This window comes from Paenirhizobium cremeum (genome assembly GCF_022884085.1).
Lineage (GTDB): Bacteria > Pseudomonadota > Alphaproteobacteria > Rhizobiales > Rhizobiaceae > Allorhizobium > Allorhizobium cremeum.
Genome location: NZ_JAGGCS010000022.1, coordinates 1 through 47,511 on the forward strand (window position 1 = coordinate 1; position 47,511 = coordinate 47,511).

The 47,511-nt window shown below is 62.0% G+C and carries 46 protein-coding genes and 1 pseudogene; 20 read left to right on the plus strand and 27 right to left on the minus strand.

Going from position 1 to position 47,511, the window contains the following annotated elements:
• Positions 1-356: 356 nt before the first annotated feature.
• A complete protein-coding gene (locus tag J5N58_RS24625) occupies positions 357-746 on the plus strand; it encodes a globin domain-containing protein (protein ID WP_113424605.1) in 390 nt (129 codons plus the stop codon).
• Between the two features lie 3 nt (positions 747-749).
• A complete protein-coding gene (locus J5N58_RS24630) occupies positions 750-1,127 on the plus strand; it encodes a DUF423 domain-containing protein (RefSeq protein ID WP_425314493.1) in 378 nt (125 codons plus the stop codon).
• A gap of 2 nt (positions 1,128-1,129) precedes the next feature.
• On the opposite strand, the gene J5N58_RS24635 is transcribed toward J5N58_RS24630, so the two are convergent.
• From J5N58_RS24635 to J5N58_RS24645, 3 genes are read right to left on the minus strand one after another with little or no spacing between them, the layout of a single operon-like run.
• The gene (locus J5N58_RS24635) at positions 1,130-1,516 is read right to left on the minus strand and encodes a glyoxalase superfamily protein (protein ID WP_112831876.1); all 387 of its coding nucleotides are present in this window, start codon (positions 1,514-1,516) and stop codon (positions 1,130-1,132) included.
• A gap of 47 nt (positions 1,517-1,563) precedes the next feature.
• Positions 1,564-1,830: a hypothetical protein gene (locus J5N58_RS24640; protein WP_113454378.1), complete on the minus strand. Its 267-nt coding sequence runs from the start codon at positions 1,828-1,830 to the stop codon at positions 1,564-1,566.
• Positions 1,827-2,213: a DUF2325 domain-containing protein gene (locus J5N58_RS24645; RefSeq protein WP_112831878.1), complete on the minus strand. Its 387-nt coding sequence runs from the start codon at positions 2,211-2,213 to the stop codon at positions 1,827-1,829. The genes J5N58_RS24640 and J5N58_RS24645 overlap by 4 nt, the downstream gene beginning before the upstream one ends.
• A 402-nt stretch (positions 2,214-2,615) precedes the next feature.
• On the opposite strand from J5N58_RS24645, the gene J5N58_RS24650 reads away from it, so the two are divergent.
• The 4 genes from J5N58_RS24650 (at position 2,616) to J5N58_RS24665 (ending at position 9,324) form a co-directional block, all read left to right on the plus strand.
• A complete protein-coding gene (locus J5N58_RS24650; protein ID WP_112831880.1) occupies positions 2,616-3,977 on the plus strand; it encodes an NAD(P)-dependent oxidoreductase in 1,362 nt (453 codons plus the stop codon).
• Between the two features lie 27 nt (positions 3,978-4,004).
• Entirely contained in the window at positions 4,005-5,315 is a 1,311-nt protein-coding gene (gene preA, locus J5N58_RS24655; RefSeq protein WP_244714041.1) for an NAD-dependent dihydropyrimidine dehydrogenase subunit PreA, read from the plus strand.
• A 254-nt stretch (positions 5,316-5,569) separates the two neighbouring features.
• Positions 5,570-8,248 (plus strand): bifunctional diguanylate cyclase/phosphodiesterase, encoded by a 2,679-nt coding sequence (locus J5N58_RS24660; RefSeq protein ID WP_113442191.1) that lies wholly within the window; start codon positions 5,570-5,572, stop codon positions 8,246-8,248.
• Between the two features lie 149 nt (positions 8,249-8,397).
• On the plus strand, positions 8,398-9,324 hold the full coding sequence (locus tag J5N58_RS24665; RefSeq protein WP_244714043.1) for a DMT family transporter: 927 nt from the start codon (positions 8,398-8,400) through the stop codon (positions 9,322-9,324).
• Here the strand turns inward: J5N58_RS24665 and J5N58_RS24670 are convergent, their stop codons facing one another.
• Positions 9,325-9,978, minus strand: coding sequence for a TetR family transcriptional regulator C-terminal domain-containing protein (locus J5N58_RS24670; RefSeq protein WP_112831884.1), 654 nt, complete (start codon positions 9,976-9,978; stop codon positions 9,325-9,327). It lies immediately after the preceding gene.
• Positions 9,979-10,280: 302 nt separating this feature from the next.
• Between J5N58_RS24670 and J5N58_RS24675 the strand changes: the two genes are divergently transcribed.
• The 4 genes from J5N58_RS24675 to J5N58_RS24690 are packed head-to-tail and all read left to right on the plus strand — an operon-like array spanning position 10,281 to position 14,061.
• A complete protein-coding gene (locus tag J5N58_RS24675) occupies positions 10,281-11,534 on the plus strand; it encodes a Zn-dependent hydrolase (RefSeq protein ID WP_113340559.1) in 1,254 nt (417 codons plus the stop codon).
• Between the two features lie 30 nt (positions 11,535-11,564).
• Positions 11,565-12,197 (plus strand): LysE family translocator, encoded by a 633-nt coding sequence (locus J5N58_RS24680; protein WP_112831886.1) that lies wholly within the window; start codon positions 11,565-11,567, stop codon positions 12,195-12,197.
• A 16-nt stretch (positions 12,198-12,213) separates the two neighbouring features.
• The gene (gene hydA / locus J5N58_RS24685; RefSeq protein ID WP_244714052.1) at positions 12,214-13,671 is read left to right on the plus strand and encodes a dihydropyrimidinase; all 1,458 of its coding nucleotides are present in this window, start codon (positions 12,214-12,216) and stop codon (positions 13,669-13,671) included.
• A gap of 3 nt (positions 13,672-13,674) precedes the next feature.
• A complete protein-coding gene (locus J5N58_RS24690) occupies positions 13,675-14,061 on the plus strand; it encodes a hypothetical protein (protein ID WP_244714054.1) in 387 nt (128 codons plus the stop codon).
• A 2-nt stretch (positions 14,062-14,063) separates the two neighbouring features.
• Here the strand turns inward: J5N58_RS24690 and J5N58_RS24695 are convergent, their stop codons facing one another.
• Positions 14,064-14,477 (minus strand): cupin domain-containing protein, encoded by a 414-nt coding sequence (locus J5N58_RS24695; RefSeq protein ID WP_113340562.1) that lies wholly within the window; start codon positions 14,475-14,477, stop codon positions 14,064-14,066.
• A gap of 124 nt (positions 14,478-14,601) precedes the next feature.
• Between J5N58_RS24695 and J5N58_RS24700 the strand changes: the two genes are divergently transcribed.
• The 8 genes from J5N58_RS24700 to J5N58_RS24735 all read left to right on the plus strand — a co-directional run bounded on the left by J5N58_RS24700 (position 14,602) and on the right by J5N58_RS24735 (position 24,757).
• Complete coding sequence (locus J5N58_RS24700; RefSeq protein ID WP_113439141.1) at positions 14,602-15,390, plus strand: ABC transporter ATP-binding protein; 789 nt, start codon at positions 14,602-14,604, stop codon at positions 15,388-15,390.
• A gap of 275 nt (positions 15,391-15,665) precedes the next feature.
• Positions 15,666-16,049 carry an endonuclease domain-containing protein gene (locus J5N58_RS24705; protein WP_244714057.1) on the plus strand — a complete coding sequence of 128 codons (384 nt, stop codon included), beginning with the start codon at positions 15,666-15,668 and terminating at the stop codon, positions 16,047-16,049.
• Complete coding sequence (locus tag J5N58_RS24710) at positions 16,046-16,930, plus strand: ABC transporter permease (RefSeq protein WP_112828517.1); 885 nt, start codon at positions 16,046-16,048, stop codon at positions 16,928-16,930. The genes J5N58_RS24705 and J5N58_RS24710 overlap by 4 nt, the downstream gene beginning before the upstream one ends.
• Positions 16,927-17,793 carry an ABC transporter permease gene (locus tag J5N58_RS24715; protein ID WP_244714059.1) on the plus strand — a complete coding sequence of 289 codons (867 nt, stop codon included), beginning with the start codon at positions 16,927-16,929 and terminating at the stop codon, positions 17,791-17,793. The genes J5N58_RS24710 and J5N58_RS24715 overlap by 4 nt, the downstream gene beginning before the upstream one ends.
• Positions 17,794-17,812: 19 nt before the next feature.
• The gene (locus J5N58_RS24720; protein ID WP_113340565.1) at positions 17,813-18,805 is read left to right on the plus strand and encodes an ABC transporter substrate-binding protein; all 993 of its coding nucleotides are present in this window, start codon (positions 17,813-17,815) and stop codon (positions 18,803-18,805) included.
• A gap of 339 nt (positions 18,806-19,144) precedes the next feature.
• Entirely contained in the window at positions 19,145-20,332 is a 1,188-nt protein-coding gene (locus J5N58_RS24725; protein WP_113340566.1) for an efflux RND transporter periplasmic adaptor subunit, read from the plus strand.
• A gap of 13 nt (positions 20,333-20,345) precedes the next feature.
• Positions 20,346-23,669: an efflux RND transporter permease subunit gene (locus tag J5N58_RS24730; protein ID WP_113424597.1), complete on the plus strand. Its 3,324-nt coding sequence runs from the start codon at positions 20,346-20,348 to the stop codon at positions 23,667-23,669.
• A gap of 464 nt (positions 23,670-24,133) precedes the next feature.
• Positions 24,134-24,757 carry a Crp/Fnr family transcriptional regulator gene (locus J5N58_RS24735; RefSeq protein WP_113340936.1) on the plus strand — a complete coding sequence of 208 codons (624 nt, stop codon included), beginning with the start codon at positions 24,134-24,136 and terminating at the stop codon, positions 24,755-24,757.
• Between the two features lie 34 nt (positions 24,758-24,791).
• Here the strand turns inward: J5N58_RS24735 and ureG are convergent, their stop codons facing one another.
• The 20 genes from ureG to olsC form a co-directional block, all read right to left on the minus strand.
• Positions 24,792-25,403 carry an urease accessory protein UreG gene (gene ureG, locus J5N58_RS24740; RefSeq protein ID WP_112828522.1) on the minus strand — a complete coding sequence of 204 codons (612 nt, stop codon included), beginning with the start codon at positions 25,401-25,403 and terminating at the stop codon, positions 24,792-24,794.
• 96 nt (positions 25,404-25,499) lie between these two features.
• A complete protein-coding gene (locus J5N58_RS24745) occupies positions 25,500-26,207 on the minus strand; it encodes an urease accessory protein UreF (RefSeq protein ID WP_244714061.1) in 708 nt (235 codons plus the stop codon).
• Positions 26,176-26,658 carry an urease accessory protein UreE gene (gene ureE / locus J5N58_RS24750; protein ID WP_112828523.1) on the minus strand — a complete coding sequence of 161 codons (483 nt, stop codon included), beginning with the start codon at positions 26,656-26,658 and terminating at the stop codon, positions 26,176-26,178. The genes J5N58_RS24745 and ureE overlap by 32 nt, the downstream gene beginning before the upstream one ends.
• A 64-nt stretch (positions 26,659-26,722) precedes the next feature.
• Complete coding sequence (locus J5N58_RS24755; RefSeq protein ID WP_113340569.1) at positions 26,723-27,583, minus strand: GGDEF domain-containing protein; 861 nt, start codon at positions 27,581-27,583, stop codon at positions 26,723-26,725.
• A 418-nt stretch (positions 27,584-28,001) separates the two neighbouring features.
• Positions 28,002-28,538: a peroxiredoxin gene (locus J5N58_RS24760; RefSeq protein WP_162708222.1), complete on the minus strand. Its 537-nt coding sequence runs from the start codon at positions 28,536-28,538 to the stop codon at positions 28,002-28,004.
• Between the two features lie 350 nt (positions 28,539-28,888).
• A complete protein-coding gene (ureC, locus tag J5N58_RS24765) occupies positions 28,889-30,598 on the minus strand; it encodes an urease subunit alpha (RefSeq protein ID WP_112828526.1) in 1,710 nt (569 codons plus the stop codon).
• A gap of 3 nt (positions 30,599-30,601) precedes the next feature.
• Positions 30,602-31,231 carry a Urease operon accessory protein gene (locus J5N58_RS24770; protein WP_244714063.1) on the minus strand — a complete coding sequence of 210 codons (630 nt, stop codon included), beginning with the start codon at positions 31,229-31,231 and terminating at the stop codon, positions 30,602-30,604.
• Between the two features lie 28 nt (positions 31,232-31,259).
• Positions 31,260-31,682, minus strand: coding sequence for a lysozyme inhibitor LprI family protein (locus tag J5N58_RS24775; RefSeq protein ID WP_244714065.1), 423 nt, complete (start codon positions 31,680-31,682; stop codon positions 31,260-31,262).
• A gap of 31 nt (positions 31,683-31,713) precedes the next feature.
• Positions 31,714-32,019: an urease subunit beta gene (locus J5N58_RS24780; protein WP_113340570.1), complete on the minus strand. Its 306-nt coding sequence runs from the start codon at positions 32,017-32,019 to the stop codon at positions 31,714-31,716.
• Between the two features lie 19 nt (positions 32,020-32,038).
• Positions 32,039-32,293, minus strand: a complete 255-nt coding sequence (locus J5N58_RS24785; protein WP_113340571.1) for a DUF1272 domain-containing protein — start codon at positions 32,291-32,293, stop codon at positions 32,039-32,041.
• Positions 32,294-32,301: 8 nt separating this feature from the next.
• The gene (locus J5N58_RS24790; protein WP_112828529.1) at positions 32,302-32,604 is read right to left on the minus strand and encodes an urease subunit gamma; all 303 of its coding nucleotides are present in this window, start codon (positions 32,602-32,604) and stop codon (positions 32,302-32,304) included.
• A 26-nt stretch (positions 32,605-32,630) separates the two neighbouring features.
• The gene (locus J5N58_RS24795; protein WP_113447558.1) at positions 32,631-33,503 is read right to left on the minus strand and encodes an urease accessory protein UreD; all 873 of its coding nucleotides are present in this window, start codon (positions 33,501-33,503) and stop codon (positions 32,631-32,633) included.
• On the minus strand, positions 33,392-34,519 hold the full coding sequence (locus tag J5N58_RS24800; RefSeq protein WP_112828531.1) for a CE1 family esterase: 1,128 nt from the start codon (positions 34,517-34,519) through the stop codon (positions 33,392-33,394). The genes J5N58_RS24795 and J5N58_RS24800 overlap by 112 nt, the downstream gene beginning before the upstream one ends.
• Before the next feature lie 97 nt (positions 34,520-34,616).
• On the minus strand, positions 34,617-35,312 hold the full coding sequence (urtE, locus tag J5N58_RS24805) for an urea ABC transporter ATP-binding subunit UrtE (protein WP_112828532.1): 696 nt from the start codon (positions 35,310-35,312) through the stop codon (positions 34,617-34,619).
• Between the two features lie 104 nt (positions 35,313-35,416).
• Positions 35,417-36,169 (minus strand): urea ABC transporter ATP-binding protein UrtD, encoded by a 753-nt coding sequence (gene urtD, locus J5N58_RS24810; RefSeq protein ID WP_112828533.1) that lies wholly within the window; start codon positions 36,167-36,169, stop codon positions 35,417-35,419.
• A 5-nt stretch (positions 36,170-36,174) separates the two neighbouring features.
• Positions 36,175-37,335 carry an urea ABC transporter permease subunit UrtC gene (urtC, locus tag J5N58_RS24815; RefSeq protein ID WP_113340574.1) on the minus strand — a complete coding sequence of 387 codons (1,161 nt, stop codon included), beginning with the start codon at positions 37,333-37,335 and terminating at the stop codon, positions 36,175-36,177.
• Positions 37,332-38,936 (minus strand): urea ABC transporter permease subunit UrtB, encoded by a 1,605-nt coding sequence (gene urtB, locus J5N58_RS24820; RefSeq protein ID WP_244714075.1) that lies wholly within the window; start codon positions 38,934-38,936, stop codon positions 37,332-37,334. The genes urtC and urtB overlap by 4 nt, the downstream gene beginning before the upstream one ends.
• A gap of 312 nt (positions 38,937-39,248) precedes the next feature.
• Positions 39,249-40,538: an urea ABC transporter substrate-binding protein gene (gene urtA, locus J5N58_RS24825; protein WP_112828536.1), complete on the minus strand. Its 1,290-nt coding sequence runs from the start codon at positions 40,536-40,538 to the stop codon at positions 39,249-39,251.
• Between the two features lie 218 nt (positions 40,539-40,756).
• Positions 40,757-41,389 (minus strand): TerC family protein, encoded by a 633-nt coding sequence (locus J5N58_RS24830; protein ID WP_112828799.1) that lies wholly within the window; start codon positions 41,387-41,389, stop codon positions 40,757-40,759.
• Between the two features lie 245 nt (positions 41,390-41,634).
• Entirely contained in the window at positions 41,635-42,477 is an 843-nt protein-coding gene (gene olsC, locus J5N58_RS24835; RefSeq protein WP_112828537.1) for an ornithine lipid ester-linked acyl 2-hydroxylase OlsC, read from the minus strand.
• A 299-nt stretch (positions 42,478-42,776) separates the two neighbouring features.
• On the opposite strand from olsC, the gene J5N58_RS24840 reads away from it, so the two are divergent.
• Complete coding sequence (locus tag J5N58_RS24840) at positions 42,777-46,160, plus strand: hybrid sensor histidine kinase/response regulator (RefSeq protein ID WP_244714077.1); 3,384 nt, start codon at positions 42,777-42,779, stop codon at positions 46,158-46,160.
• Positions 46,153-47,076, plus strand: a complete 924-nt coding sequence (locus J5N58_RS24845; protein ID WP_112828539.1) for a response regulator — start codon at positions 46,153-46,155, stop codon at positions 47,074-47,076. Before J5N58_RS24840 ends, J5N58_RS24845 begins: the two co-directional genes overlap by 8 nt.
• Positions 47,077-47,105: 29 nt before the next feature.
• Here J5N58_RS24845 and J5N58_RS24850 read toward each other — a convergent pair whose 3' ends face one another.
• Both J5N58_RS24850 and J5N58_RS26005 read right to left on the minus strand, forming a co-directional pair.
• Positions 47,106-47,381 carry a helix-turn-helix domain-containing protein gene (locus tag J5N58_RS24850; protein WP_112828540.1) on the minus strand — a complete coding sequence of 92 codons (276 nt, stop codon included), beginning with the start codon at positions 47,379-47,381 and terminating at the stop codon, positions 47,106-47,108.
• A pseudogene (locus tag J5N58_RS26005) lies at positions 47,378-47,473 on the minus strand (type II toxin-antitoxin system RelE/ParE family toxin); the annotation flags it as partial. The pseudogene J5N58_RS26005 and the gene J5N58_RS24850, both read right to left, overlap by 4 nt.
• Positions 47,474-47,511: the final 38 nt, after the last annotated feature.

The following is a 47,511-nucleotide window of genomic DNA, read 5'->3' on the forward strand; positions in this document are numbered from 1 at the left end:
GCTTCTGCTGATTTGGGAATCCACTTTGTCAACAGGTCCTAAGGGGCCTCGGCCCCTTTTATTTGTATTTCATGGTGCTTTGCTACTTAATCACGTTTAGTAATAATAACGCTCCCTCACAGCTACATTCGCGCCGGATCAACGTAATCACTCGCGTGTTCGTAGCAATCAGGCTATGACCCTAGCCGAGGGCCATCTCCGTTGGATGCTGCGGCATGTGGTAAAGTGAATTTTACCTGAGCCCTTCCTGTCTCAATACCTCTCCCACGGCGCCTTTTGCCGCATGGGCGCGCCGGGCTGTTGCCCATGGACCGTCGGGGCGGTTAAGAAGAAATGCTGAGCAACGGAATCCGGAAATGACCGAGGAAACGATAACACTCTACGAGGCGATCGGTGGCGACGCCACGGTGCGGGCCTTGACGCGCCGCTTCTACGAGCTGATGGACACCCTGCCGGAAGCGGCGCGGTGCCGCGCGATCCATCCGCCCGACCTCTCGGGCAGCGAGGAAAAGCTCTACGAATATCTGTCCGGCTATCTCGGCGGCCCGCAGCTTTACATCGAAAAGCGCGGGCATCCCATGCTCCGGCGCCGTCACTTCGGCGCGGAAATCGGTGCCGAGGAGCGGGACGAATGGCTGCTCTGCTTCCGTCGCGCCATGGAGGACACGATTTCCCATGAAAAGCTGCGCGCCATCATCTGGGACCCGGTCGAAAAGCTCGCCCATCACATGCAGAACAAGGACTAGCCCGTGCTGTCGACCTCCGAGGCCCTGAACCGTCTCCTGCCGGCACTCGCCGGCCTCATGGGCGCAGCCGGCGTCGGTCTGGCCGCAGCCGCAACCCATACCGGAAGCGAGGGGCTGCTCGGCCCCGCCTCCGCCATGTGCCTCGCCCACGCACCGGCGCTTCTCGCCCTCAGGGCGGGCGGCCATCGCATTCCGACGGCAACCGTATCGGGCCTCGTCCTGGCGCTCGGCACGCTTCTCTTTGCCGGCGATCTCGTCAGCAAGCAGTTTCTGGCAACGAGGCTCTTTCCGATGGCCGCGCCGGCGGGTGGCATCCTGATGATCGCAGGATGGCTGATTGCCGGGGCGGGAGCGCTGTTTCCGCTGCGCTCCGGCCAATAAGCTCAGGCCGGCGGCGGCCCGAGCCGGCGCCCGAACAGCAACAGGTTGCCGTGCGGATCGCGCACATGAAACTTGTCGACCGGCTGGTCGTTCTCGTCCACATGGCGGGTGATCTCCACGCCGCGGCCATCGAAATCCTCGAACAAACGCCAGACGTTCTCCGAGCGGAAGAAGACGGAACTGCTGTCGCAGACAGTGGGATCCTGGCAAAGCCAGAAATGCAATTCGAGCCCGTCGCGGCGAACGCCCATATACTCGTCGCAGGTTTTTTCGATCGCCTCGAAACCGAGCTTTTCGACGTAAAATTCTCTTGTCTGTGAAAAATTCAAAGAGGGAAGAATCGGCAGGACGTCGACCCGGTTAAAGTCGACAGGGTTTTCCGCATTCATGCGCAGGGTCCCCGGTTCGTCTTCCCGCCGACGCCTTAACCCGGGCCTCAGCCGCGCTGACGCGCGGCGTTCCGCAGCCACTTCGGGGCGGGAAAATCAATGATTGTCGCGTCGCCCCATGACGACTGCGAATAAATGGGTTTTGCTTTCCGCTGATGCAAGGCCGGAATCGCAATGATTTCCGCGCTTGCGGCCTTCTGCGCCTGCCGATCGATCAAACGTTCGTGAAGCGCGGGGACAAGACCATCGCCGTTCTGGCCTGCGAGCTTGTGCAGACCGATCAGCATGGCCGAATCAAGATCATCGTCCATCATTGACTTTCATTCCTCTCATTCAGGGTCTGCAGCGCCCGCTCCAGACTCGACTTGCTGCCGTTGCGCAGGGGGATGAAGGCCTTGCCGAACTTCTTGCAGCCGCTCTTCACCCTCAGACACGCATCATGGCTGATACAGTCGATGGGGCAGAACACGCAGTCCACCGAGGGCAGCACAGTGTCGATGCGCGAGACCGCTTCCCTCAAACCGCCGTCGTGATGGATAAGTTCCGCCCCGAAATTGCTGGCGATCTGGCGCAGATGCGCAACCTGGCAGTCGCGGCCGCCAACATAGAGAAAGCTCTTCACATCGAGAGCCCGGCTATCGGCGGACGCCGGCTTCGCCCCGCTCTTCTGATCCTCGCGCTTCTTTTTCTTCGCCATGCCCTTTAACACTCCTCTTGAAACGAAACCGGCAGCACGCTGCCCCGCGCCTCCGGATTCGGAACCTACAAAACATGACTATTACAGTAAAGTATATACCTGAGTTTTTTTATCATATTTTGTCGAATGCAAAGCCGACGATGAAAACGCCCCCTTTTCGGGCGAGACCCTCACATCCGGGCCGGAGGAAGCCGACGGGACTCATATGCCCACCTTCGGCGAGGGTGTGAAACGGAAGGCCGCCCGCTCCGAAATCGATCTTCGAAGACAGCCGCGAAAAACGGGAAACCCCGGCATCCCCGGCGTTTTGCATTGAAACTTCTCGGAAATTTTACCGTTTGATAAATTTTTTTTCCTGAGTTACCGTATTCGCAATCGCACCATAAAAAAGAGGGAACTTCGATGCGACGACTGGAACCTGGCCTGAAGGCCGGGCGGCTTGATGCTGCCGATTATGTGAAGAATTTCTCCGACCTGCATCCGCGTCTCGGCGACCATGAAGCGCTGGTTGCCTCAGACCGCTGCTACTTCTGTCATGACGCGCCGTGCATGACGGCCTGTCCGACCTCCATCGACATTCCGATGTTCATCCGCCAGATCGCCACCGGCAATCCGATCGGCGCGGCAAAGACGATCTTCGACCAGAACATCCTCGGCGGCATGTGCGCTCGCGTCTGTCCCACCGAAACGCTGTGCGAAGAGGCCTGCGTGCGCAACACGGCCGAGGAGCGTCCGGTCGAGATCGGACGCCTGCAGCGCTATGCCACCGATATCGCGATTGCCGAAGGACGCCAGTTCTATGCGCCGGCAGACGAAACCTTCCGGAAGATCGCCGTCGTCGGCGCCGGTCCGGCCGGTCTCGCCTGTGCCCACAGGCTCGCCATGCATGGCCACTTCGTCACCGTCTACGACCACCGCGAAAAGGCCGGCGGCCTCAACGAATACGGCATCGCCGCCTACAAGACCACGAACGACTTCGCCCAGACCGAGGTCGACTACGTTCTGTCGATCGGCAACATCGACGTGGTGAACGGCGAAATGCTCGGTCGTGACTTCACGCTCGCCGACCTGCAGTCGAAATTCGACGCGGTTTTCCTGGGCGTCGGCCTCGGCAACGTCAACACGTTGCACACGCCCGGCGACCAGATCAACGGCGTTCTCGACGCCGTCGAATTCATTGCCAACCTGCGCGAGGCGAAGGACAAGGGCGACGTTCCCGTCGGCCGCAACGTCGTCGTCATCGGCGGCGGGATGACCGCCATCGACGCGGCCATCCAGGCCAAGCTGCTCGGCGCCGAAACGGTCACCATCTGCTACCGCCGCGGCAAGGAACACATGAATGCCTCGGAGTTCGAACAGGATCTCGCCGCCTCGAAGGGCGTCACCATCCGCCACTGGCTACAGCCCAAGGAGATCGACCACAAGGGCGGCCATGTCAGCTCCATCACGCTCGAATACACCCATTTGGAAAACGGCCTGATGAAGGGAACCGGCCACACGACCGAAATCGCCGCCGACCAGATCCTCGTCGCCATCGGCCAGAAACTCGACACGCTCGGACTGGACGGCCTGAAGACCGAAGGCGGCAAGATCGCCGTCGATGCCGAAGGCCGCACCTCGATCCCCGGCGTCTGGGCCGGCGGCGACTGCGCATTCGGCGGTCAGGACCTGACGGTGTCCGCCGTCGCCATGGGCCGCGATGCGGCCGAATCCATCAATCGTTCTCTCGCCGCTTCCTCGGCGGGAGCAAGTGCTGTCGCTTGATCCGAAGAACATTGAGAGGAACGAACAATGGCTGATCTCCGCAACAATTTCGTCGGCATCAAATCGCCGAACCCCTTCTGGCTCGCCTCCGCGCCGCCGACCGACAAGGCCTACAATGTCGAGCGCGCCTTCAAGGCCGGCTGGGGCGGCGTGGTCTGGAAGACGCTGGGCTCCGAAGGCCCGCCGGTCGTCAACGTCAACGGCCCGCGCTACGGCGCGATCTGGGGCGCCGACCGCCGCCTGCTCGGCCTGAACAACATCGAGCTCATCACCGACCGCCCCCTGCAGATCAACCTGCAGGAAATGAAGATGGTCAAGAAGAACTGGCCGGACCGGGCGCTCGTCGCCTCGATCATGGTCCCCTGCGTCGAGGAGGAGTGGAAGGCAATCCTGCCGCTCGTCGAGGAAACCGGCGCCGACGGCATCGAACTCAATTTCGGCTGTCCCCACGGCATGTCCGAGCGCGGCATGGGCGCCGCCGTCGGACAGGTGCCGGAATATATCGAGATGGTCGTGCGCTGGTGCAAGCAGTACACTCGCATGCCCGTCATCACCAAGCTCACACCCAACATCACCGACATCCGCAAGCCGGCCCGCGCGGCCAAGGCCGGCGGCACCGACGCCGTGTCGCTGATTAACACCATCAACTCCATCGTTTCGGTGGACCTCGACGATTTCGCGCCCAACCCGACTGTCGGCGGCAAGGGCACCCATGGCGGCTATTGCGGCCCGGCGGTGAAGCCGATCGCACTCAACATGGTCGCCGAAATCGCCCGCGATCCGGAAACCTACGGCCTGCCGATCTCCGGCATCGGTGGCGTCACCACCTGGCGCGATGCCGCAGAATTCCTCGTGCTCGGTGCCGGCAACGTTCAGGTCTGCACAGCGGCCATGACCTACGGCTTCAAGATCGTCCAGGAAATGATTTCCGGCCTTTCCGACTGGATGGATGCCAAAGGCCACCGCAATCTCGACGACATTACCGGCCGCGCCGTGCCAAACGTCACCGACTGGCAGTATCTCAACCTCAACTACATCGCCAAGGCGCGCATCGACCAGGACGCCTGCATCAAGTGCGGCCGCTGTCACATCGCCTGCGAGGACACCTCGCACCAGGCGATCACCTCGATGGTGAACGGCGTCAGGCATTTCGAGGTCATGGAAGACGAGTGCGTCGGCTGCAATCTCTGCGTCAACGTCTGCCCGGTGGAGAATTGCATCACCATGGTAGGGCTGGAGCCGGGCACCCTCGACCAGCGCACGGGAAAGCCCGTCGACCCGAACTATGCCAACTGGACGACCCATCCGAACAATCCGATGGCCGTCCAGGCTGCCTAGTAAGGTCATCCTTCCACAGACAGAACAGAAGCCCCGGAGACGGGGCTTTTTTTCACATGTCGCCGCCCGCGACGACCGGCGGAACGCGACGGCCGGCACATTCAGAAGTAGCACAAGCCAAGGAAACGCAATTCCTCCGGTTTTGACCGGCAGGATTCAGGAAATCTTCAGGGCTTTCATGTGAATTGACTGATTTAGAGGGTTCAAGGACGTTATTTTTCGACCGAACAACTGTATTGCCAGGGGCTTTAGGCATGGCGGGGAAAAACAGGAGGGCGTCTTGGGTGTCGTTGCGGACGATACCGCAATACTATCTTCCCGCGCTCATTGTCGTCATCGCGGTCGCAATCTCGATCCTCTACGCCGACAATCAGAAAAGACGGCTGAACGAGGAAAACCTGCGCACCAGCGTCGCCGAACAGCTCGGCGTCATCCGCGCCAAACTGGAAGGCGATATCAACGCCAACATCCAGCTCATGCAGGGCCTCGCGGCTGTCATCGAAACCGAACCCAGGATCGACCAGGACCGTTTCTCCGCCCTCGCCTACCGTATCCTCTCCACCCCTCACCAGATCAGAAATGTCGTAGCGGCCCCGGATCTCGTCGTCACGCTGGTCTATCCGATGAACGGCAACAAGCAGGTGCTGGGGCTCGACTATCGCAGGAACGAGGCACAGCGTAAGGCAGCCTTTCGGGCGCGCGACACCGGCCGATATGTGGTCACCGGCCCCGTCGACCTCGTGCAGGGCGGCAAGGGCGTGATCGTCCGCTATCCGATCACCTATGGCAACGGCCATGGGGGATACACCTTCTGGGGCCTGCTTTCGGCAGTCATCGATATCGACAAGCTTTATGCCTCGGCCGGCCTCCACGATCCGGCGCTCGACATCAAGGTCGCGATTGCGGCCAGCAGTGTTGGCGACGTCGACAAACCTTTCTTCGGCGATCCGGCGGTCTTCCACGAAACGCCCGTCATCATGAACATCGATTTCGGTGGCGAGGGCTGGCGGATCGCCGCTGTGCCGAACGGCGGATGGCACCAGTCCCCAGCCGATCTCTGGATTTTCCGCGCCCTGATGATGCTGGTCGGGACCATGATCGTGTCGCCGATCGTGTGGGTCGCGCGACTGCTGCGCGAGCGTCAGGGCAATATCGCGGCCTTGCGTCAGCGCGAGGAAGAACTGCGCGCCCTCTCCCACAGGCTTGAAATCGCACTGGAAGCCTCGCGCATCGGGGTATGGGAACTCGACATCGGCAGCGGCGAACTGCACTGGGACGCCCGCATGAAACAGCTCTATGGCGTGGACCCCGGCCGTCTCGGCACCTATCAGACCTGGAAGGATTCGCTTCATCCCGACGACCGCGAGGCCACGATAAACGACTTCACCAGGGCGATCGAGAGCGGCAAGGACTTCGTTACCGAATTCCGCATTCTCACCCCGGCAGGAGAGGAACGGCATATCCGCGCCTACGGAACCACCTATCGCGATTCACGCTTTCGCAAGAAGATCGTCGGCGTCAACTGGAACGTCACCGCCGACATTCGCCTGCAGCAGGCGCTGCGCGCCGCCAAGCTGCAGGCGGAATTGCAGAACCAGCAACTTGAGCAGGCCCGCCGGCGCATGGAGCATGCCTCCCTGCACGACGCACTGACCGCCCTGCCCAATCGGCGCTATCTCGACCAGTATCTTTCCGAGATCGACAACTCCGGCGGACAGGCCAATCCCGTCATTCTGCATATCGATCTCGACCGCTTCAAGGACATCAACGATACACTCGGACACGGCGCCGGCGACGCCATTCTCCGCCATGTCGCATCCAAGCTGCACGAAAACATCCGCCCGGGCGATTTCGTGGCCCGCATCGGCGGAGACGAATTCGTCGTGGTCTGCCCCGAGGCGCTCGACGAAAAGCAGTTCACCGATCTCGCCCGGAACCTGATCGACGCGATCAACACGCCGATCACCTATGGCGGCCACGAATGCCGCGTCGGCGCCTCCATCGGCATCGCCACCCGTTACAGTCCCGACACTCCGGCGGAACAGTTGCTCGTCAACGCCGATATCGCTCTTTACGAGGCCAAGCGCCATGGCCGCAACCGCGTCGAGCGCTACACCGATACGCTGAAGTCCTTGACGATCAACACCAAGATGACGGCCGATGCCATTCTGCGCTCGCTCGAACAGAACGGTTTCGTCGCCTATTTCCAGCCCCAGTTCGACGCCCACACGCTGGAAATCACCGGCGTCGAGGCCCTGGCCCGCTGGGACCATCCGCAGCAGGGCATTCTCGGCCCCGCCGCCTTCCTCAAGATCGCCGAAAACCTCAACGTCGTCTCGCAGATCGACGCCGCCATCCTCGATCAGGCGCTGATGCAGCTCACCCGCTGGCGTGCAGCCGATCTCAACATCGGCAAGGTGTCGGTCAACATTTCCGCCCAGAGGCTGTTCGACGAAAACCTCATGCAGCGGCTCGACATGCTGGATCTCGCTCCGGGCAGCCTGTCGTTCGAACTGCTCGAATCCATCTCCTTCGACGACAAGGGCGCAACCGTCACCGACAGCATCGAACGGATCAAGGCGCACGGCATCGACATCGAGATAGACGATTTCGGCACCGGTTACGCCTCGATCCTGAGCCTCCTCAAGCTCTCGCCCCGCCGGCTGAAAATCGACCGGCAGTTGACCGCACCGATCATCTCGTCTGCCGCGCAAAGGCGTCTCATCAGCTCGATCGTCGACATCGGCCGCTCTCTCGGCATCGAGATCGTCGCGGAAGGCGTCGAAACCATGCAGCACGCCGCAATCCTCCGCGATCTCGGATGCCAGACGCTGCAGGGCTATGCGCTGGCCCGCCCGATGGATGCGACAGCCTTTCTCGACTTCGCGCGCAAGCGCAGCTGGCTGACGAGCGAAACCGCGAAAGCCGTCTGAACATCGGGAAAAGATCGCCGGTCGCAGACAACGGGGTTCGGCTGCCCCGACGGTCCCCGCGCAGCCCCTTCCCTCTCTTTCCCCTCCGCCGATCCCATGCTAGGCCCGCTGCGCCAACCTCCGTATCCCTTAAGCGAGCAGACCATCCCGTGACCGAAAGCAGCACCGCGCAAAGCCGCCACAATACCCATGCCAGAGGTCGCGAAAAGCTCAAGGCGCATCTTGCCGTGCTGCTCTTCTCCCTTCTCGTCTCCGGCTCCTTCTCCTTCGGCGGCGTCGCCACCCAACTGATCGACCCGATCGCGTTGCAGGCCCTCCGCTACGCCCTGACGATCCTGCTGATCGGACTGCTCTGCCTGAAGACAGGCCTGTCGCTGCGATGGCCGAGAGAGCCGTGGCGCTTCGCCATTCTCGGCCTGCTGATGGCGGTCTACATGGTCACCATGTTCATCGCGCTGCAATTCACCAAACCGGTCGCGACCGGCGCGATCTTCACGCTGATGCCGCTGCTCAGCGCCGGTTTCGGTTGGCTGTTGATGCGACAGCGAACGCGCCCCGGCGTATTGCTGAGCCTGCTGATCGCGGCGACCGGGGCTGTCTGGGTGATCTTTCGCGGCGACCTCGGCGCGCTCATGGCCTTCGATGTCGGCCGCGGCGAGATGATCTACTTCGTCGGCGTGCTCTGTCATGCGGCCTATGTCCCGCTCCTCAGGCTGTTCAACCGCAAGGAGCCACCGCTGACCTTCGTCTTCTGGGCGGCGGCCGCAACCTTCCTCTTCATCATGATCCCGGCAGCGCCGCGTTTTTCCGAAGTCGACCTCATGCACCTGCCGCCGGTCGTCTGGCTGGCGATTTTCTACCTCTCGGTCATCACGACGGCCGTCACCTTCTTCCTGCTGCAATATGCTTCGATGCGCTTGCCCGCCCCGAAGGTGCTGGCCTATGGCTATCTCACACCGACCTTCATCATTGTCATCGAGGGGCTGATCGGCCACGGCTGGGCCTCTGCCCCCGTCTTTCTCGGCGCTCTCGTCACCGCCTGCGGTCTGCTCGTGATGGCACTGCTGCCGGACTGATTAGCCGCCGGTGGAAGGTTTCGGAATAAGCCCCTGGATGAACAAGGTCTCCAGAAAGGTCGCGGCATCGTCGAACCGGTTCATCGTCTTGCGGCCCGTTCCGAGCACGGCCTTCACCTGCACGTCGAAATCGGCATAGTGCTGCGTGGTCGACCAGATCGAGAAGATCAGGTGACGGGGATCGCAATCCCGCACCTTGCCGGCGCGGACCCACGAGCGGATGACTTCGGCCTTCTCGTCCACAAGTTCCTTGAGCGGCCCCTTGAGCACGTCTTCGATATGCGGCGCACCGGCCAGAACCTCGTTGGCGAAAAGGCGGCTCTCGCGCGGAAAATCCCGGGCCATTTCCAGCTTGCGCCGGATATAGGAGCGGATCTCCTGTTCCGGATCGCCCTCGGCATCGAAGGCCTTCAGCGGCTCCAACCAGTTCTCCAGCACCCGGTCGATCAGCGCCCGGTGCATCGCTTCCTTGGTGCGAAAATAATAGAGCAGGTTCGGCTTCGACATTCCCGCGACCTCGGCAATCTGGTCGATGGTCGAGCCGCGGAAGCCGCTGCGCGAGAAAACATTCAGCGCAGCCTCCAGAATCTGTTCTTCCTTTTCCTCCTGGATGCGCGTCCGTCGCTGTGTCTTTGCCGCCCTCGGTATTGCCATGTCTCGTCTTGTCCCGTTCCTCCGGAGCACCTGTAAACGCTTGATCTTTATCAGAAATAGCGCTGCTCCTTTTTAAGGCAATTGCCCGCTATTTTGTCTCGTTTTTTCGCGTTTTCCGTCTTGAGTGCAGCGATGGAAGTTGTAATGTTTACCAGTCGGTCAAATTATTGGTCAGGTGCCGAATAAAGGCAACCGCCAATCCGAATGTCGAAAGAATCATAAAATATCGGCATGCGGTGACCGGGGGAATATTGGGGCATGCAGTTTGCATGGCCATACGGAAAACTGGTGAGGATTTTGAAATGACGGCTGCACCCGGCGAGAACTTGCGCGTGAACGGCGATCGCCTGTGGGATTCACTCATGGAGATGGCGAAGATCGGCCCCGGCATTGCCGGCGGCAACAATCGCCAGACATTGACCGACGCGGATGCCGAGGGACGCTCCCTCTTCAAAAAATGGTGCGACGCCGCCGGCATGACCATGGGCGTCGACAAGATGGGCACCATGTTCGCCACCCGGCCCGGCACCGATCCGGACGCCCTTCCCGTCTATGTGGGCAGCCACCTCGACACCCAGCCGACCGGCGGCAAGTATGACGGCGTCCTTGGCGTTCTCGCGGCGCTCGAAGTGGTCCGCTCAATGAACGACCTCGGCATCAGGACGAAACATCCGATCGTCGTCACCAACTGGGCAAACGAGGAAGGCGCGCGTTTTGCGCCGGCCATGCTCGCCTCAGGCGTCTTCGCCGGCGTCCATTCGCTCGACTACGCCTATGGCCGCAAGGACCCCGAGGGCAAGACCTATGGCGACGAACTGAAGCGCATCGGCTGGCTCGGCGAGGAGGAAGTCGGCGCCCGCAAGATGCACGCCTATTTCGAATATCATATCGAGCAGGGCCCGATCCTAGAGGCCGAGGAAAAGCAGATCGGCGTCGTCACCCACTGTCAGGGCTTGTGGTGGCTGGAATTCACGCTGACCGGCAAGGAAGCCCATACCGGCTCCACCCCGATGAACATGCGCGTCAATGCCGGCCTCGCCATGAGCCGCATTGTCGAGATGGTGCAGACCGTCGCCATGGAGAACCAGCCGGGCGCGGTCGGCGGCGTCGGCCAGGTGTTCTTCTCGCCGAATTCCCGCAACGTGTTGCCGGGCAAGGTCGTGTTCACGGTCGACATCCGCACGCCGGATCTTGAAAAGCTCAACGCCATGCGGGCGAGGATCGAAAAGGAAGCGGCAGCGATCTGCGAGACGCTCGGCGTCGGCTGTTCGGTCGAGGCGGTCGGCCATTTCGACCCCGTCACCTTCGATCCGGTGCTGGTGGAGCGCGTGCGCAGCGCCGCCGACCGGCTGGGCTATAGCCACATGAACATCATCTCCGGCGCCGGCCACGACGCCTGCTGGGCCGCCAAGGTCGCCCCGGCCACCATGGTCATGTGCCCCTGCGTCGGCGGCCTTTCCCACAACGAGGCCGAGGACATCTCGAAGGACTGGGCCGCCGCCGGTTGCGACGTGCTGTTCCATGCGGTTCTGGAGACCGCGGAGATTGTCGGCTAGGCTGACGCTGCCGCAGAAAGGAACAGCGCCATGGATTTAAGCACCATCCTCGCCTTCATCACGGTCACCACGCTTCTGGTGGTCTCGCCAGGCCCCAACGGCGTTCTGATCGCCAAGACCGTGCCGACCTCCGGCAGGCTCGCCGGCTTCGCCAATATCGCCGGCTTCATGACGGCCTTATACATTCACGGGACCTTCGTGATGTTCGGCCTTTCCGTGCTCCTGGTGCGTTCGGCGGAACTGTTCTGGTTCGTCAAGATGCTAGGGGCCGCCTATCTCTGCTATGTCGGCCTCAAATCGCTCTACCAGGCCTGGCGCGGCGGCATCCTGCACCAGCAGACGACCCCGGCCCGGCGCCGCAGGACACTGTTGAAAGCCTATGGCGAAGGCCTGCTCACCAATGCGCTGAACCCCAAGGTGTCGATGTTCTACATCGCCGCCTTCCCGCAATTCCTGCCGCTCGACCACGCGACGGCCGGCAACATCTACTTTCTCGTACTCCTGCATTCCATAATCAACCTGATCTGGTTCGCGACCATGGTCATGGTGTTCTCCCGCATCACCAGCTTTGCCCGCAACGGCCGGGTCGAGCGCTGGATCAAAGCTGCAACCGGAGTCGTCTTCATCGGCTTCGGCATGAAACTCGCCACGCTGCGCGCCTGAAAGGCCGGAGGTATCTATGTCATCGAAAGTCATCAAGGGCGGCACCGTTGTCACCGCCGATCTCACCTACAAGGCTGACGTCAAAATCGAAGGCGGCGTGATCGTCGAGATCGGCCCGAACCTTTCCGGCGACGAGGTTCTGGATGCGGCCGGCTGCTATGTCATGCCGGGCGGCATCGACCCGCATGTTCACCTCGAAATGCCGTTCATGGGCACCTACTCCGCCGACGACTTCGAAAGCGGCACCCGCGCCGGTCTCGCCGGCGGCACCACTATGGTGGTCGATTTCTGTCTGCCCGATCCGGGCCAGTCGCTCCTCGACGCGCTGAAGCGCTGGGACAACAAGTCCACCAGGGCCAATGCCGACTATTCCTTCCACATGGCGGTGACATGGTGGGACAAGCAGGTCTTCGAGGAGATGGAGACCGTCGTCCGCGAAAAGGGCATCAACACCTTCAAGCACTTCATGGCCTACAAGGGCGCGCTGATGGTGAACGACGACGAGATGTTCGCCTCCTTCTCGCGCTGCGCCGAACTCGGCGCTCTGCCGCTGGTCCATGCCGAAAACGGCGACATTGTCGCCTCAATGCAGGAAAAGCTGATGGCATCAGGCAATAACGGCCCGGAAGCCCACGCCTATTCCCGCCCGCCGGAAGTCGAGGGCGAGGCGACCAACCGCGCCATCACCATCGCCGACATGGCCGGCTGCCCGGTCTATATCGTCCACACCTCCTGCGAACAGGCCCACGAGGCGATCCGCCGCGCCCGCCAGAAGGGCATGCGTGTCTATGGCGAACCGTTGATCCAGCACCTGCTGCTCGATGAAAGCGAATATTCGAACCCCGACTGGGATCATGCCGCCGCCCGCGTCATGTCCCCGCCCTTCCGCAACAAGCTGCATCAGGACAGCCTCTGGGCCGGCCTGCAGGCGGGCTCGCTCTCCTGCGTCGCCACCGACCACTGCTCGTTCACCATCAAGCAGAAGCGATACGGCGTCGGCGATTTCCGCAAGATACCGAACGGCACCGGCGGCCTCGAAGACCGCATGCCGCTGCTCTGGAGCTACGGCGTCAACACCGGCCGCCTGACCATGAACGAATTCGTGGCCGTCACCTCCACCAACATCGCCAAGATCCTCAACATCTATCCGAAGAAGGGTGCGATCGTCGTCGGCGCCGATGCGGATATCGTCGTCTGGGACCCGAAACGCACCAAGACCATTTCGGCCAAGACCCAGCAGTCGCCGGTCGAATACAACGTCTTCGAGGGCAAGGAGGTGACCGGCCTGCCGCGTTACACGCTCACCCGCGGCTATGTCGCGATCGAGGAATCGACCGTCAAGACGCGCGAAGGCCACGGCCAGTTCGTATCGCGCGAGCCCTTCCAGGCGGTCAGCAAGGCCTTGTCCACCTGGAAGGAACTGGTCGCTCCCCGGAAAGTCGAGCGCACCGGCATCCCGGCATCCGGCGTCTGATCGATGCGCCGGGCTGGCCTGCCGCTTCTGCTGGCTTCGCTTGTCTGGTCCGCGCCTTTCGGCGCGGCCATCGCCGCCGAACTGCCGATCAAGGACAAGTATGGCAACAAGGATGGCTGCGACTATGCGACGACGGGAGAATCCACCGGTTCCGACAATTTCTTCCTGCTGACCTCCGAAGCCGTCACCACGGCGTCGGCCTATTGCACCTTCAGGGACGTGCACGAGAACCCGGACGATGGCTTCACCGTCACAGCCAGTTGCGAGGAGGAAGGCGGGAACGGGGAACTGGCACCGTTCGAGATCGACATAGAACCGGCCGCTCCCAACAGTTACCTGCTGAAAATAGACGACGGCTCGACCTGGGGACCGCTGGCCCTATGCAGATAGCCTCAGACCTTCACCAGCGCGTCCAGTTCGGGCAGAAGCACCACGCTTTCCTGCTCGTTCGGATCTGTCCGGGCGATGATCGCCGTGCAGGGCGCGTTGGAAAGGTTGGCCGGAAGATGCGGCACGCCGGCGGGAATGTACATCAGTTCGCCCGCATGCAGGATCACATGGTTTTCCAGCCGGTCGCCGTACCAGGTGTGGGCGGAGCCGGAAAGACAATAGATCGCCGTCTCGTGGCTCTCGTGCAGATGGGCCTTGGCCCGCGCGCCGGGCGGCATGGTGAGCACATGCATGCAGATGCCCTTCGAGCCGACGGTCTCGGCGGCAATCCCCTCGAAATAGCTCAGTCCCTGCTTGCCGTCATAGGTATTGCTCGGCCGGACGATCCTGCAGGTGGGTTTCGATGATGTATCCATGGTCCCGCTCCTCCAAGGCGTTGGGTCTCCACGCAAAGTCTCATAGGCCGGCGCGATCCGGCCGTGTCATGATAGCATGCAAGAGGCCTTTTGCCTTTGCAACCAAGCCGATGAGTTCCATTCGATGAACGCACCCTTCTCAGTCGTCTCCGCGAAAAACCTCTGTCTCACCTTCCAGACGGGAGACGGGCCGGTGCACGCGCTCTCCAATGTCGACCTCGAGGTGAAGAAGGGCGACTTCGTCTCCTTCATCGGCCCCTCGGGCTGCGGCAAGACCACCTTTCTCCGCGTCATCGCCGACCTGGAGAAGCACACCAGCGGCGAGATCACCGTCAACGGCATGACGCCGGAAAACGCAAGGTTGGACCGCTCCTACGGCTATGTCTTCCAGGCGGCGGCGCTCTATCCGTGGCGCACCATCGAAAAGAACATCGCGCTTCCGCTGGAAATCATGGGCTTCTCCGTCGAGGAAAAGAAGAAGCGCATCGAGCAGACGCTGGAACTCGTCAACCTCACCGGCTTCGGCAAGAAGTTTCCCTGGCAGCTTTCCGGCGGCATGCAGCAGCGCGCCTCGATCGCCCGCGCGCTTGCCTTCGACGCTGACCTGCTGCTGATGGACGAACCCTTCGGCGCGCTGGACGAGATCGTCCGAGACCATCTCAACGAACAGCTTCTGAAGCTCTGGGCCGCGACCGACAAGACGATCTGCTTCGTCACCCATTCCATTCCGGAGGCCGTCTACCTCTCCACCAGGATCGTGGTGATGAGCCCCCGGCCCGGCCGCGTGACCGACGTGATCGAGTCCACCCTGCCGCGCGAACGGCCGCTGGAAATCCGCGAAACCCCCGAATTCCTCGAAATCGCTCACCGCGTCCGCGAGGGCCTGAAGGCGGGGCATAGCTATGAGGAATAAGCTTTCCTCTCCCATAAAAACCCCTCCCCAACCCCTCCCCACAAGGGGGAGGGGCTTCTCTGCCCGCTACAAACGTCGCGATGTGGGCGGGAACGTTCCGCAGATCCTCTCCCCCTTTGTGGGGGAGATGGCCGGCAGGCCAGANCTCTGCCCGCTACAAACGTCGCGATGTGGGCGGGAACGTTCCGCAGATCCTCTCCCCCTTTGTGGGGGAGATGGCCGGCAGGCCAGAGGGGGTCTTTACCGAAGATCGGTCTCTATCGCTGGAGTGTCCCATGCCGCATTCCAACATCGACCCGAAGACCAGAAAACGTGCAAGAACTCTCCGGCGAGAACTGACCAGAGCCGAGCGGGAAATGTGGGATCTATTGCGAGACCTCAGACCCCGAGGAGCCCGGTTTCGCAGGGAAACGCCAGTAGGGCCTTACGTCGCCGATTTTGCATGGCTTTCTGCCCGCGTGATCGTGGAGGTCGATGGCGACAGTCACGAGACGGATCAAGGCCGCGCACATGATCTGCGCAGGGACGCATTTCTTCGCGGTCAAGGCTTTGAGGTCATTCGTTTCGACAAGCATCAGGTAATCGATAACCCGGACTACGTGTTCATCACCCTGGAAAAGGCCTTGGCGCAATTCCTGATGGCGGAGGAGAGCCCATGACCTCCCCCTCCCTCCTCCGCGACCGCATCCTTCCGGTCCTCACCGTCATCTTCGCGATCCTCGTCATCTGGCATGTCTTCGTCGTCTATCTCAACGCGCCCTTCGTGCGCGATCAGGCGGCGCGCGACAACGAGACCCTGAGCTTCGGGCAGGTGGTGGAACGCACCTTCGTTCAGGAGCGCCCGGTGCTGCCGGCGCCACATCAGATCGCCGTCGAACTGTGGGATACCACCGTCAACAAGGCGATCACCTCGAAGCGCAGCCTCGTCTATCATGCCTGGATCACGCTTTCGGCCACCCTGCTCGGCTTTGCCATCGGCACCGTCCTCGGCATCCTGCTTGCGGTCGGCATCGTGCATAACCGGGCGATGGACCGCTCGCTGATGCCCTGGGTCATCGCCAGCCAGACGATCCCGATCCTCGCGGTCGCGCCGATGATTATCGTCGTGCTGAATGCGGTCGGCATTTCGGGCGTGCTGCCCAAGGCGCTGATCTCGACCTACCTTTCCTTCTTCCCCATCGTCGTCGGCATGGTGAAGGGCTTGAGAAGCCCGGATACACTGCTGCTCGACCTGATGCACACCTACAATGCCAGCCAGACCCAGACCTTCTGGAAACTCCGCTGGCCGGCCTCGATGCCCTACCTCTTCACCTCGCTCAAGGTGGCCATCGCCATATCTCTGGTGGGCGCCATCGTCGGCGAACTGCCGACCGGCGCGGTCGCAGGCCTTGGAGCACGCCTGCTCTCCGGCTCCTATTACGGGCAGACTATCCAGATCTGGGCGGCGCTCTTCATGGCAGCGGGCCTCGCCGCGGTTCTCGTCGGCATCGTCGGCTTCGCCCATGGCCGCGTCCTGAAACGCATGGGGGTCAAGCCATGAACGGTTATCTGCTTTTCGCCGCCGTCTTCTGGCTCGCGACGTGGGGCCTCAACGAATGGCTGGTGCGCCAGCGCTTCGCCAGCCCGGCCCTTCGCCGCGCCGCCAATATGGCCGTGCCGCTGATCTTCGGCGTCACCCTGCTCGTCATCTGGGAATGCGTGGTGCGCGGCTTCTCCATTCCCTCGATCCTGCTTCCGGCGCCGTCGATGATCTGGACGCGGCTTATCAACTCCATCCCGACACTCTGGGTCGATTTCCGGCAGACTTTCCTGAAGTCCGTTCTGAGCGGCTATGTGCTCGGCTGCGGTCTTGGCTTCATCGTGGCGATCCTCGTCGACCGCTCGCCCTTCCTGCAGAAGGGCCTGCTGCCCATCGGCAATTTCGTGTCCGCGCTGCCGGTCGTCGGCGTCGCGCCGATCATGGTCATGTGGTTCGGCTTCGACTGGCAGTCCAAGGTCGCCGTCGTTGTCATCATGACCTTCTTCCCCATGCTGGTGAACACCGTGCAGGGGTTGGGTGCGGCAAGCCATATGGAACGCGACCTGATGCGCACCTATGCGGCAAGCTGGTGGCAGACGCTGACCAAGCTTCGCCTGCCCGCCGCATGGCCGTTCATCTTCAACGCGCTCAAGATCAATTCGACGCTGGCGCTGATCGGCGCCATCGTGGCAGAGTTTTTCGGCACCCCGATTGTCGGCATGGGGTTCCGGATTTCCACGGAAGTGGGGCGAAGCAATGTCGACATGGTCTGGGCCGAGATCGCGGTCGCCGCGCTCGCAGGCTCGATCTTTTATGGGGTGGTGGCGCTCGCAGAGCGCGCCGTCACCTTCTGGCATCCGTCTGTCCGCGGTGGACAGGCGTAAAAAAGAAGAGGGAACAGACATGAAATTCAAGATCGCATCCCTGCTGCTGGCAGGCGCCGTCTCGCTGACGGCGATGCAGGCGGCGGCCGCCGACAAGGTGACGCTGCAGCTGAAATGGGTGACGCAGGCCCAGTTCGCCGGCTACTACGTCGCCAAGGACAAGGGTTTCTATGAAGAGGAAGGCCTCGACGTCGACATCAAGCCCGGCGGTCCGGACATCGCACCCGCCCAGGTCATCGCCGGCGGCGGCGCCGACGTCGTCATCGACTGGATGCCTTCGGCTCTCGCCGTGCGCGAAAAGGGCACCCCGCTCGTCAACATCGCCCAGCCGTTCAAGAAGTCGGGCATGATGCTGACCTGCCTCAAGGAAACCGGCATCACCAAGCCGGACGACTTCAAGGGCAAGACGCTGGGCGTCTGGTTCTTCGGCAACGAATACCCCTTCCTGTCGTGGATGGCCCACCTGAAGATCCCGACCACCGGCGGAGCCGATGGCGTGACGGTCCTGAAACAGGGCTTCAACGTCGACCCGCTGCTGCAGAAGCAGGCCGCCTGCATCTCGACCATGACCTATAACGAATACTGGCAGGTCATCGACGCCGGCATCAAGCCGGAGGACCTCATCACCTTCAAATACGAGGACGAAGGCGTCGCCACGCTTGAGGACGGCCTCTACGTTCTGGAAGACAAGCTGAAGGACCCGGCCTTCAAGGAAAAGATGGTCAAGTTCGTCCGTGCCTCGATGAAGGGCTGGAAGTGGGCCGAGGAAAACCCGGATGACGCAGCCGACATCGTTCTCGAAAACGACGCCTCCGGCGCCCAGACCGAGAAACACCAGAAGCGCATGATGGGCGAAGTCGCCAAGCTGACCGCAGGTTCCAATGGCGCGCTCGACGAGGCGGACTACAAGCGCACCGTCGCCACCCTGCTCGGCGGGGGCTCCGACCCGGTCATCACCAAGGAGCCGACCGGCGCCTGGACGCACGAAATCACCGACGCGGCACTGAAATAATCAGGCGCGACGATCCGACGATAAAAGGCGCGCGGCTGCCGGCCGTGCGCCTTTTTGTATGCCTGCGCCGCAGCGGACAAGACGTCAACCTGTGGCTTTGCAACCACATTGATTTGCGCAAAGCACACGCTTAGAATTTGCGCCGCAAAGAAAGTGCTCGTCGCTCTTGTAAGTCGAACGAGCGATACCAACTAAGAACCGGTCGCGTGATAGAAAGAATTTCCACCGGAATGGAAAAGTCCGGAGGAGCGTGCTGTCGGCACCTTACTGATTCCTTCGCGGAAAACAAGTTTTATTTAATAACTATTTGTGCATTCACTGAATGCTGGGAAGGAGCCCATGGTTCGCAACAAGGATGTCATCGTCGGACTGCTCGCCATGTCCGTCCTGTTTCTGCCTCACGCCATAAAGGCGGAGGAGACCTCTACATCGACGTCGCAACCGAAGATTCCCTCCATCGTGGTGACCAAGGCCGAAACGCGCCCCCTGGTGGACAGGGTCGTCGCAACCGGATCGATCAAGCCGGTGGAGGAGATCTACGTGCAGCCGCTCGTTGACGGCCTGTCGATCCGCACGCTTGAGGCCGATGTCGGCGACCGCGTGGAAGCGGATGGCGTGGTCGCCCGCCTGAACGATGATGCGCTGCGTCTGCAGAAGAGCCAGCTTCAAGCCTCACGCGCCAAGGCCGAGGCGGCGCTTGCGCAATATCATGCGCAGCTTGCCGACGCGCAGGCCAATGCGACGGAAGCGGAACGCCAGTTCAAGCGCGCCACCGCACTCGGCAAGTCCGGCACGTTCTCGACCTCCTCGGTCGAACAGGCGGAAACCGCCGCCAGCAGCGCCCGCGCCAAGGTAACGAGCGCCGAACAGGCGATCGCCATTGCCGAAGCCGACATCAAGGTCGTCGACAGCCAGATCGCCGACATCGACCTCAATCTGGCCCGGACGGACGTCAAGACGCCCGTCGCCGGGGTCGTTTCTGTGCGCAATGCCAAGACCGGCGCGATTGCGTCCGGCAGCGGCCAGCCGATGTTCACTGTCATCCGGGACGGCCAGATCGAACTCGTCGCCGATGTATCCGAGACCGACATCCTGAAGATGCGCGTCGGCCAGAAGGCAAAGATCACCGTCGCCGGCGGCGCCGCCAGCCTGAACGGCTCGATCCGCCTGATTTCCCCGATCGTCGATCCGCAGACGCGCCTCGGCGCGGTGCACATCGCCATCGATGACGACAACGGCGCCCGCGCCGGCATGTATGGAAGCGCTGAAATCATCCTGGCCGAAGCGACCGGCATAGCCCTGCCGCTTTCGGCGATTACAACGAGCAAGAACAGGACGACGACCCGTCTGGTCAAGGATGGCGTGGTCAAGCAGGTCGACATTGCGACCGGCATCCAGGATGGAGCCTATATCCAGGTTGTCAGCGGCCTAAAGGAAGGCGACGTGGTCGTCGCCAAGGCAGGCGCCTTCGTTCGCGACGGCGACCGCATCAACCCGATCAGCGACGAAACTGCCGCCTCGAACTGAGAGACAGAGCGCCATGAATTTCTCCGCCTGGGCCATTCGAAATCCCGTTGCGCCGATTCTGACCTTTTTCCTGCTGATGGTGGTCGGGCTGCAGTCGTTTTTTGCGCTGCCGATCACCCGCTTCCCGAACATCGACGTGCCGCTGGTGGCGATTACGGTCACCCAGAGCGGCGCATCGCCGGCCGAACTCGAAACACAGGTGACGAAGGAAATCGAAGACGCGGTGGCGAGCATCACCGGCGTCGACGAACTCTCGTCCACCGTCACCGACGGCCAGTCGCAGACGCTCGTGATGTTCCGCATGGAGGTTCCGACCGAGCAGGCGGTGCAGGACGTCAAGGACGCCATCGACCGCATTCGCGGCGACCTGCCGGCTTCCGTCGATGAACCGATCGTCGCCAAGATCGACGTCGAGGGCGCAGCCATCCAGACGTTTGCGGTTTCCTCGCCGAACATGAGCATCGAGGAACTGTCCTGGTTTGTCGACGACACCATCAAGCGCGCCCTGCAGGGCCAGAGCGGCATCGGCCGCATCGACCGCTACGGCGGCGCCGACCGGGAAATCCGCGTCGAGCTCAACCCCGACCGACTCGACGCCTTCGGCATCACCGCCGCCGACGTGAACCGCCAGTTGCGCGGTACCAATGTCGACCTCGGCTCGGGCCGCGGCCAGGTGGCGGGCGCCGAACAGGCGATCCGCACGCTCGGCGACGCCCGCAATGTCGATACCCTGTCCAATACCACCATCGCCCTGAGCAACGGCCGCTTCGTCAAGCTGTCCGACCTCGGCACGATCAAGGACACCTACGAGGAACAGAAATCCTTTTCGCGCTTCAATGGCGAGCCGGTGGTCACCTTCGCCGTCTTCCGTTCCAAGGGTGCCAGCGAGGTAAGCGTCGCGGAAACGGTTTCGACCATCCTCGATCAGGTCCGGGCGGAAAACCCGAATGTCGACATCAAGCTGATGGACGATTCCGTCTACTTCACTTACGGCAACTACGAGGCGGCCATGCACACCCTGATCGAGGGTGCGGTGCTCGCCGTCATCGTGGTCTTCCTGTTCCTGCGCAACTGGCGCGCCACCCTGATTTCGGCAATCGCCCTGCCCCTCTCCGCCATCCCGACATTCTGGATCATGGACCTGATGGGCTTCTCACTGAACCTCGTCAGCTTCCTCGCCCTGACGCTGGCGACCGGCATCCTCGTCGACGACGCGATCGTCGAGATCGAGAACATCGCGCGCCACATCAAGATGGGCAAGACGCCTTACCGCGCGGCCATCGAGGCGGCGGACGAGATCGGCCTTGCGGTCATCGCCACCACCTTCACCATCATCGCGGTCTTCGTTCCGGTATCCTTCATGCCGGGTATTCCGGGCCAGTATTTCATCCAGTTCGGCCTGACGGTCGCCTTCTCCGTCTTCTTCTCGCTGATGGTCGCGCGCCTCATCACACCTTTGATGGCCGCCTATCTCATGCGCGCGGAAGACGCGATGGACGACCATCACGACAATGACAGCGCCTTCATGAAGGGCTATACGCGGCTGGTGCGCGCCACCACGACCCGCTGGTATGCGCGCTATCTCACCCTGATCGGCGCCTTCGCCTTCCTGCTGGCCTCGCTCGCCCTGCTCGCTCAGGTGCCGGGCTCCTTCCTCCCGCCGGAGGACGCCGGCCGCATCGTTCTTTCGGTTGAACTTCCGCCCAACGCGACGCTTGAGGAAACCGAAAACAAGACCGAGGCGATCTATGCCGCGACCAGGGATCTCGATGGCGTGGAAAGCGTCTTCGTGCTGGGCGGCGCCTCCCCCAAGGGCGATCTGGAACTGCGCCGCGCCAGCGTGACGCTGAACCTTACCCGCATAGAGCACTCGCTGCTGAAGACGCTGGTCAACAAGGGGCTCGGCGGCCTCCCCGTCATCGGGCCCTACCTGCCGAAGCTGCCGGTCGAAGGCCGCACCCGTCCGCAATGGGACATCGAGAAGGAAGTCTTCGAAAAGCTCCGGCCGATCGCCGACATCCGGGTATCGAAGCTCAACGACCGCGGCGAGCGCGACCTCTCCTTCAACTTCCTCTCCAAGAACGAGGAGGAACTGAACGAGGCCGCCGCCATCCTCGAAGCCAAGCTTCGCACCGTGCCGGAACTGGCAAACGTCAGTTCCGACGGCGCTCTCCCCCGTCCCGAATTGCAGATTCGCCCGCGCATGGACGAAGCCGCAAGGCTCGGCGTCACGGCGCAGCAGATCTCCGAGACCGTCCGCGTCGCCACCATCGGCGACGTCGATTCGGCGCTCACCAAGATCTCCCTCGACGACCGCCTGATCCCGATCCGGGTCCAGGCCTCTCTCGACCTTCGAACCGATCTTGCCGCGATCCGCGCGCTGAAGGTACAGACCGCCAGCGGCGCGACCGTTCCGCTGTCGAGCGTCGCCGATATCGACTATTCGGAAGGCGTCAGCGCCATCGAGCGCAACAACCGCAACCGCGTGGTCTCCATCGGCGCCGACCTGCCGCAGGGTGTCGCCCTCGACACGGCGTCGGCGGCCTTCCGCGCCGCTGTCGATTCGACCGAGATCCCGGCATCGGTGAAGCTTGCCGAAAGCGGTGACACCAAGGTCCAGAGGGAGATGCAGCAGAGCTTCGTCAATGCGATGCTGCTCGGCCTGCTTCTGGTGCTGACCGTGCTCATCCTGCTGTTCAAGGATGTCATTCAGCCCTTCACCATCCTGCTTTCGCTGCCGCTCGCCATCGGCGGCGTGGCGGTGGCGCTGATTCTCACCAACAATCCGCTGTCGATGCCGGTCCTGATCGGTATCCTCATGCTGATGGGCATCGTCACCAAGAACGCCATCCTGCTGGTCGATTTCGCCATCGAGATGCGCCACAAGGGCATGCAGCGGGTGGAGGCGATGGTCGAAGCCGGCCGCAAGCGCGCCCGCCCCATCATCATGACCTCCATCGCCATGTCGGCCGGCATGCTGCCGTCCGCCATGGGCGTGGGCGAAGGCGGTTCGTTCCGCGCCCCGATGGCAATCGCCGTGATCGGCGGCATCATTGTGTCGACCGCGCTCAGCCTTCTGGTCGTGCCCGCCTTCTTCCTGATCCTCGACGATCTCTCCCGCCTCCTCGGCTGGATGTTCGGAAGACTGGTCGGCAAGAAGGAAGAGGAGACAGTTGCGCTCTCCGCCGAGGAACTGACCGAGATCGCCCGGCAGAACAACGAGGCCCTCGAAACGCTGCACAAGCGACTTGCGGCAGTCGAGAAGCATGCTCCCGGCACAGCACGCAAGGGCGAATCCGGCAATATCGTCACCCTTCCGCCGCTCGCGGCCGAGTGAGAACAGCCGGCGTCATCCACCGGAACCGGGCCTGGCGGCCCGGTTTTTTTGTATTTTGTCGTGCTTATGAAGAAAATCTGACATGCCCGGGCAAAATGGTTGATCGAAATCAAATCAACCTCTTCCGACCTTGCCTATCCTTTTTTTGCTGAGAAATGAGTGACGAACGAAGGTTGCTCCCACCGGCGGGGATGGAGTTGTCGGATACTGCTTCCATAGGGATGCGCCACCGACATCGCCGGGATTGGCTGTCGGTCCACGCGATTTCCGGCAACGGAGGAGCAATCGCCGTGAGCCGGGAAAGCGCAACGGCCGTCCCGTCAAGGGCGTGGGGGAACTTCGTTGTCGTCGCTGGGGATTGGCCATCGCGCTCCGTAAGGACCGCTATCTGGAGCCGTGAAACCGTGAACAAGATTTTGAAATTGAACACACGCGACAAAAACACCCTTCTGAAGACGCCCTTCATGGCATCTCTCGGTGCGAGCGCGCTGGCGCGCATGCTCGAAATCTGCACCGTGACGAATTACGAGGCGCGGGACATCCTGTTTCGCGAGGGAGAGGCGGCGGAATATTTCTATTGCGTCCTGACGGGCTACGTCCGCCTCTACCGGCTGAACAAGGACGGGCGCGAAGCCGACATCCGCATCTGCGGCCCGGGCGATACCTTCGCCGAATGCCTGCTCGCGATCGGCGACAACTATCTCTATAACGCCCAGGCGGCCGAAAACATAACGGTTGCCCGCTTCGAACTGCAGAAGGTGCGCGCCCTTGCGGAACAGGAAAGGGATATCGCGCGGGCGATCATCCAGAATCTTTCCGCGCACCTGCGCTCGACAATGGATTGCATCGCCAACGACCGGCTGCAGACCGCGCCCCAGCGTGTCGCCCACTATCTGCTCGACAACTGCCCGCAGGACAGCGCCTCCGCCTCGATCCGCCTGCCCTTCCAGAAAAGCCTCCTGGCCGGCAAGCTGGGTCTTGCGCCGGAAGCGCTCTCACGCGCCTTCTCGTCGCTCCGCCGCGCCGGCGTCATCGTGCGGGGCCGCGTCATCCAGATCAACGACGTCAGCGCCCTCAGGCAGATCTGAGAACTGAAAAACGAAATCCCGACTTCTGGGGGGCTTAGAGCCCCCCGCTTTTTTTGAGGAAGGCAACGATGTCCTCGACGCCCGCGCCCCGCTTCATGTCTGCGAATACATAGGGACGGGCGGAACGCATGCGCTCCGCATCCCGGTCCATCACATCGAGATCGACGCCGACATAGGGCGCCAGATCCTTTTTGTTGATGACCAGCAGGTCGGAACGGGTGATTCCCGGACCGCCCTTGCGCGGGATTTCCTCGCCCTGACAAACGGAAATCACATAGATCGTCAGATCGGCGAGATCCGGAGAGAAGGTCGCCGCCAGATTGTCGCCGCCCGATTCGATGAACACCACGTCGAGATCGGGAATGCGAGCCGTCAGATCGGCGATCGCCTGCAGATTGATCGAGGCATCCTCTCGAATGGCCGTATGCGGACAGCCGCCGGTTTCCACGCCGACCACGCGGTCGGAGGACAACGCCTGCATACGGATCAGCGCATCCGCATCCTCGCGGGTATAGATGTCGTTGGTGACGACAGCGACGGAATACTGGTCGCGCATCGCCTTGCAGAGCTTTTCCGTCAGCGCCGTCTTACCCGATCCGACCGGACCGCCGATACCGACGCGCAAGGGACCATTCTGTGACTTCATCCTATCCATCCTGTTGGCAAGCAAATGACGAAAACCGCCGAAAAACCGGCGCGCCGTACCCGGTTCCGCTCCACCGGAGAAAGTGTAGTGCCGGGCTCACGACTGGAACAGTCTCGAATACTGGGTCTCGTGCCTGAGGCTTGCGATATCGGCGAGCACGGTCGCGCTGCCGAGATCGTCCAGCCCCAGCCCCGAAAGGCGCTCGGCCTGGGCAAGGATCGGCCCCTCCAGCTCCGCCAGCAAGGCGACACCCTGCCTCTGCCCGATCAGGCCGAGCCTGACCGCAACCGAAATCATCTGCGCGCTTTGGGCCTGCAGGAAGGCGGCCAGCGCATCGGCAAGCGGCACGCAATGGGCGGCGGCGACCGCGCCGACGGCGATGCTGTAGGCCGTGCCGCCTGAGAAGGCTCCGAACACCGGATTTGGCCAGGCCGATGCGGCAGCAAGGAACGCATCGCCCTGCCTGATGATCTCCGTGTACCGCTCCGCCGACCCCGCCAGTGCCGCTGCAAGCTCCACCAGTTCGCGCAACCGCTCGGGGGCTTCGAACGCCCGATAGGCTTCGGCAAGCAGGATCGCATCGTTGCGCAGCCCGCCTTCGCCGAGCACGACGGAAAGCCAAGCCGACAAATCCTCGCACGATCCGATCCGGCCATCATGGATGACGGTCTCAAGCCCGCCGGAATATGCAAAACCGCCGACCGGAAAGGCCGGGGAAAGCCAGGCGAGCAGCCGCAGCAAGGCCCCCCGCCCCTGCGCCCCGGGCGATGCTTCAATCATGCTGGTGGCCCGAATGCGAACCATGCCCATGTCCGTGTCCGCCATGGGAATGATAGGCGCCCCGCGCCGGCTGAAACCGTTCGGTGATGTCCCGCACCGTCGCTCCCAGTCCCACGAGCATATCGCGGATCACGTGGTCGCGCAGGATGACGATACGGTCCTCGTCGATCTGCGCCGGCAGGTGGCGATTACCGAGATGCCAGGCGAGTTCGATCAGATGTCGAGGATCGCGCGCCCTGATTTCAAACAGTTTTTCCTCGACGGCCCCAACCTCGACGGCCGTGGTGTCGTCGAGAAGCAGCAGGTCGCCATGGGAAAGCAGAACCGGTTCCTTGAGATCGAGCATGACCATGTCGCCGTCTTCGAGATGCAGGAGCTTGCGTCTCAGGTGGCGCTCGTCATGAGCCAGCATGACCCGGCCGGAGATCGTAACATCGCCGGAACCGGCGGGAAGAATGGAAGTAACGCGTCGCATGGTTTGTCCGAATTGGCGATTTTTCAACCATGCACAAATGAAAGGCAAGCGGCAAGAATGAAGTTCAGCCGGGGGCCGGAAGCCCACCATCGAGTTCGAGCGTCAGAGAGGCGCCGTTATCGTTCGTCTGCCGCGCTGCCGATGCCTCCACGCCCTCGTCATGCAACACCCTGTTGCGTCCGTTCGCCTTGGCGAGATAAAGCGCGCGGTCGGCGGCCGAATAGACTGCTTCAGACCTGAGATCCGGCGTAAATTCGGCAATGCCCGCCGATACGGTAGTGGATATCACCTGGTCGTCGCAGACAACGGTGCGTGCGGCGATCAGATTGCGCGCCCGCTCCACAAGCGCGATGCGCTGGGCAATGCCCCCGCCGCGGACAATCACCCCGAATTCCTCGCCGCCGAGGCGCGCCGGGAGGTGAGGTTCGCAAAAGACCTCCCGCAACACGTCGCCCACCGCCTTGATGACGGCATCGCCCGCGCAATGCCCATAGCGGTCGTTGATCGACTTGAAGCGATCGAGATCGAGGATCGCCAGCGACGCCTGATCGCTTGTCTGTGCAAGCGCCTCGTTGAAGGCACGGCGGTTCAGCAGGCCCGACAGCATGTCCGTGCGGCTCAATCGCTCGAACTCCGTCCGCGATACCGTGAGATCGTGAATCACATGCCCGGTGACGATGGCCAGCGCGCCGGAAACGGCACCGCCGAACAGCCAGGAGAATGCAACGGAAAGCTTTATCGCCTCCGGCAGGGAGAGCGGCATGATCCCGATCTCGTAACATATCGGCAGGGCGGCAATGCTGAGGACGAAGGCCAGCAGGACGGCGCGGAACGTCATCTTGACGGCAAAGCCGTAGATCGCCTCCCGGCCGTGAAAATTGCCGAGATCGACCTGAAGCGAAACCCATCTCCTCAGAAATTCCATCGCGCCGCTCCTCATTCCTGCAGCACCTACCGAATAGGATAGTTCCCTTGGCTTCACCCTAATCCATTCGTTAAAATGCGGCAGGTTTGAAAAATAGATTCGTATAATTCTCCAGAAAACAGATTTATAACCAAAGATTGCATCTCGTCCATTCCGCACGCCCTTTTCTCACTTTTATTTCGGCCCTTCCCTGTGAAGACAAAGGCCCGGAATCGGCTGGAACCGGCCTTGGCGGAAGAGATGGGCACGGACGTACCCGCGGTTGCACGGCTCCGTCTCCGAAGAGGCCGGAACCAGCCCTCGAAGCCTCAGCTTATTGACAATCTCTAAGATAAAGACGCTTCCAGGAGCGGAATTCGTTAACGGAAAAGGCCCGGCAAAAGCCGGGCCCCGATAAACCGCCTGCAGGTAAAAAGGCTCAGGCGGCCTTCTTTTCCTTGAGCTTTTCCATGATGTTCTGCGGCGAGGAGACGCCATACGGATCGCTTTCGCAATTGTCCGAATAGCCCTCTTCTTCGAACCACTGCTCGACGACGCCGTCATTGATGATGGCGGCATAACGCCAGGAGCGCATGCCGAAGCCGAGGTTGTCCTTGTTGACCAGCATGCCCATCTTGCGGGTGAACTCGCCGGAACCGTCCGGGATGACTTTCACATGCTCGAGGTTCTGGCTCTTGGCCCAGGCATTCATGACGAAGGCATCGTTGACGGACATGCAATAAATTTCGTCGATGCCTTCCGCCTTGAACTCGTCGAACATCTTTTCGAAGTCGGGAAGCTGGTAGGTCGAGCAGGTCGGCGTGAAGGCGCCCGGCAGCGAGAACAGGATGACGCGCTTGCCCTTGAAATAGTCGTCGGAGGTCATGTCCTGCCAACGGAAGGGATTCGGGCCACCGACGGACTCGTCGCGAACGCGGGTACGGAAGGTGACGTTGGGCACTTTTCTGCCGATCAGCATGGTAATCTCCTTTGGATGGGCGGCGGCATTTGGGGACGCCATTTCTGGAATAGTTCTAAACTACCCTGAATCTTGATGCGCTGCATCATAAAAACTTGAACGCCAACATCAAGCGCATGGCTGCCATGCAAGAAATGCAACACACCCGCATTCAGCAGGTCGAGCGACCCGCGAAATGTCACGGGCCGCAGCGTATTACCTCGTCCTGAACCCGGCTGCCCGTCGCCGCCACCGCACCATCCTCCCGGCAAGCGGTCGGGGAACCAGCATGCCTGCAAACACAAGCAGGTCGATCAGGACGGCGCAGCCCGCGAACCACCGGGAAATGCGCACTGCGCCGCGTGCCGTCAGAACAAGAAGTACCGCTGCGCCATCGGCAGTACGGTTGCCGGTTCGCAGGTCAGGAGCTCGCCGTCGGCCCGCACCTCGTAGGTTTCCGGATCGACTTCCACATGCGGTGTCAGGTCGTTATGGATCATCGACTTCTTCGAGATGCCACCGCGCGTGTTCTTCACTGCCACCAGCTTCTTGGCGACACCCAACCTGCCGGCAAGTCCCGCGTCGAGCGAGGCCTGGGAAACGAAGGTGACGGAAGAGTTGGTTCTCAGCTTGCCGTAGGCGGCGAACATCGGCCGGTAATGCATCGGCTGCGGCGTCGGGATGGAGGCGTTCGGATCGCCCATGGGCGCAGCCGCAATAGAGCCGCCGAGCAGCACCATATCGGGCTTGACGCCGAAAAAGGCCGGGTTCCAGAGGACGAGGTCGGCGCGCTTGCCCACCTCGATCGAACCGATCTCATGGGAAAGACCATGGGCGATCGCCGGGTTGATCGTGTACTTGGCGATGTAGCGCCGGACGCGGAAATTGTCGTTTTCGCCGGTCTCCTGCGGCAGCCGACCGCGCTGGCGTTTCATCTTGTCGGCGGTCTGCCATGTGCGGATCGCCACTTCGCCGACGCGCCCCATGGCCTGGCTGTCGGAGGAGATGATCGAGAAGGCGCCGATGTCGTGCAGGATGTCTTCCGCCGCAATCGTCTCCTTGCGGATGCGGCTTTCGGCAAACGCAATGTCTTCCGGGATCGACGGCGACAGGTGATGGCACACCATCAGCATGTCGAGGTGCTCGGCAAGCGTGTTGACGGTGTAGGGCCGCGTCGGGTTGGTCGAGGACGGAATGACGTTCGGGTTGCCGCAGACCTTGATGATATCAGGCGCGTGCCCGCCGCCCGCCCCCTCCGTATGGAAGGCGTGGATGGTGCGGCCCCTGATGGCAGCGACCGTGTCCTCCACAAAGCCGCTCTCGTTCAGCGTATCCGTGTGGATCATCACCTGCACGTCGAACTGGTCGGCGACCGTGAGGCAGTTGTCGATGGCGGCCGGTGTCGTACCCCAGTCCTCATGCAGCTTCAGCGAAGAGGCGCCCGCCAGGATCATTTCCTCGAGGGGAGCCGGCAGCGAGGCGTTGCCCTTGCCGGCAAGCGCGAGATTCATTGGGAAGGCATCGAAACTCTCGATCATCCGCTCGATATGCCACGCGCCGGTGCAGGTCGTCGCCAGCGTGCCATGCGCCGGGCCGGTGCCGCCCCCCAGCATGCAGGTGACGCCCGACATCAGCGCTTCCTCGATCTGCTGCGGGCAGATGTAGTGGATATGCGCATCCATGCCGCCTGCGGTCAGGATCTTGCCCTCGCCGGCAATCGCCTCGGTCGAGGGGCCGACGATGATGGTGACGCCCGGCTGCGTGTCGGGATTGCCGGCCTTGCCGATGGCGTGGATGCGCCCGTCCTTCAAGCCCACATCGGCCTTGTAGATGCCGCTGTGATCGACGATCAGCGCATTGGTGATGACGGTATCGACCGCGCCTTCCGCGCGTGTCGCCTGGCTCTGGCCCATGCCGTCGCGGATGACCTTGCCGCCGCCGAATTTCACCTCGTCGCCATAGCTGGTGAAATCCTTCTCCACTTCGATGAAGAGTTCGGTATCGGCAAGGCGCACCTTGTCGCCGGTGGTCGGTCCGAACATGGAGGCATAGGCCGCGCGGGACATCTTGTAGGGCATGGTTCAGGCTCCTTGGGAGAGGGAGGAAGCATCGGTAGCCGAGAGGCGCGTCAGCCTTCCGGAAGCAATGTAGATATCGACGAGCCGCCGCTCGGCGGCGAAAGGATGGCCATCCCACCCCTCATGACTGAAGCCGGCAAGGCAGATGGCATCATCGGCGAAGGCGGGTTCGGCAAGCATATGGGCGATCACCACCATGCCGCTGCTCGGCACCACGTAGTCGCCGGGCTCATAGGCGGCAAGCGCGTCGTCGACGGCCTCGTGCACCTGCCGCGCAATGATCCGGTGAGCCTTGCCGCGGCTCTCAGCCAATTGCGAGAAGCGCTCTGTATAATCGTCGCAGAAATCGTCGAGTTCGGGATGACTGGCCGCAAGCTGCGGCCTGAGTTCGCGAAACTTCTCCGGGTCCCGGACAGACCAGATCTCGGAGCAACCTCGCACCGGTTCACCGTCCAGCCAGGCATCGGAAGACAGCATGGCGCTTGCCGGACGTCCGGTATTGCAGACCGCCAGCACGTCCGTCCTGCGGCCGGAAGCGGGAAAAGCGGGGGTCATGTTGAACCGGACGACCAGATCGGAGCCGTCGATCACGTCCGCCGCTCCCTCCGGTACCGATCCGTTTCCCACGATCATGATCCGTCGCCCCATCTTCATCCGATCGTCAGTTGCTGCCATAGCCGTCGACGAGGTCTTTCAACTCCGCCGTCCGCTTGCGGGTCAGGTCTGCAAGGCATGAGGAAACGATGGTCGGATACATGGTTCCGCCCCATACGCTGTAACCCTCGGCGTCGCACTGGCCGTCGCGATACTCGATCCAGGCCCGCTGCGCCTTCATCAGCGCCTTGACCGCGCCCTTGTTCTGCTCCTCCAGACCGGCATCCCAATCGACCAGAACCTGCCAGGTCGCGAGCCATTGCTCGTTCAATTCCCTGTCCGCCGCCCGGTAATCCCTGTCGGCGCAGACGTTCATGTCGTGCTGCGTCACGGCATTGGCGCAATCGACCTCGGCTTCGTCCTCGCTGTAGGCCGGACCGTCGGCAAGCAGCACGCAGCCGCAGAACATCAGGATCAGGGCTGACTTCATCGCTTGCTTCTCCGCATGCAACGATCGGGGATCACAGCTTGCCCATCACCTGCTGGCGGAAGCCGTAAACCTCGCGCTTGCCCGAAAGAGGGATCAGCGTCACCTGGCGCATCTGGCCCGGCTCGAAGCGCACCGCCGTGCCTGCCGGAATGTCGAGACGCATGCCGCGCGCCTTCTCCCGATCGAAGGAGAGGCCGGCATTGGTCTCGTAGAAATGATAGTGGCTGCCCACCTGCACCGGACGGTCACCGGTATTCGCGACTTCGATCGTCACGGTCGGCAGGCCGGCATTGAGTTCGATTTCGCCGCTGGCGGCAATGACTTCGCCCGGGATCATCTGTTGTTCCCTTTCCTGTTCAGGCGGCCACGGAGGGCTTGCAGCCCTCGGCCTTAAAAACACGTTTTGTCGAGGCCGGATTGGCCATAAGCTTCTCGGCCGGACGCACCGGCCGGCGCACCAGTTCCCCGCCGCAATTCGGGCACACGCCGCCAAGCACCCGCGCGGCGCAATCGCTGCAGAAGGTGCATTCGAAGCTGCAGATCAGCGCATCGCGGCTTTCCGGAGGAAGATCGCGGTCGCAGCATTCGCAATTGGGCCTGAGTTCCAGCATGGCGAGCCTCAGCGAACCGGTTCGTGCACCGTGACAAGCTTCGTTCCATCAGGAAACGTCGCCTCGACCTGCACGTCATGGATCATCTCGGCAACGCCTTCCATCACCTGGTCGCGGGTGACGACATGGGCGCCGGCTTCCATCAAGTCGGCAACCGAGCGACCGTCGCGCGCGCCCTCGACAACGAAATCGGTAATCAGCGCAATGGCTTCGGGATAGTTGAGCTTGACGCCGCGCTCCAGCCTGCGGCGGGCCACGATAGCCGCCATGGCGATAAGCAATTTGTCTTTTTCTCTCGGCGTGAGGTTCATGGCTGCTCCACTTTTTTTGCGCTGCGTCAGAGATTCCAGACTTTCGGCACAGACGCGCCGCCGCGCAAGACCGAAATCACCGGGATCAGGATTTTTCTCAAGGTGAAGCCGTCCTCCGCCGCAAGGCGAATGACGAGCTTGCCGTTCCAGTGGCTGGCGCCGCCGGCAGCATCGCCCAGGAGATCGCGGACGGGAGCGAGAAAAGCCTCCGCACGCGGCCCTGCATAAAGCAGCGTCGCGAAGGCGACCCGGCCGCAAAGCACCGGGGCGGCGGCCGTCAGGCGGCCAACGTCCCCCTCGAGCCGCAGGTCTTCGGCATGGATGAGCCGGCCGGCCCGACGGATACGCCAGCGATCGCGCACCAGCCCGCTCTCCATCGCCTCACCCATCGCCTTTCGTCCGAGAAGAATGGCCTCGACCGCAAGAAACTCGGCGCTCTCGTCAAGATCGACCTCAAGTCGGCGCGTCAGGGAGGCCTGATCGAACAGGATCGATTCCTGCGGCAACCAGTGGAAGCGCGCATCCTGCCCCACCTCGATGCGGGTCAGAACCTCGGCCGTGCCGGCGGATGCCTTGTAGATCTTTTCGCAGGCCTGGGTAGTCGCGGTGACGAAGGTGCCGGCGCCGGCAGAAAACGACCAGTCCAGCCGGTCGCCGCCGGTGAGCCCCCCGGCGGTATTGATGATGACGGCCTCCATTTCGGAGGAGAAGGTTTGCGGCAGGCGGATCTTCGCCGCCCCCTCCTGATAAAGCTCGGCAATGCGTGTCCGCCCACCGAGCGCCTTGGTCACAAGCCGTCCGTCACCACGGGCTCGCTGTTGTCTGACTTGACCTGCTGACTGCACGTTTTCCCCTGTAAGCCCGCCTCTTTTCCGGCGGTTGTCTTGTCGGCCGGGCATGCCGTTTTTTGAGGCGTCCCCGCGAGAAGTTCGCCACCCGAATTACGGAAGAAGTCCCACATTCTTCCCGTCGCATCAACCTCCCGGATCGTTTCTCCCTGCAGTGCGGCAAGCCGGAAGCGGACCCGGTTGCCGGGCCAGGAGTGGTCGGCATCGGTAATCACGTAGGAAATGACGCTCGTGCCGGCCTTGCAGCCGTAATAAGCCGAGAACGTCGCGGTATCCCCCTTTTCCCCGCGCGGATGCGGATCGCATCCGTTGAGTTCGGCCCAACGTTTCAGGGCCACTTCTCCGCCATACTGCCAATAGGCCTTGCCACCGCCCGCAAAGGGATTGACGTCGTCCTTGAGCCCGGAAAAGGCAATGATCGAGACCGGTTTGGCCGGATGGCAGCTTTCCTTGCGCGGCCGCCAGACACCGTCCTCCTGCTCGGGATAGCCGGCACGCAGGCCCATGACGAAGCCGGCAGCGGCAAAGTCGCCATGTCCGTCGCAGATATATTGCGACAGCATGCGGCCGCCGCCCGAATAGCCGGACGCATAGATGCGGGCGGGATCGACGCAGAAGGTCTCCGTCGCATAATGGACGGCAGTGCGGATGAAGGCGCCTTCATCCAGCCCTTCGGCCTTGGTCACGCCGGGAACGTTCCAGGCATGGGTGCCCTCGAATTCGCCGGGAAGGCTTCCCTGCAGCGCCATGACGATGAAGCCTTCGCGCTCGGCCACCTCGTCCCAATGGCTGCGGTTCATCTGGCCGTCGGGATTGCTGTTGCTTCCGTGGAAGTCGAACACCACGGGAACCTTGCGTTTCCCGGTATAGTCCGAAGGAATGAAATAGACGGCCGATCGCGTCTGTCCATTGATGTCGAGCGACAGATCATGGCGACCCGCCGGGAAGGAGGTGCCGCACCCGGCAGCAAACGCGCTGCTGCCGGCCACAAGAAAGAAGAACCCCGACACGAGCAACCGGACAATTCCGGTCGACCGGACGCGGTCAGAAACCGTGCTGGATGTCATGGATGTGCCTTCTGTTCGCAGATGCGGGAAAAATAACACGTCAAGCCACAGCATCAAGCAGTAAAAGCTAATAAATCGTCAACCCTGTCATGCGCGATCAGACCGTCAGGTGTCGCCGAGCCTCCGGCGTATCCAGCGTCTCGGCCGGTCCCGTATGCACGATCTCGCCGCGATCCATGATGTAGACGTGGTCGGCAAGCTCCCGGCAGAAATCCAGATACTGCTCGACCAGCAGGATCGCCATGCCGGTGGAATCCCGAAGATAGCGGATCGCCCGGCCAATATCCTTGATGATCGACGGCTGGATGCCCTCCGTCGGCTCGTCGAGCACGAGGATTTTCGGCCGCGTCACCATGGCGCGACCGATGGCGAGCTGCTGCTGTTGGCCGCCCGAAAGGTCGCCGCCACGCCGGCCCAGCATGGTCTGCAGGATCGGGAAAAGACTGAAGATCTCGTCGGGAATATAGCGGTCCTTGCGCGTGAGCGGCGCAAAGCCGGTCTCGAGGTTTTCCTTCACCGTCAGCAGCGGAAAGATCTCGCGCCCCTGCGGCACGTAGCCGACACCGGCCCGCGCCCGGTTGAACGGCGCAAGGCCGTTGAGCGTCTCGCCTTCGAAGGAGATCGTCCCGGCCGAGATGGGGTGCTGGCCCGTAACGGCGCGCAGCAGCGAACTTTTGCCCACCCCGTTGCGCCCCAGCACGCAGGTGATCTTGCCCATCTCGGCCTTGATCGATACGCCACGCAAGGCCTGCGCGGCTCCGTAATGAAGGTTGATGTTGTCGACTGTCAGCATCGTCGTTCCTCTGAATTCTTGTCCTTCAAAGGCGCTGCCGCCCCTGGCACCCCGCCCCTCTCCCGGGGTGGGGAGAAAGGCAGGGTATCCGGAGCGTGAACAGGTTAGCGCCCCAGATAGTTCTCGATCACCTTCGGGTCGTTCGAGACGAAATCGATCGAACCTTCCGCAAGGACCGAACCTTCCGCGAGGCAGGTGACCTTCACCCCGAGATCGCGGATAAAGCCCATGTCATGCTCGACCACCACGACCGAACGGGTCCTGGCAATCTGTTTCAGAAGAAGTGCGGTCTCGGCGGTCTCCGCATCCGTCATGCCGGCGACCGGCTCGTCGACCAGCAGAAGCTTGGGTTCCTGCGCGAGCAGCATGCCGATCTCAAGCCATTGTTTCTGGCCGTGCGAGAGATTGGCGGCGAGATCGTCCTTGCGCGCCGTCAACCGGACCGTCTCCAGGATTTCCTCGATACGCGCCTTGTCATCCGCCGTCAGCCGGTAGAACAGCGTGGCGAATACGCCGCGGTCGCGATTGAGGGCCAGCTCCAGATTGTCCCAGACGGTATGGCTTTCGAACACGGTCGGCTTCTGGAACTTGCGGCCAATGCCGAGCTGGGCGATGTCGGCCTCGTCCTTCTTCGTCAGGTCGATCTCGCCATTGAAGAACACCTCGCCCTCGTCGGGCCGCGTCTTGCCGGTAATGATGTCCATCATCGTCGTCTTGCCGGCGCCGTTCGGGCCGATGATCGCCCTCAGTTCACCCGGCTCGATGACCAGCGAAAGCGAGTTCAACGCCTTGAACCCGTCGAAGGAAACGGACACGCCATTGAGATAAAGAAGGCTCGTCGGTTTTTTCTCGTCCATCGTCCTTACTCCGCTGCCTGGCCGACGGTGGCCGCAACGCCACCCTCTTCCGCCCTGGTTGCCGTCTTCATGTCACGCCGCGCCATGGCCTTCTGCTGGATCGTCCCGACAATGCCCTTCGGCAGGAACAGCGTGACGCCGATGAAGAGACCGCCGAGCGCGAAGAGCCAGAGTTCGGGGAATGCGCCGGTGAAATAGCTCTTGCCGGCATTGACCATGAGCGCGCCGATGATCGGGCCGATCAGCGTTCCGCGTCCGCCGACCGCCGTCCACACCACCACTTCGATGGAATTGGCCGGAGCGAATTCGCCGGGGTTGATGATGCCGACCTGCGGCACGAACAGCGCGCCGGCGATGCCCGCCATCATCGCCGAGACGACGAAGGTGAAGAGCTTGATGTTCTCGACCCGGTAGCCGAGGAAGCGCGTGCGGCTTTCCGCGTCCCGCACGCCGACCAGCACCTTGCCGAACTTGGAGCGCACGATACCGGAGGAGATCAGCAGGCAGAGCGCCAGCATCAGGGCGGAACTGGCAAACAGCACGGCGCGGGTGCCATCGGCCTGTACGTTGAAACCGACGATTTCCTTGAAGTCGGTCAGCCCGTTATTGCCGCCGAAACCCATGTCGTTGCGGAAGAAGGCAAGCAGCAGGGCATAGGTCATCGCCTGGGTGATGATCGACAGATAGACGCCGTTGACGCGCGAGCGGAAGGCGAACCAGCCGAACACGAAGGCGAGCAGGCCCGGCACGAACAGCACCATCACCATGGCGAAGGGGAACATGTCGAAGCCGTGCCAGAACCACGGCAGTTCCTTCCAGTTCAGGAACACCATGAAGTCAGGCAGAACAGGATTGCCGTAGACGCCGCGCGAGCCGATCTGGCGCATCAGGTACATGCCCATGGCATAGCCGCCGAGCGCGAAGAAAGCGCCGTGGCCGAGCGAGAGGATGCCGCAATAGCCCCAGACCAGGTCGAGCGCCAGCGCCAGAAGCGCGTAGCAGAGATACTTGCCCATCAGCGAGACGGCATAGGTCGGGATATGCAGAAAGTTGTCCGGCGGAACCAGAAGGTTGAGCGCCGGGACAAGAACCGCGACGGCCATCAGGATGGAGATGGCGATGACGATCCTGCCTTCGAGAGCGCGGAAGATAAAACCGGTCATCATGCTTCGATAGCCCTCCCCTTGAGCGCGAAGAGGCCGCGCGGTCTTTTCTGGATGAACAGGATGATAAGAATGAGAACGAGGATCTTGCCGAGCACCGCGCCGACCGAGGGTTCGAGCAGCTTGTTCAGGATGCCGAGCGACAGCGCGCCGACCAGCGTGCCCCAGAGATTGCCGACTCCGCCGAAGACCACGACCATGAAGCTGTCGATGATGTAGGACTGGCCGAGGTTCGGGGAGACGTTATCGATCTGGCTGAGTGCGACGCCGGCAATGCCGGCGATGCCGGAGCCGAGCGCAAAGGTGAAGGCATCGACCCAGGGAGTGCGGATACCCATCGAGGACGCCATGCGGCGGTTCTGCGTAACCGCCCGCATCTGCAGGCCGAATGCCGAGCGCTTCATCAGCACCAGCAGCCCGAGGAAGATCGTCAGCGAGAAGACGATGATCCACAACCGGTTCCAGGTGACGGTGATGTCGCCAAGCGCAAACGAGCCGGACATCCACGACGGGCTGCCGACTTCCTGGTTGGTCGGACCGAAGATCGAGCGGATCGCCTGTTGCAGGATCAGCGAAATTCCCCAGGTGGCGAGCAGGGTTTCGAGCGGCCGGCCGTAGAGGAAACGGATGACGCCGCGTTCGATGACAAGGCCGACGGCTCCCGTCACGAGGAAGGCGACGGGCAGCGCGATCGCCAGCGACCAGTCGAACAGGCCGGGATAATGACTGCGGATCACCTCCTGCACCACGAAGGTGGAGTAGGCGCCAAGCATGACCATCTCGCCATGCGCCATGTTGATGATGCCCATCACGCCGAAGGTGATCGCAAGGCCGATTGCCGCGAGCAGAAGGACGGAACCGAGCGAGACGCCGTAGATGACGTTCTGCACGCCGTCCCACAATGCCAGCTTGTCCTCGATCGTGCGGATCGCGGTATCGATGTCGGCTTTGAGCGCATCGTCGGCATTGGCCGAGGCAGCCATCAGGATACCGATGGCATCGCGCCCGCCGATCCCTTCGATGACGGCGACCGCCTCCTGCTTTTCTTCGAGCGGTCGATCGGAGCCCATGATCGAGACGGCGCGCGCCTGTTCGAGAAGCGAACGCACCTCGCCGTCCTTCTCCTCGGCAAGTGCATTCTCCAGAAGCTCGAGATTGTCGGCGCTGGGGGATTTGAGAACGGAGGCCGCCGCCTGCAACCTGACGGCGCGGTCGGGGCTCATGAGCGTGAGGCCGCCCTGCGCCGAACGGATCGCGCGGCGAAGATTGTTGTTGACCTTGATCTTGGTAAGGGCGCCCTTGCTCTCCTCGCCGACGACCTCGCCGGACAGCGGATCGATGAGCGAAAGCTTGGAACCCGCAGCCCTTGTGATGAACACGTTGCCGTCGGACTTCCTGACGTAGAGATCGCCTCCCCCAAGCGCCTCGAGCGCCGGCACGACCTTCGGGTCGCCGGTCTTGCCGAGGTCGCCGATGATTTTCTCGGCCTCCGGAAACGAGGCATTGCCGAGCGCATTGATCAGATCCTTCGGGTCGCTCTGCGCAAAAGCCGGCGCGGCGAGACAAAGGATCATATAGAACAGTGTCAGGAAACGGATCATCATTTGGCAGTCCCCTCGTCGCTCACCGTCCGGTAAGCGTTTGCGACTTGCTCCCTCTTCTCCCCGGCGGGGAGAAGTGCCGAGCGAATGCGAGGCGATAAGGGGGAACCGCAAGGCTTCGCCCCCTCATCCGGCCGTTCGGACAACCTTCTCCCGAAGACGAAGGCATGGGTCCGCAAACGGCTGGTTCGAGAACACCCTCCCCGTGAGGGGAGGGTCGAACCGAAGGTTCGGGGTGGAGTGATACCGAGCACAAGATCCCCTCACCCGTCGCTTCGCGATGGCCTCCCCTCGAGGGGGAGGCGGGAAACGAGATCAGCTGCCCTTGCCGCCGCACTTGCCGGTGGCAACGTTGAAGTTGCCGCAGGACATCGGCTTGCGCCAGTCGGAGATCAGGTCCTTCGAGTCCGGCAGGTAGTCGGACCACTCGTCACCAACCACCTGCGGGGTCTGCTGAACGATGTCGAACTGGCCGTCGGCCTGGATTTCGCCGATCAGCACCGGCTTGGTGATGTGGTGGTTCGGCATGACGGTGGAATAGCCGCCCGAGAGGTTCGGAACGGAAACGCCGATGATCGAGTCGAGCACGGCATCGGTATCGGTCGTGCCGGCGGCCTCGACGGCCTTGACCCATGCATTGAAGCCGATATAGGCGGCTTCCATCGGGTCGTTGGTCACGCGCTTGTCGTTCTTGGTGAAGGCGTGCCATTCCTTGATGAATTCGGCGTTGACCTCGGAATCGACCGACTGGAAGTAGTTCCAGGCCGCAAGGTGGCCGACCAGCGGGCCGGTGTCGAGACCGGCGAGCTCTTCTTCACCGACCGAGAAGGCGACGACCGGAATGTCTTCCGCCTTGATGCCCTGGTTGGCGAGTTCCTTGTAGAACGGAACGTTGGCGTCGCCGTTGATGGTGGAAACGACGGCGGTCTTCTTGCCGGCCGAGCCGAACTTCTTGATGTCGGACACGATCGTCTGCCAGTCGGAATGACCGAACGGCGTGTAGTTGATCATGATGTCCTCTTCCTTGACGCCCTTCGACATCAGGTAGGCCTTCAGGATCTTGTTGGTGGTCTGAGGATAGACGTAGTCGGTCCCGGCCAGAACCCAGCGCTCGACGCCTTCGGTGTTGGCGAGGTAATCGACGGCGGGAATGGCCTGCTGGTTCGGAGCGGCGCCTGTGTAGAAGATGTTGCGGGAGGATTCCTCACCCTCGTACTGGACGGGGTAGAAGAGGATCGAGTTCAGCTCTTCGAAGACCGGAAGAACGGACTTGCGGGAAGAAGACGTCCAGCAACCGAAGACGGCCGCGACCTTGTCCTGGGAGATCAGCTGGCGGGCCTTTTCAGCGAAAAGCGGCCAGTCGGAAGCCGGGTCGACGACCACGGCTTCGAGCTTCTTGCCGAGAACGCCGCCCTTCTTGTTCTGCTCTTCGACGAGCATCAGCATGGCGTCCTTCAGCGTCGTCTCGGAAATCGCCATCGTGCCGGACAGCGAATGCAGAACGCCGATCTTGATTGTGTCGTCGGCAGCGAGCGCGCCGTGGAAAGCCGTCGAAGACAGCATGGCGCCGAGCAGCGCGCCGGTGAGTTTTGCCTTGAGTTTCATGGATTGAACCCCTCTCCTTGTTCCGCAACGAAAGGTTAAAAGGCTTTAACCGTTGCTGAGAGGGACTATCCGACGCTGCAGCGCAAAACCGTATACGTCGTTTGACGTATCAAGGGGGGAAGATAGCGGGTGCCGTTGCGCAGACTGCAGAAAACAGAACGCCGGGCCTATCGCAAGGCCCGGCGCGGGTCGATTTCGGTGTCCGCAGATTGCAGGTATCAGGCGAACCGTTCCATGAGGAACGGCCAGACCTCGACAAGACCGTGATAGATCATGTTGACGGTCACATAGGCGATGACCCCGAGGCCGACATAGGCGATCCACCGATGACGGTGCAGCAGGCGGGCGACGAGGTTTGCTGCAATGCCCATCAGGCCGATCGACAGGATCAGGCCGATGATGAGGACGCTCGTATGTTCCTTGGCGGCGCCGGCAACGGCAAGGACATTGTCGAGCGACATGGAAACGTCGGCGACCACGATCTCGGTGGCGGCCATGAGGAATGTCTTCTGCTTGACGCTGAATTCGGTGTCGTCCGTCTCACCCTGCTTGTGCGGCTCATGCGCGGCCTCGCGCAGTTCGCTCCACATCTTCCAGCAGACCCAGGACAGCATCAGACCGCCAAGCAACTGCAGGCCGACAATGCCGAGGAGATAGGCCGTCGCAGTCGCGAAGGCGACACGCAGCACCGTTGCCGCGCCGATGCCGACAAGGATGGCCTTCTGCCGCTGATGATCGGGAAGACCGGCAGCCGCAAGACCGATGACGATGGCATTGTCGCCGGCGAGAACGAGATCGACTGCAATAACCTGAAGAAGTGCCGCAAAACCTGCAGCAGTGAAGATTTCCATCATGATTTTGGAACCGTGGTTTTCAGAAACTGATCGTTGTGTCCCGCTATAGCCCCCGACGACGGCGTGGCAAGGTGAAAAGCCGAAAAATCTGACATTTGTCGCAGTATTTTCCGCGTTCTTCAAAAAACGCCGCCTTTGCGAGACCATTGCCCTCCGGACCGCGCCGCCGGCTTCCCGACACAAACCGGACAGCAAAAAGGGGCGCGAACGCCCCTTCGGATGATTGTCATGTTTTCCGTCTCTTAGTTCGGACGGTTCCGCAGCGCCTCGGCCTCGGCGTAGAACTTCTTTTCCCATTCCTTGTGGTTGTCGAGACCTTCGCGGATGAACGGCGTGAAGATCGCCATGTTCATCAGCAGCCAGTTGACGAGACGCGCAGGAAACCTGAGCGGCTTGACGAAGTCGACGAACAGCACCACGCGCGTCTTGTCCGTGTGGTTCCAGGCCTCGTGTTCATAGGCATCGTCGAAAATGAGGACTTTGCCCTCTTCCCAGTGGCAGACCTGGTCCTTGACCCGGATGGCAAGGTTGTCGCCGGTGTTTTCGGGAACGATCATGCCGAGATGCAGGCGAAGCACGCCGTTATAGGGACCGCGATGCGGCGGCAGGTGCTTGCCCGGTTCGAAGATCGAGAACATCACCGTCGTCAGGCCCGGGATCTTCTGCATGGCCTTCCAGGTTTCCGGGCAGGCCCGGATGTTCTGCTCCGACTTCACGCCGAAGCCGAGCAGGAAGAAGGTCTTCCAGCCATTGTCCGTCGAAATCGTCTTCACGTCGGTGGAAATGTCCTGGAATGTCGGAAGCTCGCTCTTGCGCAGGAGAATGCGGTCGAGTTCTGCGCGGATCGCCGGCGCCGCCTTCTCGATTTCCGCCGCCCAGGGGAAGGTCGCATTGTCGTAGACCGGCGGATTGCCGAGCTTGGCATATTTCAGGTTCAGGCGCTCGGCCCATGCGACGATGCCCATGAAGGCACGTGTAATGACGCTCGGCCGATCCATCGGTGCGATACCTTCGGTTCCGAAGGTCTGCTGCGGCTCGGGGATATTGGAATCGGCTGAAAAGGGTGCAGCCACATCAGGCTCCATGATGCTCAAGGGTGAAACTGGAAAACAGGTTTTCATCGGGTTTACAGACGGTGCCCGGCACAAAGCAAGCCCTTCCCCCCGCGCTCGCGGCGGCCGGAACCGAAATGTCGACCATTCTTGTCGGAATAACGGATAAATTGTGACAAGGCCTGTCATGAAATTGGAACGCCTCGGGTTTTGCCCACCTTCGGAAGATCGGGCAACCTTTTTGCCTCGCCTCCCTCCCCTTGCAATTCGTGCCATTCCCGGAAAGACTGCCCAATCCGCAATCGTTTCCAATCGGGCGCTAGTTTTTAGGCATGGCCGCACGCCAACGCATCATCCCGGTCCGCCGCGAATATAATCGCTGGGTGGCCAACCAGACTCTGGAAGACTATGCGCTGCGCTTCACCGCCAAGAGCGCGCGCAAGTTTTCCTCCAGCCGGATTTCCCAGACGGCCATCGGCGCCATCTCGTTTCTCGCTCTCGAAGCGATCGGCGGCACCATCACCCTGTCCTACGGCACCACCAACGCGGTCTTCGCCATTCTCGCGGCGGCCATCGCCATGCTGCTCGTCGGATTGCCGATCAGCCGCTATGCGATCCGCCATGGGGTCGACATTGACCTGCTCACCCGCGGTGCCGGCTTCGGCTATATCGGCTCCACCATCACTTCGCTGATCTATGCGAGCTTCACCTTCATGCTGTTCGCGATCGAGGCATCGATCATGACCGGCGCGCTGGAACTCGCCTTCGGTATCCCGCTTTGGATCGGCTATATCGTCTCTGCCATGGTGGTGATCCCGCTCGTCACCTACGGCGTGCAGCTCATCTCGCGCTTCCAGCTTCTGACCCAGCCCTTCTGGATCGTCCTCAACGTCCTGCCCTTTCTCTTCATCGCCTTCGCCGACTGGGAAAAATTCGATCTCTGGCGCGCCTTTGCCGGCATCGGCCATTCGAATGCCGAGGTCGGCGGCATTGCGCCCTTCGACCTCGTGGAATTCGGCGCCGCCTCCGCCGTCATTCTCGCGCTGATGCCGCAGATCGGCGAACAGGTGGACTTCCTGCGCTTCCTGCCGCCCGAAGGCGGGCGGAAGCTGCGCCATCGCTTCGCGGTCTTTCTTGCAGGCTCGGGCTGGGTGGTGCTTGGCGTTCCGAAACTGCTTGCCGGCTCCTTCCTCGCGGTGCTGACGCTTTCGACCGGCGTTCCCGCTCGCGAAGCGGCGGACCCGGCGCACATGTATCTCGCCGCCTTCGGCTACATGATCCCGAACGAGACGGCGGCCATGCTGCTGATGGCCTGTTTCGTCGTGGTTTCGCAGCTCAAGATCAACGTCATGAACGCCTATGCCGGCTCGCTGGCATGGTCGAACTTCTTCTCGCGGCTGACCCACAGCCATCCCGGCCGCGTCGTCTGGCTCGTCTTCAATGTGGCGATCGCGCTGCTTCTGATGGAACTCGGCATCTACCGGCTGCTGGAGGAGACGCTCGGTATCTTCTCCATCATCGCCATGGCCTGGCTCTGCACGATCTCCGCCGATCTCTTCGTCAACAAGCCGCTCGGGCTTGCGCCCCCTGGCATCGAGTTCAAGCGCGCCCATCTCTATGACATCAATCCCGTCGGCTGCGGCACGCTGCTTCTGTCCGCCGGCGTGGCGCTCGCCGCCCATTTCGGCCTGTTCGGCCCGTTGATGGCATCGCTTGCCACCTACATCACCCTCCTCGCTTTTTTGATCTCGCCGCTGATCGCCTGGGGCACCCGCGGCAAATTCTATCTCGCCCGCAAGCCCCGCCAGAGCTGGAAAAGCCTTGGTTCCATCACCTGCTCGATCTGCGAACACCCCTTCGAACCCGAGGACATGGCCTGGTGCCCCGCCTACGCGGCGCCGATCTGCTCGCTCTGCTGTTCGCTCGACAGCCGCTGCCACGACATGTGCAAGCCGCAGGCGAAGCTCAATGCCCAGACGGCCGCCGTGGCCGCACGCCTGCTGCCGGAGGAAATGATCGCCTGGCTCTCCACCCGCCTCGGCAGATATGCGATCACCTCCGTCATCGCCATTTCGGTGATCGGCGCGATCCTCGCACTCATCGCCCATCAGGTCGCCTCCCGCTCTCCGGAAACGGCCGACGTCGTCAACCGCACGGTTCTGATCGTCTTCTTCGTCTTCTCCGTCATTTCCGGCATAGCAAGCTGGTTCTACGTGCTCGCCCATGACAGCCGCGTCGTCGCCGAGGAGGAATCGTCCCGCCAGAACACGCTGCTGCTGAAGGAAATCGCCGCCCACCGCAAGACCGATGCGGCGCTGCAGGCCGCCAAGGAAACGGCGGAGGCCGCCAACCGGGCGAAGAGCCGCTACGTCGTCGGCCTTTCCCACGAATTGCGCACGCCGCTCAACGCCGTCATGGGCTATGCCCAGATCCTCGAACACGACGAGACGATCCCGGCCCCGCGGCAATCGGCGATCAAGGTCATCAGACGCTCCGCCGATCACCTGTCCGGCCTGATCGACGGACTGCTGGACATCTCCAAGATCGAGGCCGGCCGCCTGCAGGTGTTTTCCAACGAACTGAACATCCAGGATTTTCTCGACCAGCTCGTCGACATGTTCGCGCCGCAGGCTGCGGCCAAGGGGCTGGCGTTCGAGCACGAACGCTCCCGCGCACTGCCGCAATATGTCCGTACCGACGAAAAGCGGCTTCGCCAGATTCTCGTCAACCTGCTCTCGAATGCGATCAAGTTCACCGAGGAAGGCACCGTCCGCTTCGAAGTGGGCTATCGCAGTCAGGTCGCGACCTTCACCATCTCGGATACCGGCCGCGGCATTTCGGAACGCGACCTCAACCGGATCTACGAACCCTTCCAGCGCGGCGAGGCGGAGATCGTCAAGCCGCAGCCCGGTCTCGGACTGGGGCTGACCATCACCAAGCTGCTGACCAACACGCTCGGCGGGGAAATCGCGGTGGCGAGCCAGCCCGGCAAGGGGTCGACCTTCAAGGTTCGGCTGATGCTTTCTGCGATCGAACGCCCGAGCACCGCTCCCGCTCCGGAAAGAACGATCGTCTCCTATACCGGCCCGCGCCGCACCATCGTCGTGGTGGACGACAACGAGGACCATCGCGATCTGATGCGCGAGGTCCTCGCCCCCCTCGACTTCGTTGTCCTGACCGCAACCAGCGGCCCCGACTGCCTGACGCTGATCGAGGGCGTGAAGCCTGACCTCTTTCTCGTCGATATCTCCATGCCCGGCATGAACGGCTGGCAGCTTGTGGAGAAATTGCGGGAAACCGGCCAGTCGGCCCCGATCCTCATGCTCTCGGCCAATATCGGCGATGCCCCGGCCCCGGGCGGCGACGGCCATAACGATTCCATCGCCAAGCCGGTCGACGTCAAGCGCCTGCGCGACAAGCTCGCGCTCTATCTCGGGCTCGACTGGGTCTATGCCGACGAGATGCCGCCGCCGCCCGCGACCCCCGCCCCGACAAAACCCCGCTCGCCGGGACCGGCCCATCTCGAAGAGTTGCTGCGACTCGGCGAAATCGGCTATGTGCGCGGCATCGAGGCGAAACTGGCGGACCTCGCCAGACTGGATGGCAATTCGGCCTTCGTCGAGACATCGAGAAGCTTCGTGCAGGGTTTCGACATGACAGGCTACATCGCCTTCCTGAAGACGTTCCAGCCGGGCAAGGAGGAGACCCGTGGTTGATGCCGGCCGGCCCCGCGACATCGTGCTTTTGGTCGATGACAGCCCAGAAGCGCTCGGGTTCCTGACCGATGCGCTGGAACAGGCGGGCTTTTCCGTATTGATTGCAACCTCCGGACAGGTCGCGCTGTCCATCGTCGCCCGCATCAGCCCCGATATCATCCTGCTCGATGCCGTCATGCCCGGCATGGACGGCTTCGAGACTTGCCGCAGATTGAAGGAAGACGCAGCCGTCGCCCAGGTGCCGGTGATCTTCATGACCGGCCTGTCGGAGACCGAGCATATCGTGCATGCGCTGGAATCGGGCGGCGTCGATTATCTCACCAAGCCAATCAATATCGATGAACTGCGCGCCCGTATCCGCGTCCATCTCACCAACGCCCGCTCGGCCCAGAGCGCGCGTGTGGCCCTTGATGCCGCCGGCCGGCATCTGCTTGCGGTGAAAGGCGACGGCAGCATCCACTGGTCGACCCCGCAAGCGACACGGCTTGCCGAAACCGCCACCAACCGATCCGATGGATTGGATCTCGTGGCGCGCGCAATCGCCGACTGGATGGCGAGACGCGAAAGCGCCGGCGCGCAGGCTGAAAGTGGCTTCGCCTTCACCCACGGCGATGGCGCGGTCCTGCAGCTCGGCTATCTCGGCGCCATCGGCTCCGACGAATACCTGTTCCGCCTGACGGTCTCCAACCGCACCAGCGACGACGAGGCGCTGCGCCGCCATTTCGCTCTTACCCAGCGGGAATCCGAGGTGCTGCTCTGGATCGCCAAGGGCAAATCCAACCGCGACATCGGCGATATCCTTGGCCTTTCGGCCCGCACGGTGAACAAGCACCTCGAGCAGATCTACGTAAAACTCGGCGTCGAAAACCGGGCATCCGCAGCGGTCAAGGCGGCGAATGTCCTGCATGTGGATTGAGAACGGTTACTCCACAAGAGAACGAAACCTCATGGTACGAGGTTGATCTCCAACTTCGTACCCGTCGCCTCTGCATAGCGGCGGAGCGTCGATATGGAGGGAGAAACACCGCCACCCTCGAGCCGTGCGATTGCCGACTGTGTTGTGCCGATCCTGCGGGCGAGTTCGGTCTGCGACAGGTTCGCATTCACGCGAGCGCGAACCAGTGCCTCGATAAGCTGGAATTCGGCATCCGATTTTTCGTATTCCTTCCGGAATTCCGGGTTTTCCATCAGCCTCTTCTTGAGATCCGCGATTTTCGTCATGGCTTCATTTCCTTCATTTGCGCCCTTGCAATCTCAAGCGATGATCTTGGCGTCTTCTGTGACTTCTTCACAAAGACATGCAGGATAACTGACCTGCCACTGAATTTTCATCCGGCGGCGATTAGAGCCT

Bases quoted from the DNA above. Each gene is read 5' to 3' on its own strand.
- J5N58_RS24625 (WP_113424605.1), top strand. From the start codon at position 357: ATGACCGAGGAAACGATAACACTCTACGAGGCGATCGGTGGCGACGCC.
- J5N58_RS24635 (WP_112831876.1), bottom strand. From the start codon at position 1,516: ATGAATGCGGAAAACCCTGTCGACTTTAACCGGGTCGACGTCCTGCCG.
- J5N58_RS24640 (WP_113454378.1), bottom strand. From the start codon at position 1,830: ATGATGGACGATGATCTTGATTCGGCCATGCTGATCGGTCTGCACAAG.
- J5N58_RS24645 (WP_112831878.1), bottom strand. From the start codon at position 2,213: ATGGCGAAGAAAAAGAAGCGCGAGGATCAGAAGAGCGGGGCGAAGCCG.
- J5N58_RS24650 (WP_112831880.1), top strand. From the start codon at position 2,616: ATGCGACGACTGGAACCTGGCCTGAAGGCCGGGCGGCTTGATGCTGCC.
- preA (WP_244714041.1), top strand. From the start codon at position 4,005: ATGGCTGATCTCCGCAACAATTTCGTCGGCATCAAATCGCCGAACCCC.
- J5N58_RS24660 (WP_113442191.1), top strand. From the start codon at position 5,570: ATGGCGGGGAAAAACAGGAGGGCGTCTTGGGTGTCGTTGCGGACGATA.
- J5N58_RS24670 (WP_112831884.1), bottom strand. From the start codon at position 9,978: ATGGCAATACCGAGGGCGGCAAAGACACAGCGACGGACGCGCATCCAG.
- J5N58_RS24675 (WP_113340559.1), top strand. From the start codon at position 10,281: ATGACGGCTGCACCCGGCGAGAACTTGCGCGTGAACGGCGATCGCCTG.
- J5N58_RS24680 (WP_112831886.1), top strand. From the start codon at position 11,565: ATGGATTTAAGCACCATCCTCGCCTTCATCACGGTCACCACGCTTCTG.
- hydA (WP_244714052.1), top strand. From the start codon at position 12,214: ATGTCATCGAAAGTCATCAAGGGCGGCACCGTTGTCACCGCCGATCTC.
- J5N58_RS24690 (WP_244714054.1), top strand. From the start codon at position 13,675: ATGCGCCGGGCTGGCCTGCCGCTTCTGCTGGCTTCGCTTGTCTGGTCC.
- J5N58_RS24695 (WP_113340562.1), bottom strand. From the start codon at position 14,477: ATGGATACATCATCGAAACCCACCTGCAGGATCGTCCGGCCGAGCAAT.
- J5N58_RS24700 (WP_113439141.1), top strand. From the start codon at position 14,602: ATGAACGCACCCTTCTCAGTCGTCTCCGCGAAAAACCTCTGTCTCACC.
- J5N58_RS24705 (WP_244714057.1), top strand. From the start codon at position 15,666: ATGCCGCATTCCAACATCGACCCGAAGACCAGAAAACGTGCAAGAACT.
- J5N58_RS24710 (WP_112828517.1), top strand. From the start codon at position 16,046: ATGACCTCCCCCTCCCTCCTCCGCGACCGCATCCTTCCGGTCCTCACC.
- J5N58_RS24715 (WP_244714059.1), top strand. From the start codon at position 16,927: ATGAACGGTTATCTGCTTTTCGCCGCCGTCTTCTGGCTCGCGACGTGG.
- J5N58_RS24720 (WP_113340565.1), top strand. From the start codon at position 17,813: ATGAAATTCAAGATCGCATCCCTGCTGCTGGCAGGCGCCGTCTCGCTG.
- J5N58_RS24725 (WP_113340566.1), top strand. From the start codon at position 19,145: ATGGTTCGCAACAAGGATGTCATCGTCGGACTGCTCGCCATGTCCGTC.
- J5N58_RS24730 (WP_113424597.1), top strand. From the start codon at position 20,346: ATGAATTTCTCCGCCTGGGCCATTCGAAATCCCGTTGCGCCGATTCTG.
- J5N58_RS24735 (WP_113340936.1), top strand. From the start codon at position 24,134: ATGGCATCTCTCGGTGCGAGCGCGCTGGCGCGCATGCTCGAAATCTGC.
- ureG (WP_112828522.1), bottom strand. From the start codon at position 25,403: ATGAAGTCACAGAATGGTCCCTTGCGCGTCGGTATCGGCGGTCCGGTC.
- J5N58_RS24745 (WP_244714061.1), bottom strand. From the start codon at position 26,207: ATGGTTCGCATTCGGGCCACCAGCATGATTGAAGCATCGCCCGGGGCG.
- ureE (WP_112828523.1), bottom strand. From the start codon at position 26,658: ATGCGACGCGTTACTTCCATTCTTCCCGCCGGTTCCGGCGATGTTACG.
- J5N58_RS24755 (WP_113340569.1), bottom strand. From the start codon at position 27,583: ATGGAATTTCTGAGGAGATGGGTTTCGCTTCAGGTCGATCTCGGCAAT.
- ureC (WP_112828526.1), bottom strand. From the start codon at position 30,598: ATGCCCTACAAGATGTCCCGCGCGGCCTATGCCTCCATGTTCGGACCG.
- J5N58_RS24770 (WP_244714063.1), bottom strand. From the start codon at position 31,231: ATGATCGTGGGAAACGGATCGGTACCGGAGGGAGCGGCGGACGTGATC.
- J5N58_RS24775 (WP_244714065.1), bottom strand. From the start codon at position 31,682: ATGAAGTCAGCCCTGATCCTGATGTTCTGCGGCTGCGTGCTGCTTGCC.
- J5N58_RS24780 (WP_113340570.1), bottom strand. From the start codon at position 32,019: ATGATCCCGGGCGAAGTCATTGCCGCCAGCGGCGAAATCGAACTCAAT.
- J5N58_RS24785 (WP_113340571.1), bottom strand. From the start codon at position 32,293: ATGCTGGAACTCAGGCCCAATTGCGAATGCTGCGACCGCGATCTTCCT.
- J5N58_RS24790 (WP_112828529.1), bottom strand. From the start codon at position 32,604: ATGAACCTCACGCCGAGAGAAAAAGACAAATTGCTTATCGCCATGGCG.
- J5N58_RS24795 (WP_113447558.1), bottom strand. From the start codon at position 33,503: ATGCCCGGCCGACAAGACAACCGCCGGAAAAGAGGCGGGCTTACAGGG.
- J5N58_RS24800 (WP_112828531.1), bottom strand. From the start codon at position 34,519: ATGACATCCAGCACGGTTTCTGACCGCGTCCGGTCGACCGGAATTGTC.
- urtE (WP_112828532.1), bottom strand. From the start codon at position 35,312: ATGCTGACAGTCGACAACATCAACCTTCATTACGGAGCCGCGCAGGCC.
- urtD (WP_112828533.1), bottom strand. From the start codon at position 36,169: ATGGACGAGAAAAAACCGACGAGCCTTCTTTATCTCAATGGCGTGTCC.
- urtC (WP_113340574.1), bottom strand. From the start codon at position 37,335: ATGATGACCGGTTTTATCTTCCGCGCTCTCGAAGGCAGGATCGTCATC.
- urtB (WP_244714075.1), bottom strand. From the start codon at position 38,936: ATGATGATCCGTTTCCTGACACTGTTCTATATGATCCTTTGTCTCGCC.
- urtA (WP_112828536.1), bottom strand. From the start codon at position 40,538: ATGAAACTCAAGGCAAAACTCACCGGCGCGCTGCTCGGCGCCATGCTG.
- J5N58_RS24830 (WP_112828799.1), bottom strand. From the start codon at position 41,389: ATGGAAATCTTCACTGCTGCAGGTTTTGCGGCACTTCTTCAGGTTATT.
- olsC (WP_112828537.1), bottom strand. From the start codon at position 42,477: ATGGAGCCTGATGTGGCTGCACCCTTTTCAGCCGATTCCAATATCCCC.
- J5N58_RS24840 (WP_244714077.1), top strand. From the start codon at position 42,777: ATGGCCGCACGCCAACGCATCATCCCGGTCCGCCGCGAATATAATCGC.
- J5N58_RS24850 (WP_112828540.1), bottom strand. From the start codon at position 47,381: ATGACGAAAATCGCGGATCTCAAGAAGAGGCTGATGGAAAACCCGGAA.